The 55,491-nt window shown below is 63.5% G+C and carries 55 protein-coding genes (1 of these 55 only partly in view); 29 read left to right on the top strand and 26 right to left on the bottom strand.

Annotated elements, in window-relative coordinates:
* Positions 1–2,964, bottom strand: the 5' portion of a protein-coding gene (locus EC845_RS16630) for a B12-binding domain-containing radical SAM protein (RefSeq protein ID WP_123299261.1). The gene continues 1,254 nt to the left of window position 1, outside the view; only the first 2,964 of its 4,218 coding nucleotides appear in the window; it begins with the start codon at positions 2,962–2,964; its stop codon lies beyond the left edge, outside the window.
* Positions 2,965–3,614: 650 nt separating this feature from the next.
* On the opposite strand from EC845_RS16630, the gene EC845_RS16625 reads away from it, so the two are divergent.
* Positions 3,615–4,115 carry a GNAT family N-acetyltransferase gene (locus EC845_RS16625; RefSeq protein WP_199739829.1) on the top strand — a complete coding sequence of 167 codons (501 nt, stop codon included), beginning with the start codon at positions 3,615–3,617 and terminating at the stop codon, positions 4,113–4,115.
* Between the two features lie 51 nt (positions 4,116–4,166).
* On the opposite strand, the gene EC845_RS16620 is transcribed toward EC845_RS16625, so the two are convergent.
* The gene (locus tag EC845_RS16620; RefSeq protein WP_123299512.1) at positions 4,167–4,385 is read right to left on the bottom strand and encodes a hypothetical protein; all 219 of its coding nucleotides are present in this window, start codon (positions 4,383–4,385) and stop codon (positions 4,167–4,169) included.
* A 625-nt stretch (positions 4,386–5,010) separates the two neighbouring features.
* Here EC845_RS16620 and EC845_RS22390 point away from each other — a divergent pair.
* Both EC845_RS22390 and EC845_RS16615 read left to right on the top strand, forming a co-directional pair.
* A complete protein-coding gene (locus tag EC845_RS22390; protein WP_158615710.1) occupies positions 5,011–5,163 on the top strand; it encodes a hypothetical protein in 153 nt (50 codons plus the stop codon).
* Positions 5,160–5,666: a hypothetical protein gene (locus EC845_RS16615; protein ID WP_123299260.1), complete on the top strand. Its 507-nt coding sequence runs from the start codon at positions 5,160–5,162 to the stop codon at positions 5,664–5,666. Before EC845_RS22390 ends, EC845_RS16615 begins: the two co-directional genes overlap by 4 nt.
* Before the next feature lie 289 nt (positions 5,667–5,955).
* Here the strand turns inward: EC845_RS16615 and EC845_RS22180 are convergent, their stop codons facing one another.
* Positions 5,956–6,396 (bottom strand): hypothetical protein, encoded by a 441-nt coding sequence (locus EC845_RS22180; protein ID WP_148077323.1) that lies wholly within the window; start codon positions 6,394–6,396, stop codon positions 5,956–5,958.
* 344 nt (positions 6,397–6,740) lie between these two features.
* On the opposite strand from EC845_RS22180, the gene EC845_RS16610 reads away from it, so the two are divergent.
* Positions 6,741–7,070, top strand: a complete 330-nt coding sequence (locus EC845_RS16610; protein ID WP_233598123.1) for a phage integrase N-terminal SAM-like domain-containing protein — start codon at positions 6,741–6,743, stop codon at positions 7,068–7,070.
* Positions 7,071–7,162: 92 nt separating this feature from the next.
* Here EC845_RS16610 and EC845_RS16605 read toward each other — a convergent pair whose 3' ends face one another.
* The 3 genes from EC845_RS16605 to msuE are packed head-to-tail and all read right to left on the bottom strand — an operon-like array spanning position 7,163 to position 9,835.
* Positions 7,163–8,191 carry a methionine synthase gene (locus EC845_RS16605; protein ID WP_123299258.1) on the bottom strand — a complete coding sequence of 343 codons (1,029 nt, stop codon included), beginning with the start codon at positions 8,189–8,191 and terminating at the stop codon, positions 7,163–7,165.
* 28 nt (positions 8,192–8,219) lie between these two features.
* On the bottom strand, positions 8,220–9,203 hold the full coding sequence (locus EC845_RS16600; protein ID WP_123299257.1) for a DUF1852 domain-containing protein: 984 nt from the start codon (positions 9,201–9,203) through the stop codon (positions 8,220–8,222).
* 50 nt (positions 9,204–9,253) lie between these two features.
* Positions 9,254–9,835: an FMN reductase gene (gene msuE / locus EC845_RS16595; RefSeq protein ID WP_123299256.1), complete on the bottom strand. Its 582-nt coding sequence runs from the start codon at positions 9,833–9,835 to the stop codon at positions 9,254–9,256.
* Positions 9,836–9,999: 164 nt separating this feature from the next.
* Between msuE and EC845_RS16590 the strand changes: the two genes are divergently transcribed.
* From EC845_RS16590 to EC845_RS16580, 3 genes are all read left to right on the top strand, one after another.
* Positions 10,000–10,917, top strand: a complete 918-nt coding sequence (locus EC845_RS16590) for a LysR family transcriptional regulator (protein WP_123299255.1) — start codon at positions 10,000–10,002, stop codon at positions 10,915–10,917.
* A gap of 80 nt (positions 10,918–10,997) precedes the next feature.
* Entirely contained in the window at positions 10,998–11,261 is a 264-nt protein-coding gene (locus tag EC845_RS16585) for a hypothetical protein (RefSeq protein ID WP_233598122.1), read from the top strand.
* Positions 11,262–11,398: 137 nt separating this feature from the next.
* Complete coding sequence (locus EC845_RS16580) at positions 11,399–12,229, top strand: SDR family NAD(P)-dependent oxidoreductase (protein ID WP_123299253.1); 831 nt, start codon at positions 11,399–11,401, stop codon at positions 12,227–12,229.
* Between the two features lie 49 nt (positions 12,230–12,278).
* On the opposite strand, the gene EC845_RS16575 is transcribed toward EC845_RS16580, so the two are convergent.
* Genes EC845_RS16575 through EC845_RS16565 form a run of 3 tightly spaced genes read right to left on the bottom strand, consistent with a single transcriptional unit; the run spans position 12,279 to position 18,059 of the window.
* On the bottom strand, positions 12,279–15,455 hold the full coding sequence (locus EC845_RS16575) for an efflux RND transporter permease subunit (protein ID WP_123299252.1): 3,177 nt from the start codon (positions 15,453–15,455) through the stop codon (positions 12,279–12,281).
* Positions 15,456–15,470: 15 nt separating this feature from the next.
* Positions 15,471–16,748, bottom strand: a complete 1,278-nt coding sequence (locus tag EC845_RS16570) for an efflux RND transporter periplasmic adaptor subunit (RefSeq protein WP_123299251.1) — start codon at positions 16,746–16,748, stop codon at positions 15,471–15,473.
* 24 nt (positions 16,749–16,772) lie between these two features.
* Positions 16,773–18,059, bottom strand: a complete 1,287-nt coding sequence (locus EC845_RS16565) for a TolC family protein (RefSeq protein WP_123299250.1) — start codon at positions 18,057–18,059, stop codon at positions 16,773–16,775.
* Positions 18,060–18,187: 128 nt separating this feature from the next.
* Between EC845_RS16565 and EC845_RS16560 the strand changes: the two genes are divergently transcribed.
* Positions 18,188–18,874: a heavy metal response regulator transcription factor gene (locus EC845_RS16560; protein ID WP_123299249.1), complete on the top strand. Its 687-nt coding sequence runs from the start codon at positions 18,188–18,190 to the stop codon at positions 18,872–18,874.
* Positions 18,871–20,232, top strand: coding sequence for a heavy metal sensor histidine kinase (locus EC845_RS16555; RefSeq protein ID WP_123299248.1), 1,362 nt, complete (start codon positions 18,871–18,873; stop codon positions 20,230–20,232). The genes EC845_RS16560 and EC845_RS16555 overlap by 4 nt, the downstream gene beginning before the upstream one ends.
* A 77-nt stretch (positions 20,233–20,309) precedes the next feature.
* Here EC845_RS16555 and EC845_RS22175 read toward each other — a convergent pair whose 3' ends face one another.
* Positions 20,310–20,822, bottom strand: coding sequence for a hypothetical protein (locus tag EC845_RS22175; protein ID WP_148077322.1), 513 nt, complete (start codon positions 20,820–20,822; stop codon positions 20,310–20,312).
* A complete protein-coding gene (locus EC845_RS16545; RefSeq protein ID WP_123299246.1) occupies positions 20,786–21,685 on the bottom strand; it encodes a LysR substrate-binding domain-containing protein in 900 nt (299 codons plus the stop codon). Before EC845_RS16545 ends, EC845_RS22175 begins: the two co-directional genes overlap by 37 nt.
* 134 nt (positions 21,686–21,819) lie before the next feature.
* Between EC845_RS16545 and EC845_RS16540 the strand changes: the two genes are divergently transcribed.
* Positions 21,820–24,879 carry an FAD-binding and (Fe-S)-binding domain-containing protein gene (locus EC845_RS16540; RefSeq protein WP_370451347.1) on the top strand — a complete coding sequence of 1,020 codons (3,060 nt, stop codon included), beginning with the start codon at positions 21,820–21,822 and terminating at the stop codon, positions 24,877–24,879.
* Between the two features lie 46 nt (positions 24,880–24,925).
* Here EC845_RS16540 and EC845_RS16535 read toward each other — a convergent pair whose 3' ends face one another.
* A complete protein-coding gene (locus EC845_RS16535; RefSeq protein WP_123299245.1) occupies positions 24,926–25,714 on the bottom strand; it encodes an IclR family transcriptional regulator in 789 nt (262 codons plus the stop codon).
* Between the two features lie 160 nt (positions 25,715–25,874).
* On the opposite strand from EC845_RS16535, the gene EC845_RS16530 reads away from it, so the two are divergent.
* The 9 genes from EC845_RS16530 (at position 25,875) to EC845_RS16490 (ending at position 36,123) form a co-directional block, all read left to right on the top strand.
* Positions 25,875–27,644, top strand: a complete 1,770-nt coding sequence (locus tag EC845_RS16530) for an FAD-dependent oxidoreductase (RefSeq protein WP_123299244.1) — start codon at positions 25,875–25,877, stop codon at positions 27,642–27,644.
* A gap of 44 nt (positions 27,645–27,688) precedes the next feature.
* Positions 27,689–28,465 (top strand): SDR family NAD(P)-dependent oxidoreductase, encoded by a 777-nt coding sequence (locus EC845_RS16525; protein ID WP_123299243.1) that lies wholly within the window; start codon positions 27,689–27,691, stop codon positions 28,463–28,465.
* Between the two features lie 88 nt (positions 28,466–28,553).
* The gene (locus tag EC845_RS16520) at positions 28,554–29,753 is read left to right on the top strand and encodes an ABC transporter substrate-binding protein (protein ID WP_123299242.1); all 1,200 of its coding nucleotides are present in this window, start codon (positions 28,554–28,556) and stop codon (positions 29,751–29,753) included.
* 69 nt (positions 29,754–29,822) lie between these two features.
* On the top strand, positions 29,823–30,746 hold the full coding sequence (locus EC845_RS16515; RefSeq protein ID WP_123299241.1) for a branched-chain amino acid ABC transporter permease: 924 nt from the start codon (positions 29,823–29,825) through the stop codon (positions 30,744–30,746).
* Positions 30,743–32,518: an ATP-binding cassette domain-containing protein gene (locus EC845_RS16510; protein ID WP_123299240.1), complete on the top strand. Its 1,776-nt coding sequence runs from the start codon at positions 30,743–30,745 to the stop codon at positions 32,516–32,518. Before EC845_RS16515 ends, EC845_RS16510 begins: the two co-directional genes overlap by 4 nt.
* A 14-nt stretch (positions 32,519–32,532) precedes the next feature.
* Entirely contained in the window at positions 32,533–33,243 is a 711-nt protein-coding gene (locus EC845_RS16505) for an ABC transporter ATP-binding protein (protein WP_199739828.1), read from the top strand.
* Positions 33,244–33,273: 30 nt separating this feature from the next.
* Positions 33,274–34,233, top strand: a complete 960-nt coding sequence (locus tag EC845_RS16500; RefSeq protein WP_123299239.1) for an MBL fold metallo-hydrolase — start codon at positions 33,274–33,276, stop codon at positions 34,231–34,233.
* A gap of 35 nt (positions 34,234–34,268) precedes the next feature.
* Positions 34,269–35,405: an NADH:flavin oxidoreductase/NADH oxidase gene (locus EC845_RS16495; RefSeq protein WP_123299238.1), complete on the top strand. Its 1,137-nt coding sequence runs from the start codon at positions 34,269–34,271 to the stop codon at positions 35,403–35,405.
* Positions 35,386–36,123, top strand: coding sequence for an EthD domain-containing protein (locus EC845_RS16490; protein WP_233598120.1), 738 nt, complete (start codon positions 35,386–35,388; stop codon positions 36,121–36,123). The genes EC845_RS16495 and EC845_RS16490 overlap by 20 nt, the downstream gene beginning before the upstream one ends.
* 96 nt (positions 36,124–36,219) lie before the next feature.
* Here EC845_RS16490 and EC845_RS16485 read toward each other — a convergent pair whose 3' ends face one another.
* From EC845_RS16485 to EC845_RS16475, 3 genes are all read right to left on the bottom strand, one after another.
* Positions 36,220–36,750, bottom strand: coding sequence for an AAA family ATPase (locus tag EC845_RS16485; protein WP_123299236.1), 531 nt, complete (start codon positions 36,748–36,750; stop codon positions 36,220–36,222).
* A 117-nt stretch (positions 36,751–36,867) separates the two neighbouring features.
* Entirely contained in the window at positions 36,868–37,416 is a 549-nt protein-coding gene (locus tag EC845_RS16480; protein ID WP_123299235.1) for a GNAT family N-acetyltransferase, read from the bottom strand.
* Positions 37,417–37,428: 12 nt separating this feature from the next.
* Entirely contained in the window at positions 37,429–38,034 is a 606-nt protein-coding gene (locus EC845_RS16475; protein WP_123299234.1) for a helix-turn-helix domain-containing protein, read from the bottom strand.
* 235 nt (positions 38,035–38,269) lie between these two features.
* Between EC845_RS16475 and EC845_RS16470 the strand changes: the two genes are divergently transcribed.
* Together EC845_RS16470 and EC845_RS16465 are read left to right on the top strand one after the other, a co-directional pair.
* Positions 38,270–38,962, top strand: coding sequence for an HD domain-containing protein (locus EC845_RS16470; RefSeq protein ID WP_123299233.1), 693 nt, complete (start codon positions 38,270–38,272; stop codon positions 38,960–38,962).
* 58 nt (positions 38,963–39,020) lie between these two features.
* The gene (locus EC845_RS16465; RefSeq protein WP_123299232.1) at positions 39,021–39,380 is read left to right on the top strand and encodes an ASCH domain-containing protein; all 360 of its coding nucleotides are present in this window, start codon (positions 39,021–39,023) and stop codon (positions 39,378–39,380) included.
* Here the strand turns inward: EC845_RS16465 and EC845_RS16460 are convergent.
* A complete protein-coding gene (locus tag EC845_RS16460) occupies positions 39,356–40,351 on the bottom strand; it encodes a helix-turn-helix domain-containing protein (protein WP_123299231.1) in 996 nt (331 codons plus the stop codon). The two genes, EC845_RS16465 and EC845_RS16460, sit on opposite strands and share 25 nt — an antisense overlap.
* A gap of 13 nt (positions 40,352–40,364) precedes the next feature.
* On the opposite strand from EC845_RS16460, the gene EC845_RS16455 reads away from it, so the two are divergent.
* Positions 40,365–40,997 carry a cysteine hydrolase family protein gene (locus EC845_RS16455; RefSeq protein WP_199739827.1) on the top strand — a complete coding sequence of 211 codons (633 nt, stop codon included), beginning with the start codon at positions 40,365–40,367 and terminating at the stop codon, positions 40,995–40,997.
* A 50-nt stretch (positions 40,998–41,047) separates the two neighbouring features.
* Here the strand turns inward: EC845_RS16455 and EC845_RS16450 are convergent, their stop codons facing one another.
* From EC845_RS16450 to EC845_RS16445, 3 genes are all read right to left on the bottom strand, one after another.
* On the bottom strand, positions 41,048–42,415 hold the full coding sequence (locus tag EC845_RS16450) for a glutamate-cysteine ligase family protein (protein WP_148077321.1): 1,368 nt from the start codon (positions 42,413–42,415) through the stop codon (positions 41,048–41,050).
* 99 nt (positions 42,416–42,514) lie between these two features.
* Positions 42,515–42,691 (bottom strand): hypothetical protein, encoded by a 177-nt coding sequence (locus tag EC845_RS22385; protein WP_158615709.1) that lies wholly within the window; start codon positions 42,689–42,691, stop codon positions 42,515–42,517.
* Positions 42,688–43,422 carry a glutathione S-transferase family protein gene (locus EC845_RS16445; RefSeq protein ID WP_123299228.1) on the bottom strand — a complete coding sequence of 245 codons (735 nt, stop codon included), beginning with the start codon at positions 43,420–43,422 and terminating at the stop codon, positions 42,688–42,690. Before EC845_RS16445 ends, EC845_RS22385 begins: the two co-directional genes overlap by 4 nt.
* Positions 43,423–43,579: 157 nt before the next feature.
* Here EC845_RS16445 and EC845_RS16440 point away from each other — a divergent pair, with 157 nt between their 5' ends.
* On the top strand, positions 43,580–43,888 hold the full coding sequence (locus EC845_RS16440; protein WP_123299227.1) for an NIPSNAP family protein: 309 nt from the start codon (positions 43,580–43,582) through the stop codon (positions 43,886–43,888).
* Between the two features lie 70 nt (positions 43,889–43,958).
* Here EC845_RS16440 and EC845_RS16435 read toward each other — a convergent pair whose 3' ends face one another.
* The 4 genes from EC845_RS16435 to EC845_RS16420 form a co-directional block, all read right to left on the bottom strand.
* On the bottom strand, positions 43,959–44,345 hold the full coding sequence (locus EC845_RS16435; RefSeq protein WP_158615708.1) for a RidA family protein: 387 nt from the start codon (positions 44,343–44,345) through the stop codon (positions 43,959–43,961).
* Between the two features lie 125 nt (positions 44,346–44,470).
* Positions 44,471–45,373, bottom strand: a complete 903-nt coding sequence (locus tag EC845_RS16430; RefSeq protein WP_123299226.1) for a DUF1932 domain-containing protein — start codon at positions 45,371–45,373, stop codon at positions 44,471–44,473.
* A gap of 38 nt (positions 45,374–45,411) precedes the next feature.
* Positions 45,412–46,296 carry an amidohydrolase gene (locus EC845_RS16425; RefSeq protein ID WP_233598119.1) on the bottom strand — a complete coding sequence of 295 codons (885 nt, stop codon included), beginning with the start codon at positions 46,294–46,296 and terminating at the stop codon, positions 45,412–45,414.
* A gap of 16 nt (positions 46,297–46,312) precedes the next feature.
* Positions 46,313–47,305, bottom strand: coding sequence for a tripartite tricarboxylate transporter substrate binding protein (locus EC845_RS16420; protein WP_233598118.1), 993 nt, complete (start codon positions 47,303–47,305; stop codon positions 46,313–46,315).
* Between the two features lie 147 nt (positions 47,306–47,452).
* On the opposite strand from EC845_RS16420, the gene EC845_RS16415 reads away from it, so the two are divergent.
* Positions 47,453–48,709, top strand: coding sequence for a LysR substrate-binding domain-containing protein (locus tag EC845_RS16415; protein ID WP_233598117.1), 1,257 nt, complete (start codon positions 47,453–47,455; stop codon positions 48,707–48,709).
* Between the two features lie 24 nt (positions 48,710–48,733).
* Here the strand turns inward: EC845_RS16415 and EC845_RS16410 are convergent, their stop codons facing one another.
* Positions 48,734–49,492 (bottom strand): IclR family transcriptional regulator, encoded by a 759-nt coding sequence (locus EC845_RS16410; RefSeq protein ID WP_123299224.1) that lies wholly within the window; start codon positions 49,490–49,492, stop codon positions 48,734–48,736.
* A gap of 178 nt (positions 49,493–49,670) precedes the next feature.
* On the opposite strand from EC845_RS16410, the gene EC845_RS16405 reads away from it, so the two are divergent.
* The 5 genes from EC845_RS16405 (at position 49,671) to EC845_RS16385 (ending at position 54,426) form a co-directional block, all read left to right on the top strand.
* Positions 49,671–50,729, top strand: a complete 1,059-nt coding sequence (locus EC845_RS16405; protein WP_123299223.1) for a tripartite tricarboxylate transporter substrate binding protein — start codon at positions 49,671–49,673, stop codon at positions 50,727–50,729.
* Between the two features lie 74 nt (positions 50,730–50,803).
* Positions 50,804–51,490 carry an RraA family protein gene (locus EC845_RS16400; protein WP_123299222.1) on the top strand — a complete coding sequence of 229 codons (687 nt, stop codon included), beginning with the start codon at positions 50,804–50,806 and terminating at the stop codon, positions 51,488–51,490.
* Complete coding sequence (locus tag EC845_RS16395) at positions 51,487–52,419, top strand: hydroxyacid dehydrogenase (RefSeq protein ID WP_123299221.1); 933 nt, start codon at positions 51,487–51,489, stop codon at positions 52,417–52,419. Before EC845_RS16400 ends, EC845_RS16395 begins: the two co-directional genes overlap by 4 nt.
* A gap of 49 nt (positions 52,420–52,468) precedes the next feature.
* Complete coding sequence (locus EC845_RS16390) at positions 52,469–53,446, top strand: tripartite tricarboxylate transporter substrate binding protein (RefSeq protein WP_123299220.1); 978 nt, start codon at positions 52,469–52,471, stop codon at positions 53,444–53,446.
* A gap of 65 nt (positions 53,447–53,511) precedes the next feature.
* Positions 53,512–54,426 carry an SMP-30/gluconolactonase/LRE family protein gene (locus EC845_RS16385; RefSeq protein WP_123299219.1) on the top strand — a complete coding sequence of 305 codons (915 nt, stop codon included), beginning with the start codon at positions 53,512–53,514 and terminating at the stop codon, positions 54,424–54,426.
* Between the two features lie 25 nt (positions 54,427–54,451).
* Here EC845_RS16385 and EC845_RS16380 read toward each other — a convergent pair whose 3' ends face one another.
* Both EC845_RS16380 and EC845_RS16375 read right to left on the bottom strand, forming a co-directional pair.
* Positions 54,452–55,282: an NAD(P)-dependent oxidoreductase gene (locus tag EC845_RS16380; protein WP_123299218.1), complete on the bottom strand. Its 831-nt coding sequence runs from the start codon at positions 55,280–55,282 to the stop codon at positions 54,452–54,454.
* A gap of 38 nt (positions 55,283–55,320) precedes the next feature.
* Entirely contained in the window at positions 55,321–55,482 is a 162-nt protein-coding gene (locus EC845_RS16375) for a hypothetical protein (RefSeq protein ID WP_255416914.1), read from the bottom strand.
* Between the last annotated feature and the right edge of the window lie 9 nt (positions 55,483–55,491).

The raw sequence follows: 55,491 nt of genomic DNA, 5'->3' as shown, positions 1-55,491 counted from the left end.
CCACGGATCCGTTGTCTTAAGTGCATCCACCAGCCGCTGGAGGTTACTGATCGCGTCATCGGACACCGCAAAATCCCAGTTCCGCTGGTCGTCTTGATCTAGCGCTGAATACTGCCAGCCATCTAAATTTACCGCCGGCCCGCCTACCACCAGCATTGGCCGCTGGGTGGCACCGCGGATATCCTTGAGCAGGCGCCGTGTTGCACGAACGGTGCTGAAGACTGTTGTGAAGCCGATTAGGTCAAACGTCTTCGCTAGCCGCGTCACTTCTTCTGCGAGGTCGGGGAAGCGATGGCAGTCCACCAGATGCACATCGTGCCCTTGCTGAGACAAGTGGGTTGCCAGCAGGCCCAGCCCGAGGGGAGGCGTGCTGGTCTTCGATGCCGCCTGTCCAGTGGCCGGATCTACCGAGATCGGGGGCAATACAAGCAGCACACGCTTAAAGACTTCGCCTGCGCGCGTTTGGATACCTATGACTTCCGGGTGCATCGGCCGCACTAAGACACTGGTATCTCGTGCGACGACGGGGCCTATCAATTCCCGCGACTTCGGGAAGTCCGCCAGCATGAACTTTGCCACCTGAGCAGTCGCCGCGGTCGGCGAGGTGTACTCGTCCAAGTAGTGACTCAGGAATTCACGCGCCAGCCAGGGGTGGCCATCACCTGTGATGACCGCTGTGTCCACAATCCTGCCGAGATTGATCCGCAGTGCCTTGATGCCACCCGCGTCCTCCTCCATCGCTTCGAGCCGCGCACGAAGGATGGGAGAAAAAGCCAAGTCGAGCGCAGCCCAACGGATCGCCTCTTCCTCATCGCCCGCCATCGATTCCAACACTCTTAGAACGTTGTGGCTCGACAACGTGACGGTCACCATCGCTGCTGCTAATCGCTTGTCGCCACGCCACGAACCTGTGACTGCATAGCTCGGAACTAGCTGCTTGAAGAATCCAATGGGTTGGTCGATGGACTGGCGCGCAAGGTCCGGCTTCAGGCTGGACAGCGCTAGCGCGGTCGATGCGAGATCCGGTGACTCCTCCAGCAACTGGCTAAAATCGAAGAGTCGATTCAACGCCTTCGCACATCGAAACTTTTCAGCATCAAAGTCGATATTGCCGTCCATGGGCATGAGTCGAAGCAATGACGGGTATACCGTTGACAAGCGAGCCAGTCGGACGAGTAGCGGGCGATCACTCGCCAGACGCTTGATCAACGGCGCCAGGAACGAAGTCGCCTGCTCGTCGGATCGGCCATCGAACTCCGGCGCAAAACGGGCCACATAGAACAGTAGCTCTCGGCGTAAAAATCCATCGCTGAAGATCGCCTCGCGCATGCCGCTGGGTAAAAGCGCTGTGAACTCGCTGAACGATGTTGCCACCCTTGAAGCAGCCGCGAGGTACCTCCAGCATAGGTCGAGGAACACCGTGTCAACAATCGGCAAACTCCCTCGCGTAGGTCTTGTGCTAACCGCGGTTGCAATTGCTCCACCGATCACCAGCAGATCATCCCTGAGCACCTGGCGCTCGCTCAGTTTGGCTTTTCCGCCGCGGTCGCTGAGCAGATTCAATGCTGAACATGCCAATGTCCACTTGGTTTGGACCAAGCCCGATTGGCAGGCTGCAAGCGCTTCCAGGACCATATCGGCATTCGCAACACCTTCGCCGCTCCCGGAGGCTGTATCGGCCGCCCTCTGACGCTGCCACCAGTCCTGCGAGGTCGCCAATGGCCACTTGAGCGGCCCGATCAGCCTCGAGGCACATCCTTCCCAGGTGAAGAGGCGCTTAATGTGGAGGGCCAGCGAGAGTGCAGCTGCCTTCCGTGCCGGGTAGTCGGCGATCACATTTCGAACCGCTCGCGACACCGCCTCGATATCCTTGGCGTTCGGCATGCCTACTGGAGACCCACCAGTTAGTTGGACCGATTCGATGCTGAGAAACTTCTCCTCGGGCAGTTGGCTTCTGAGTTCAGCGATTAGCAACGCTAAACCTGACTGGCTCGAACAGACGAGGGGCACGCCTGCGCATATGGCCTCCCAGCCTGCCAAGCCGAATCCCTCGTGCCAAGAGGGCATCAATGCGACATCGCACTTGACTAGATGCCGATGCACCTCGTCTTGCCGATCCGAGAACGGGATCGCCTCGATCTCGAAGGCAGCCTCCTGACGTACTTCCTCCTCAAGAGCCCGCAGAAGGTCGCCATCCTTCACCGGCTCGACCCCGCAAGCGTAGAAATGCCCACGCGTTTGCCACCGGCCTGGCTGACCCGAAATTCGTTCCACTCGGTAGGCGTCCAGCACGGCACGCACGCTCAGCACACCGTTCTTGATCTGGTCGTCTTCAAGTCCTAAACGACCGCCGATGAAGAACGAGAGCGACGTCGCCTTCGCAGACTGAGGCTCGATGATGGCGGCGCCCGGAGTCAGAGCGATCACCTTCTCGACGAACTCGCTACGAGCGCCCTGAAAACTGTTCGACAGCAGAGGCCCTACAGCGAACGCGTAGTCTGCATTGGCCACGATGGTGCGTTGGTTTGACGACTTCTGATCGACTTCCGCCAGGCCTTGCCCCTTGCGGCGAGCGTACTCTTGATAGTCCATATGGCTTACTACCGCGGACTTCACTGGAGTGCGCCCCATGCCGACCTGCAATTGCCTCGCACAGTCAATGGCCATCTTGCCGGTGTGCAGATCGTGACCAAGGATCAAAATCTCTTCAACATCTCGTGTGGGCCGTTGCTCGATGGCCGCGGAGACGACGCTGGCGACCGACTCGGTATCCCATTTGGGCGGTTTGATCAGCCTGACATTCGAGTCTGGTTCCACCGATGGCTTTTCTTCCACGACGCAGATGCACTCGCTAGGCTTCGGAATAATCTTGGCAATACCTGTCGCCAACCCCGTGTTGAACACGTTGATGCCTCCCAGGGCGCTGCCCCAACGGGTGGCGATGCAAACGACGATGTAGGCCATTCGCCTCCTCAATTTATTAGCCTGTATTGTCCATGGCTTCAGTGAGCGGCAGGCGGATATCTACACATAGTTCACGCAGTTCCTGCATGGAACCGGGGCATCGACGGACAAGCGACACCTGAGTCTGCTTGAGCTCTTTACCGGCGAAGGCGTAACCTTCCTCAGAGGAGCTGACGGTTGCCACGCGAGACGGTGATTGTCGGGTTTCGGCAGCAGCTGTCATTCGGCTGCCGAGCTTGAGCGACAGCAGCCAGCCTTAAGAGGTCGCTCAGATGTCAACACAGTATGACCGCTTCTGGCCGAAAGCAGCCATGGTAACGCTTCCAACAAGCACTTATGCTACGCCCGTCACGGAGTCACAGCGACAGGCTCGCTGAGTGGGGCCCTCCAGTCTCGTTCATGACCCTCTCATCTACACGGCCTCCAGATGGCTGCGTTCGCGTGGTGCATTAGGCCCATCGGATCACTTTCCATACTGAGTCAATGCGCAGGCTGCGATCGAGATATTCGATGGGAAGCTCCAACATCGCATGACCACGAGGCCGGACGGGTGCCCACGGCCAACTGGGAAAGGTGTGCAGCTACGTCGGAGTAAGCCGACTAACCCATGCACAATGCGCCATTCGACAGAATGGACAGAAAGAATCGGCATGAGCCATGGCGAAATAGAGATCGGTTGCGCCACCGAGAATGATCTGGACAGCATCGTGGCGCTGCAAGTGGCCAATCAGTCCGATCGAGGCGGCACGCTTTCGGCAAGCATGCCGCGCGAGCGAATAGCCGAGATGATGCGCGAGATGCCGTTGATCGTTGCGCGGCGCGACGGTCGCGTGGCCGGTTTTCTGATGACGGGATCGCGGGCGATGGTGGCCGATGTTCCGATCATCCAGGCCATGCTGGACGCCTACCCCGGCGCGCCCGACGCTTATGTCTACGGCCCCATCTGCGTCGCTGCCGAAGAGCGGGGCAAAGGCCTGGCGCAAGCCATGTTCGCGGAGTTGCGGCGCCTGGTCCCTGCGCGCGAAGGTGTTCTGTTCATCCGGCGCAACAACGCCGCCTCATTGCGCGCGCACAAAAAGATGGGAATGGAAGAAGTCGCCGGTTTTGCGCTGGGTGGCAACGAGTTCACCGTTCTCGCCTACATCGGTTAGAGCCGGAAACAGTCGGCCGACAAAACCGATGAGGCGGTGATCCCTGGCTAGCTAGCCGAGGTTCAGGTCGCCCGCATCCAGCGAAGGGGGGCGCAGCAGGTCTTCGTTGATCCCCATGACCTCGCTGGCACGTTCGATCGCCTGCCAGAGCGATGCAGGCATCTTCAGGATCTCTTCGGGCGTGTCGGCGCTCGCAATCCATGAGGCGATTTGGTGGTGCTGCTCGGAGGTGAGCAGATCCAGGTTCAGCATCTCGTCGATAGTCTTCATCTTGGGCGGGTAGGGCGTTTTTTTCACGGCCGTTCAACGGCGAACGGCATGTGGGATTCTGGCACGCAGTTGCGGCCACTCTGGTTGGGTTCAAGGTGAGGGGTGCTCGTGAGCACTGCGCTCGCGGCTAGATTGATGCGCAGCTCAGACGTATCTGGGTGGGCTTTGGGGCTTCCTCGGGGGGCTCCACGAGCTGGCCGCGCGGCGTCGGCGGCCCTCATGAGACTCGTGCTGCAAATGGGCGCTCTGACCGCTTGCCTTCAAGGGATGCTCGTGGAAATTTCCGTGCAGGCTCAGCGCTGTGAGCGGGCTGCCTCAAGTGTGATCCGAAGCGCGGGTTGTATTCGTTGCCAGTCGACCCCTCCCGTGCCACAATCACCTCAACCCGAGAGGGCCGGTGCGTAGAAACACCTTGTACATCGCGGTGCGACCTCCCCGTAAGTGAGGTTTTGTCACGTCCAGATTCGACGGTGGCGCAGTTGCGTCCATCCCAAGATTAAGGACGGGATGGGTCAGTCCGTAAGGCTGGCCGCACGGCTATGTACGTGTTTCTAACATCCCGTCCACCCTGTTGCGCGTAGAAACGCATCGAGTGGTCTCCAGTCTCACATAGGAGCCTTAGACCATGATGACGTCCGTCGTCTTCAATGCCAGCCATCGTGCTGTGCCTGACCCGCCTGAACAAGGCAATCTCCTTTTCTCCATCCGACTCATTGCCGACGCGCACAACCGCGTTGCGATGGTTGCGTGCGCCTTCCACAAGGGAGGTGCAGCATGATCGGACCCACCCGACCTGAACCGGTCGCGTCCGACGCGCAGAAGTTCTCTGACATCGATCTGTGTGCGTTGATAGAAGCCGATTTGAACCGCCTGACTGGCACCCTGTTCGTCGTCGGCCACTTCTTCGAAAGTGCAGAGGAAAACGAACTGCTCCTCGCCCAAGAGCACCTCATGACGATGATTCAGCATGCGGCAAAAGTTGCAGATCGCGTGGTCACCTATTCACAGTGTGGCGTGAATCCCATGTCCGGCGGTGCTCAGGAAGAGATCATGCAGGCAGCCGGAATTCTCGCGAGCCTGAATGTCATGACGGCCACCGCGGACCTTGATAGCCATGCATCGGATGCCGTGATGAGCAGCACGATCGATGCGGCTCGAGACTGTATCGACCGAGCCATCGCCCTGATGAGCCCCGATAGTATCGAGGGTGTTCGGTACAAGGTGATGTTTGACTTGGAGGCACGTCACCCAGTGGGATCGGGTTCTCCAGCCACAGTGTGACTGGATCAGTGGTCAGCGGGCGTGTCTGTGTTGTCTGGCCGATTTCCCAGCCTGCCATCGGGTGGGCAGGTTGGGTTGGTGTATGGATGAAAATTCTGTGTCGACGGGGGTATGAACGTGATGCTCAACTGACCCGAGCAGCCACGATGCAGATCGTGAAAGTGGCAGATGCGGCTGGCCGCTGTCGGCCATGAGGCGCCGCTGGTGGGATCAAGAAGCAGGGATTCAACGTTGGAGGTAACCGGACTGCCGCTTGCGGCAGGTCCGGTTGACCGAAGGGTTAGGGAAACTACAGACTGATGCCAAGCGCATTGAGCACCACCATGACAAGCAAGATTGCAAGTAGAGCACTCGCAATAATCAGACTGAACTGGAAGAGAATGGCACCAACCCCAAGAGCCGCAGCGGCAGCAGCAAATCGGCGGGGCTCTTTCACCACGAATGACACAGCAGCACACACGAGTGCGAGCGCTCCTAATGACACTGCTACGGCAGAAAGTACTTTTGAAAGATTTGCTCGCGTAGCCGGTTCTTTGTACTCGACCTTCTGTACTTTGGCCGCCACTCGGTCTTTAATTCTTTGCGCCACATCCACAACCACTTTGTCGATAGGCTCAGGCGGCTGTACCAACGGCAACACCCACAATGGCAAGACTGCTGCCAAAATTGCTAGGCACCCAAAGAGCGTGCCAAAAAGTCCAAACCAATGCTTCTGTGGCGCAGTTGTCATAAGGGGTTCTCCCTAACGTAATGTAGACCGCACCAAGCCGCAGGCCATATCTGGCGCTTGCGGTTTAAATTGGCACGAAAAAAACGCGAAAAGGGGCTTGTAGCCTAACTTGACGGCGCGTATTTTGTATGAAAATACAGTGCTAAATTTAGGCATGAAACCCGCCTTCCCCCTGTGTTGCGCGCCACACGGTTGCGGGATCAGGCCCGTGAGCGAATTCGTTACAAACACTATAGCCTGCGCACCGAGCAGGCCTATGTGTAATGGGTGCGCATGTTCGTGAAATGGCGCGGCTTGCGGCATCCACGAGACATGGGCAGCTGGAAATCGAAGGTTTTCTAGCCATGTTGGCTAACGAGCGGCAGGTGGCGGCTGTCACGTACAGCCAGGCGTTGAACGTACTGCGATTCCTCTACCGCGAGGTATTGGGCATGGACCTGCCATGGCTCGATGGCGTGCAGCGCCCGCGCACCCCAAAGCGCATTCCCTCGGTTGTGACGCTGGCCGAGGTGGCGGCTCTGCGATCGGCGTTGCCAACCGATATGGCTTTGCTCGTCCCCCTGATAGACGGCACCGGCATGCGGCTGATGGAAGGCCTGCGTGAGTTCGCTAAAAGCAGTTTTGATCGAGCAACAGAGGAGGGTGGTGGATCTGACCGCCGATGTCCTGTCTGAAGCGGGACAGAAGTGATAAACAAACGCCTGCGTCATGGCCGTCAATCGATCACTTCCATCCCTTCGTAAGCCCTAAAGACTTCAGCTACACATCACGCCGACAGTTCCCGTCGAATGATCTCTGCACCCGCACTGAGAGCATTCAGCTTGCCTCGTGCCACTCGGCGAGACAAGGGCGCCATGCCGCAGTTGGTGCACGGATAGAGCTTGTCGGCATCGACAAACTGGAGCGCTTTGCGCAGGGTATTGGCGACTTCCTCGGGCGTTTCAATGGTGTCGGTTGCCACGTCGATGGCGCCGACCATCACTTTTTTGCCACGGATCAGTTCGATCAGATCGATGGGAACATGAGAGTTGTGGCATTCCAGCGAGACGATGTCGATGTTGGACTGCTGCAGCTTGGGAAAGGACTCTTCGTATTGGCGCCACTCAGACCCGAGCGTCTTTTTCCAGTCGGTATTGGCTTTGATGCCGTAGCCGTAGCAAATGTGGATGGCGGTTTCGCACTTCAGTCCTTCGATGGCCCTTTCCAAGGTGGCCACTCCCCAGTCGTTGACTTCGTCAAAGAAGACATTGAAGGCGGGTTCGTCGAACTGGATGATGTCGACGCCGGCGGCCTCGAGTTCCTTGGCTTCTTGGTTGAGGATCTTGGCGAATTCCCAGGCCAGTTTTTCGCGGCTCTTGTAGTGGTTGTCGTAGAGCGTATCGATCATCGTCATGGGACCAGGCAATGCCCATTTGATGGGTTGCTGGGTTTGCTGACGCAAGAATTTGGCGTCTTCGACAAACACCGGCTTCTCGCGACTCACGGCGCCGACGACGGTCGGCACACTGGCGTCATAGCGGTCACGAATTCTGACGGTCTCGCGTTTTTCGAAATCGACCCCGCTGAGATGCTCGATGAAGGTCGTGACGAAATGCTGGCGGGTCTGTTCGCCATCGCTGACGATATCGATGCCGGCTTGCTGTTGCTCTTGCAGTGACAAACGCAACGCATCCTGTTTGCCTTCGGTCAATTCCTCGTCTTGCAGTTTCCAGGGCGACCAGAGTTTTTCAGGCTGTGCAAGCCACGAAGGTTTGGGCAAGCTGCCGGCCGTCGAAGTGGGCAATAATTTTTTCATGATGAACGATTCCGTTTATTCGGGTTGATTAGAGAGCGTAGTTGGCAGCCCATTGCTTGAGCACGTTTTTGTAGGGCTTGATGAAGTGCTCTTCGGTGAACTTGCCCTGCTTGATGGCGCACTGGCTGCGTTCTTCTCGGTCATAGACAATCTGGGTCAATGAATAATCCTGGTTCTTCAGGCTGGGGCGATAGGATTTCCCGGCCGCAGAATTGGCGTTGTAGATCTCGGGGCGGTAAATCTTTTGAAATGTCTCCATCGTGCTGATGGTGCTGATGAGTTCAAGATTGGTGTAGTCGCTCAGCAGATCGCCGATGAAGTAGAAGGCCAACGGCGCAACGCTGTTCGGAGGCATGAAGTAGCGAACCTTCAGACCCATCTTTTCGAAATATTGATCGGTCGGCGAGAACTCGTCTTGCCGATACTCGACGCCCAGGATGGGGTGCTGGTTTTCGGTGCGATGATAGGTCTTGCTGCTCGAGGCGCTGATGCAGATGACGGGCGCCTTGCTGAAGTGCTCTTTGTAGATGTTCGAGTTGACAAAGTGCTTGAACAGCTTGCCATGCAGATCACCGAAATCGTCCGGCGTGCTGAATGCGGATTTGTTTTTATTGTGCTCGGGCAACACGACACTGAAGTCGTAGTCGCGCACGTAAGACGAGAAGTTGTTCCCTGCGATGCCTTCGATGCGTTCGTTGGTTTTTTTGTCGACTATTTTGGTCTTCAATATTTCGATCAACGGAAACGCAATGGGGCCGTTTTCGGCGCCGACATGCATTTCGATGGAAATGATGTCGAGCTCGACCGCGTAGCGGTCACCCTTGGGATTGTCCCAATGCGCCAACTCGTTGAAACGGTTGTCGATCATCCTGAGGGTGTTGCGCAGGTTCTCCTGGCGGCTCGTTCCTCTGGCCAGATTGGCGAAGTTGGTGGTGATGCGGGTATTGTCTGACGGATGATAGTTTTCATCGAAAGCAATACTCTTGATGCCAAATGTGAAATCTTGGGTCATAGCGGTCGGGTACTCTAATTTTTTGCGATTGAATCTGGCGCTGGCCTGTTTCAGGCGGGGACCATGTCCTCGGTGGCGGCAGCGCGTGCATGGCGGGTCAATTCGACCAGCGGCAATGCCCGTTGAATCGCCAATCTGGTGCGCTGGATCAGGGCTTCGTTTTGCAGGCGGTAGTCCACAAAATCGTGGTCGGTCGCGTACACACCCAGTGGCAAGGTGCGCGCTTGAAAAAAGCTGAACAGCGGCCGCAACTGGTGGTCGATCACCAGGGCGTGGCGCTCGCTGCCGCCGGTGGCCGCCAGCAAGACCGGCTTGTCGATCAAGGCGTCCTGATGAACGAAGTCGAAGAAGTGCTTGAACAGTCCGGTGTACGAGCCGCGGAAGACCGGCGTGGCCACCACCAGCACGTCGGCTTGTTCGACGGCTGCGAGTGCTTGCTCTACCGCGTCGGGCAGTTGCGAGCGCCAGACGGCGCCGGCAAGCTGCGGTGCGAGCTGGCCCAACTCGACCAGGCCTTGCGTGCTCGGCACTTCGTCGGCGATCAGGTCCAGCAGGTGCTCTGCCAAGGCTGCCGACTTGGAGGGGCGTTGCAGGCCGCCGGAAACCGCGACTAAACGAAGTGGACGTGTCATTTTTGTTTTCCTATGGATGGATCTGTGCGGAGCCGGATCGCCGCACGGCCTCGCCCTGAGGTTGGCCGACAAATGCAAACGAGCAATGGGAGCGGATGTTAGGGGTGCGGGTCGATGAAGTAAAATGGTTTTATTTCATAAATCCATGAATACGGATCATCTGAATGCTTGAACGCATCCACCTCAGCATCGTTCAGCAGGTCGAGAAACAAGGGTCGTTGACCGCCGCCGCGGGCGTGCTGAATCTGACCCAGTCGGCCCTGAGCCACAGCATGAAAAAACTGGAGCAGCAACTGGGCACCGACGTCTGGTTGCGGGAAGGGCGCAGCCTGCGCCTGACGCAGGCCGGCCAGTACCTGCTGGCGGTGGCGAACCGGGTGCTGCCGCAACTGGACCTGGCCGAAGAACGCCTGGGCCAATTCGCGCTGGGCGAGCGCGGTGCGCTGCGCATCGGCATGGAGTGCCATCCGTGTTACCAGTGGCTGCTCAAGGTGGTTTCACCTTATCTGGCTACCTGGCCCGACGTGGATGTGGACGTCAAGCAGAAGTTTCAGTTCGGCGGGATCGGTGCGCTCTTCGGCTACGAGATCGACCTGCTGGTCACGCCCGATCCGCTGTTCAAGCCGGGGCTGAAGTTCGAGCCGGTGTTCGACTACGAGCAGGTGCTCGTCGTGCCCAAGGGCCATGCCCTGGCGTCGGTGGCCTATGTGAAACCCCAGCAACTGACCCAGGAAGTGCTGATCAGCTACCCCGTGGACATCGAGCGCCTGGACATCTACAACCAGTTCCTGCTGCCGGCCGGTGTCACGCCCAAGCGCCACAAAGCGATCGAAACCACCGACATCATGTTGCAGATGGTGGCCAGCGGCCGCGGCGTAGCGGCCCTGCCGCGTTGGCTGGTCGAGGAATACGCCGTCAAAATGGACGTGGTGCCTGTGCGGCTGGGCGTACGCGGCATCGCCAAGCAGATTTTTTTGGGGGCACGCGAGGCGGAGACCGCCATCGACTACGTGCGGGCCTTCATCGAACTGGCCCGCCAGCCGGTCGCCACCGCAGCTGTCGCCGGCGGCACCGGGCAGTGAGCCAGCGGTGTGTCGTCACAGGCACTACCGTGTTGACTCCACCCTCATCGTCCGACAACACGACGCTTTGCCGAACTCGCATGTCCTCCAACACGATCCGAACCATTCCGAGCGAACGAGGAATGCTGATCGCTGAGCGACGCATTCCGGCGATTGCCGCCAAAGCCGGTCACGATGCCTACCTGAACACGCTCAGGCACACCGGCGCGGTGACGGTCAAGATCGCTAACGGCCAAGTCGTCGAGCGCAAGAGTGACGGCAGCGTGACGGTCATCAAGAGCCTTCCGATTGGCAAGCGCGTCAAGCCCGGCACGATCCTGAAGCGTATCAAGCCAGGCGACTGACGAGAGCAGGTGTCCAAAGTTGCCAGACCCGCTTCGCCGCGCCTTCCTGTCCACAACGTCTCCCGCTCCCCCCCCACGCCCCACCGCACGTTAAAGTGTCGCTGCACATCGCATCACTGCTTTAGGAGCCAGAAAAAGTGGAAGAGAGACAACTCAAGGGGAAAGTGGCGTGGGTCACGGGATCGAACCGGGGGATCGGGCTGACGGTGGCATCGCATCTCGCCAGTCTGGGCGCGACGGTGGTCGTGCATGGTTCGACGGCGGGGGCGCCGCGGCTGAACGAGTCGGCCGGATCGCTGGAGGACATCGCCCGCACGGTGGCGCAGACCCATGGCGTCGAGACCCTGCACGTGTATGGCGATTTGACCCAGTCGGCTGCGGTGCAGTCGATGGCGGCGCAGATCAAGGCCCGGTTCGGCCGCATCGACATTCTCGTCAACAACGCCGGTGGCGATATCGGGGCCAAGGGGGTCGAGGCGCCAAAGGCCGGGAAACCCGAGCGCAACGATGCGATCTTCATTGGCGAAGACGATCTGCGCACCGTGCTCGACCGTAATCTCATGACTTGCATCCTGGCCTGCCGCGAGGTTGCACCCGACATGATCGAGCGCCGGCAGGGCAGCATCGTCAACCTCGGCAGCATCGCCGGTTTGACGGGTGTTGCACAAGGCGCCATCTACGCCACGGCCAAAGCGGCGGTTCACGAGTACACGCGCTGCCTGGCCGCCACGCTGCGGCCTTACGGTGTGCGCGCCAATGTGGTGGCCCCGGGCAATACGATGACCGAAAGGTTCGCAGCCAGCCGGCCCACCGATGCGAGCATGGACCGCGCTTCGGGTTCGCTCGACCGGTATGGCCAGCCGCTCGAGATCGCCAAGGCGGTCGAGTTCCTGGCCTCGGATGCCTCTTCCTACATCAGCGGCCAGGTGCTGCGGGTGGATGGAGGAGGGCAGTTGTGGCCGGCCTGATTCGCCGGCTGCGAACCCGGCCCGCCGATCGGTAGACGCACCGACGGCTTCAGTGGGGTCCGAGGGCGGCCGGCGCATTGTCTCCAGGGCCGGTCCCGGTTTCTGACGGTGCGCTTCGGTGCACCAGCCGATACAGCAAGGGCAGAACCAACAGGGTGAGCAGGGTGGACGACAGGATGCCGCCGATCACCACCGTGGCCAGCGGCCGTTGCACCTCGGCGCCGGTTCCCGTGGCGATGGCCATGGGTACGAATCCGAGGGATGCCACCAAGGCGGTCATCAAGACGGGGCGCAGCCGGGCCAGGGCGCCTTCGGTGACGGCATCGCTCAGGCTGCGGCCCATCTCGCGCAATGAGCGGATGAACGAAATCATCACCAAGCCATTGAGCACCGCCACGCCCGAGAGCGCGATGAAGCCGATGGCGGCCGAGATCGACAGGGGAATGTCTCGCAGCCACAGCGCGACGATGCCGCCGGTCAGGGCGAAGGGGATTCCGGTGAAGACGACGAGGCCGTCGCGGGCATTGCCGAACATGGCGAACAGCAGCACGAACACCAGCCCCAGCGCCACGGGCACCACGAGGGTCAGGCGCTGGCGTGCCGATTCGAGGTTTTCGAATGTGCCGCCCCAGCGGGTCCAGTAACCTGCGGGCAGCGGGATCTGGTCGAGCGATTGCTGGGCCTCGGCCACAAACGAGCCGATGTCGCGATTGCGGACGTTGGCACTGACGACGATGCGCCGCTTGCCGTCTTCGCGGCTGATCTGGTTGGGCCCCGGCCCCGTCGTGAAGCTTGCAATGGCCGACAGGGGCAGGTAGTTTCGCCGGCCATCGGCGCCCATGGGCAAGGCGATGGGCAAGCGGGCCAAGGCCTGGGGATCGTCGCGCAGCGCATCGGGCAGACGCACCTGGATCGCGAAGCGGCGGTCGCCCTCGAACACCGTGCCGGCCTCCTGGCCGCCGAAAGCGGTGGCCAGCGTTTCCTGAACATCGCCCAGGTCGAGTCCGTAGCGCGAGGCCTTCTCGCGATCGATGTCGACGGTCAGCACCGGCAGGCCGGAGGTCTGTTCGACCTTGACTTCGGACGAGCCCGGAATCTTCTGCAGCAAGGCGGCGACCGCTTGTGCGTTGTTTTCGAGCACGGCCATGTCGTCGCCGAAGATCTTGACGGCCACGTCGCTTCGCACGCCCGAGATCAACTCGTTGAAGCGAAGCTGAATCGGTTGCGAGAACTCGTAGCTGTTGCCCGGTATCTCGTCGACGCTGGCCTGCATCGCCGCCAGCAGATCTTCGCGTGTGCGCCCGGGATCGGGCCATTGGCTGCGGGGCTTGAGCATGATGTAGCCGTCCGAGATGTTGGGCGGCATCGGGTCGGAGGCGATCTCGGCCGTCCCGGTGCGTGCGAAGACTCTTTCGATCTCCTGAAAATCCAGCATCAGGCGTTTTTCGATCTGCATCTGCATGTCGACCGATTGCGTGAGGCTGGTGCCGGGGATGCGCAGGGCCTGGATGGAGAAATCGCCTTCGTTCAAGTTGGGCGCGAATTCGCTGCCCAGCCGGGTCGAGAGCATCAGGCTGAGCGCCACCGCAATGCCGGCACCGACCAGCACGACGGCGGGGGCCCGCATCACCCAGGCCAACACCGGCGCGTAGGCCCGTCGCGCCAGGCCCATGAGCCGGCTTTCGGTTTCTGCCACCCGCTCGCCGATGAACAGGGCGATCGCCGCGGGGATGAACGTCATCGACAGGATCATCGCGCCCAGCAGCGCCAGCACCACGGTGAACGCCATCGGATGGAACATCTTGCCCTCGACCCCGGTGAGCGCAAAGATCGGCAGATAGACCACCATGATGATCAACTGGCCGAACAGCAACGGGCGGCGTGCTTCCTTGGCGGCGGCAAAGACCTCGTGGAAACGCTCGCTGCGGGTCAGCGTCCGGCCTCGGTGTTCCTGGGCATGGGCCAGCCGACGCACGCAGTTCTCGACGATGACGACGGCGCCGTCGATGATGATGCCGAAATCCAGCGCCCCCAGGCTCATCAGGTTGGCGCTGACGCGGTAGTGGACCATGCCGGTGAACGTGAACAGCATCGACAGCGGGATGACCATGGCCGTGATGACGGCGGCGCGGATGTTGCCCAGGAACAGGAACAGGATGACCACGACCAGCGCGGCGCCCTCGAGCAGGTTCTTGCGGACGGTCGAGATCGCTTTGTCGACCAGGTTGGTGCGGTCGTACACGGTGACGGCGTGCACGCCCGGCGGCAGGCTGCGGTTGATCGCTTGCATGCGCTCGTCGACCGCTGCGGATACCGTGCGGCTGTTCTCGCCGATCAGCATGAAGACGGTGCCGAGCACGACTTCGCGGCCGTTTTCCGTGGCGGCGCCGGTGCGCAGTTCGCGTCCGAATTCGACCTCGGCAACATCCCGCACCCGGATCGGCTGCCCTTGTGCCGTGCCGACGATGACTTCCCGAAGGTCGTCGATGCCCTTCACCTGCCCGGGCGAGCGGATGAGGTACTGCTCGCCCTGGCGCTCGATGTAGCCTGCGCCGACGTTGCCGTTGTTGCGCTCCAGGGCGGCGACCACCTGCTGCAGGGTCAGGCCATACGAGGCCAGGCGATCGGGCCGCGGGGCGACGAGATATTCCTTGGCAAAGCCGCCGATCGAGTTGATTTCGGTCACCCCGGGCACGTTGCGCAATTGCGGCTTGATGATCCAATCTTGAATCTCGCGCAGGTCCATCGGCAGGTAGGGCGAGCCGTCGGGTTTCCTGGCGCTGGGTTCGGCTTCCACCGTCCAGAGATAGATTTCGCCCAGCCCGGTCGAAATCGGGCCCAGCGAGGGCGTCATGCCGCGGGGCAACTGTTCTCGCGCCTGCTGCAGGCGCTCGTTGACGAGTTGCCGCGCAAAGTACAGGTCGGTGCCGTCTTCGAAGATCACCGTGACCTGCGACAAGCCGTAGCGCGACATCGACCGGGTCTGCTGCAGGCCCGGCAGCCCGGTCATGACGGCTTCGATGGGGTAGGTCACCCGCTGCTCGGTTTCGAGCGGCGAGTAACCGGCGGCGTCGGTGTTGATTTGCACCTGCACGTTGGTGATGTCGGGCACGGCGTCGATGGCCAGCCGTTGGTAACTGAAGACACCGAGGCCGGCCATGGCCAGCACGGCCACGAGAACCAGCCATCGCTGCTCGATGGCGAAACGGATCATGCGTTCGAACATGGATGAAGTCCCCGGTCAGTGCGCGTGTTCGGCAGAGGACTTGCCCTGCTCGGCTTTGAGCATGAAACTGCCTTCGCCGACATAGGCTTGCCCGGTTGGCAGGCCCTCCAGCACCTCGGTGCGTTCGCCGTCCGAGCGGCCCACCCGGATCGGCAGCGCCTTGAATCCGCCCTCGACAGGGATGAAGACCGAGGTGTCGTTGCCTTCGACGCGCTGGATCGCCCGGGTCAGCACGGTGACGGGCACACGGTCTTCCGACGCCGTGACACCGACGTTCACGAACAGGCCGGGCCGCCAGGCGCCGTCTGGATTCGGCAACGAAACCCGGGCCGTGGCCGTGCGGGTCTGTTCGCCGAGCAGGGCACCGACATACGAGACCTGGCCCTCGGCGACCGAGTCGAAGGCGGCAGCCGCCACCGTGACCGGTGTGCCGACTTTCACCAGCGCCAGCTCGGAGGCCGGCACGCCGATCTCTGCCCAGACCGTTCGAAGGTCCGAGACCGTGAACACGGTGGCATCCTCGGCCACCGATTCGCCGGCCGCCAGGTGTTTGCCGACCACCACGCCGTCCATCGGTGCACGCAGGGTGTAGCGGGCCAGATCGCCGCTGTCGGCCGCATCGATGGCCTTCAGCTTCTGGCTGGCATTCGAAGCCGCAATGCGAGCCTCTTCGAACTGTTGCTGCGCCTGGAGGTAATCCTGCTCGGCAGAAATCCTGTCCTGCCAGAGTTTTTTCTCGCGTTCGTAGGTTGTCCTGGCCAGCGCCAGACGTCGCTGCGCGGTCTGCGATTCGCTTCGCAGATCCGATACGGCCACGCTGCTCAGCACGGCGAGCGTCTGGCCTTTGCGAACCGTCTGGCCCAGTTGGGCTGAAACCGACTCCACGATGCCCGCCACGCGCGGCACGACATGGGCGGTCCTGTCCTCGTTGAATTTGATCTCGCCGGGCAAGGTCACTTGCCGGCGAATCACCGAGGGCTCGGCCCGGGCGAGCACGATGCCGGCCGCTTCGATGCGATGCGCGTCCATCGCGATCCGCTCGTCGGTGGTCTCGGGGTTCTCGGGTTTATCGGTTTCGGCATGCGCATCCTCTGCGCCGGCCCTGCCGGGCGACTCGCTCTCGCCTTCGGCGTGGGCTGCATGACCGGGCTCTGCCTTCTTTTGCCCCGACACCCCCGGCTGGGGTTTGAGGATCAGCGCTGCGAAGCCGAGGCCGACAGCGATCATGAAGGCCATGGCGAGCAGGTGTGAGCGACTGGGTCGCAGGCGTATCCCGCGATCTGGGTTTGACATGGTGGAACTCTTCAATGCAAAAAATCAGGAGTCGAGGCGGCCGCCGGTCAGCCGGTCGATGTCGGCCGAGGCGAGGTGTGTTTCCAGGACGAGGTCGAGGTACTTCTGTCGGATGGCGATCAGGCTGCGCTGTGCATCGACGACATCCAGAAAGCTGAACTTGCCCAGGGCATAACCGCGCGTAGCCAAGTCGTAAGCTTGGCTCGCGGCCGGCAGGGCCTGCTGCTGCAGGTGCGCGGCTTGCTCTCTGGCGGTCCGCAGCCGCTCGCGGGCCGTGTAGATGTCGGCCGCGACAGCCGATCTCGTCGCAAGCAACTGGGCTTCGGCCTGTTCGATGCGGCTGTAGGCCTCGCGCGTGGCGCCGCGATTTCGGTCGAACAGCGGCAACGGCACTTTCACGCCCACGATCAATCGGTTGCGTCCGGCTTCTTCCTCGCGTGCAAAGCCGAGGCTGACGGTCGGTTGTTGCCAGGCGCGGCTTTCTTCGAGCGCTCCACCGGCACGGGCCGCTTCGAGTGCTCGGCGGGCACGCACGTAAGCCGGTGATTCCAGCGCGAGCAGGCTCGGGTCGTCCGGCAGCCCATCGTCTTCGGCCGGCTCCAGGGTGCCGGCGAGTTGAAAGGCATCGCTCCGGGGCATGCCCAGCACCGCGGTCAATTGGGTCTTCGCGACACGAAGTGCGGATTCGGCGGTACTCACCTCGAGCGTCACGGCGGTCTGTTCGACTTCGGCCCGGGTCTGTTCGAGCGGAGCGACCTTGCCGGCCGCGACCCGTTTGGCAGCGGCATCCCGTGCGGCCCCTGTCAGTTGCCGTGTGCGCTGGGCGAGCTCGACGCGCTCCTGCGCGGCCAGGACGCTGTAGTAAGCCCGGACAAGCTCGGCCCGCAGCGCGGATTGGGTCAGGATCAGGTCGGCTTCGGCGATGGCGACCCCGGTGCCGGCCTGCTTCATCGAAGCCTGGCGCCGGCCCGACAGGTCGAGCGGTTGATCCAGCTGAGCCGTCCAGGTGCGATAGCCTTTTCGGGTGTCCTCCTGGCTCAGGCTGAGTTCCGGGTTGTCCCGAACGCCGCTCTGCTCGAGTGCCCCCTGGGTTGCCTCGACCTCGAGCGTTGCGGCCTTCAGCAGCGGGTTGGCCCGTCGTGCCAGGGCCCAGGCGCGCTCGAGCGTCAGCGAACCCGAGGGGATGCCGGCCATCGTGTGCACGGAAGGCGAGGGCCCTTCGCCGGCGGATGCGACCGAGCCGAAGCCCGACGAAAGAATCGCCAGGACCAGCAGGGTCGGGCTCCACGATGATGATTGTTTCCAGGCCATCCACACTCCCTTTGTTATCGTTGTGGGTTGAGCGGCAGAGTCTAGAAACGCACCCCCGACGGGAGATTGACCCGGAGATTACAAATTTGTCATCTTCGTTTCGGGGCCATGCATGAAAGAATGACGGCATGAAACTGCTCTTGATCGAAGACGAAATCAAACTGGCCGGCTATCTCAAGAAGGGCCTGTCCGAAGAGGGTTTTGTGGTCGACATGGTGCACAACGGGGTCGACGGGCTTCATCTGGCGATCGAACAGTCCTACGACGTCATCGTTCTCGACGCCATGCTGCCGGGCATCGACGGTTTTGCCGTGCTGGCGGCTCTGCGGCAGACCAAGCAGACGCCGATCCTGATGCTGACGGCCAGGTCGCAGGTCGAAGACCGGGTTCGGGGCCTGCAGAGCGGAGCGGACGACTACCTGGTCAAGCCGTTTGCATTCGCCGAGCTGGTGGCACGCCTCTTTGTCTTGCTGCGACGCAATCAGGGCTCGGTCAGTCTCGCCGAGCCCACGGTGCTTCATGTCGCCGATCTCGAAGTCGATCTGATCAAACGCAAGGTCTTCAGGGCGCGCACCCGCATCGATCTCACGGCCAAGGAGTTCTCTCTGCTCGCATTGCTGCTGCGGCGCAAAGGTGAAGTCCTTTCGCGCACGCAACTCGCGGCCCAGGTCTGGGATATGAACTTCGACAGCGACACCAACGTGGTGGAGGTCGCCGTTCGGCGCCTCCGGGTCAAGCTCGATCAGCCCTTCGAGACGCCGCTGCTGCACACCGTGCGCGGCATGGGTTACGTGCTCGAAGAGCGGGCGCCATGAATGCCGGCAAGCCCGGTCCTTCGCTGATCACGAGGCTGTCGTTGTGGCTGGCGATCCAGGGTCTGTTCGGGGCGGCTCTGCTGTGCGGTTCGGTCTATTTTTTCGTCGCCTTGTCGCTCGAGCAGCGGCAGGACGAGATCCTGCTCGACAAGGAAGCGACGATCAAGCACGTGCTTGCAGAGAAACGGCCCAAGAACCTCGACATGGATCTCCAGCACAACCTCGAAGACGTGCTTGCCGGCTACGACGAGCTGTCTCTTGTCATCGTCGATGAGAACGGCAAGACGTTCTTCAAGCGGGAGGGCACACGCAACGACCCGAGATTCATCGCCCATCGGCGATTTCCGGTCTCGATCGCGTTGCGCGACGGCTCTTACATCGATGCCGAAGCCGAGATGCTGTTCGACTTCAGCCAAGACGACGACCTGCTCGATCAACTGGCCTGGATCCTGACGATCGCTGCGGCGCTCGGAACCCTGCTGGTGTCGTGGACCAGTGTGTGGTTGGTCAGAAAAGGCCTGAGCCCGCTGGCCGCGCTGGCGGCACAGACGCGACAAGTGTCTGCGCTCGACAACCACAAACGGCTCGACGCTGCGGGACAGCCGCAGGAGCTCGTGCCCCTGATCGCCCAGTTCAACGATCTGCTCGAGCGGCTGGCGGTGTCCTATGGGCAGATGCAGGCCTTCAATGCCGATGTGGCGCACGAACTCAATACGCCGCTCGCCACCTTGATCAGCAGCTCCGAACTGGCTTTGCGCAAGCCCCGGCCCGTCGAAGAACTGCGCGAGGTGCTGGGCTCGAATCTGGAAGAGCTGCAGCGCATGGCCGGCATCGTCGCCGACATGCTGTTCCTTTCGCGTGCAGACCGGGGCCAGGGCAATGCACGCCGGGTGCGTGTTGCCAGCCTGGCGCAGTTGGCGGCCGAAGTCTCGGATTACTACGAGGCTTTGCTTCAGGACAAGGAGCTGCACGTCGCATTCGACGGCGACTCGCCGGCCCGGGTCGACATCGGTCTGATCCGGCGGGCCATCGCCAACCTCGTCGGCAATGCCGTTCGATATGCACGAGCCGGAACGGCGATTCGCATCCGGATCTTCTCATCCGCATCCGCGGCGGGCACCCCTGCCGGCCCGTGCGTGACGCTGCTGGTCTCGAACGAAGGCGACACCATCGACCCGCAACACTTGCCGTGCCTCTTCGATCGTTTCTATCGCGCGGACGCGTCACGGGAACACGCGGACCTGAATCACGGCATGGGATTGGCCATCGTGGCGGCCATCGCGAATATGCACGGTGGAGAAACCAGGGCCCAATCGGAAAACGGCAAGACCCAAATCGGTTTCACGATCGGCGAGTGAAACGTTCGGGCAATAAAAAAACCCGCATCGAGCGATGCAGGTTTGTTGTTCGTATTATTTCGAGTATCGAAAGATAATCAAGGGCCCGTGGCACGATCGACGCCGGCGGCGCGAAGTTGCTCGGCATACCGCAGGGTTTCCGCATCGATCTGCTGGCGTGTCATGCCTCGGCCTGCTGCGGATTCTGCCGGAAAATTGGAAGCATCCGATCGAGCCAGGTCCTGGCCTTTTAGGGCTTTACGTGCCTCGGCCTGCAGCTCGGCACGCGATGGGCCTTGCTGAAGATGATCGGGATAGGCCGTCAGGCGCGACCCTTCCTGGTGCCAGTATCCGGTGGCATTTGCGGCAATCGGCATGGCGCATGCGGCTGCCGTTGCCAATCCCAGGGTCGTCATCGTCTTTTTGAAATCAACTGTTTTCATCATATAGCCTCGGTTTAGGTAAAAGCTGGGTTTGTTTTTGTTTTCCCAGGTGAGGCCATAGTCTAGAAAATGCAGGCCGTCGTTTGCTGGACAGCCGTATGACAAATCCGTCATCGAAACCTCGGCAAGGGTCAGGCGCTGTCGTTGGTGAGCGAACTCAGCAGCCATTCGCGCAGCGGCGCCAGGGCCGGCAGGTCTTCGTTGCGCGGCGGATAGATGAAGTAGTAGCTGCGGCGGCTGGGCACCGTTTCGCCGAAGGCCACGAGCGTGCCCCGCATCAGTTCGTCCTTGACGAGTGAATGGGGCAGCACGCCGATCCCCAGTCCCGCAGCGACGGCCTGGATCAGGTGCGAGGTCAGCTCGAAGCTCGGGCCGTGCCGCATGGGCAAGGGGTCGATGGCGTGATGAGCCAGCCAGTCGGACCAGGCCTGCGGATAACTGACGATGGTCAGGAAGGTCTGTGCATACAGCCATTGCGGGCTGGGCATCTGCGAGTGGGGCCGCACGCCGGGTGCGCAGACGGCGATCAGCGACTCCTTGGCCAGCCGGTGCGCCACGAGGCCCGGCCAGGCGTCTTCGCCGACGGTGATGGCGGCATCGATGTCGCCGGCACTGAAATCGACCGCGCCGATACGCGAGTGGATGTGCACATTGGCGCCGGGGTGCAGGGCGTAGAAGGCGTGCAGCCGAGGCAGCAGCCACTTCGAGCCGAAGGTCGGCAGCGTCGCCAGCCTGAGTGCGCCGAAACCCGATTGAGACGACATCGCCTGCAGGGTCGCCTGCCGGATGCGATCGAGCGCGGGCCGCAGTTCTGAGTGGTAGCGGCGGCCCACCTCGGTCAGCTTCACCGAGCGGCCCTGGCGGCGAAACAGCGCGGCGCCGAGCTGCTCTTCCAGCGCCTGGACCTGCCGGCTCACGGCGCTCTGGCTGAGCGCCAGCTCGTCGGCCGCCCGGGTATAGCTCTCGTGCCGTGCAGAGGCCTCGAACACCAGCAGCAACGACATCGAAGGGGTGAGTTTGCGGGGATTCATGACTTCCATGCATGTTTCACGGACAAAAAATCCGTTTGTGGAATTGTGGCAGAACGGCCAGACTCACCGTCGTAAGATTCCACGCGGCATCGCTTGCAGCGGCGATGCGATAGCCAAAGAAATACATGACCACGATGAATATGATTGCCGAACTCCCCACCCGAGAATCGGAGCTCTCCCCCAGGAATCGAGCCTTCATGGATGCCGTTCGGGCCGAGGGTTTCAAGGGCGAGATCTGTACCGATCAGGCCAACCGCACGGTGCATGCCACCGACAACTCGATCTACCAGCGCCTGCCGCTCGCCGTGCTCTATCCCCGCGATGCCGACGATGTGCAGAAACTCGCCGGCGTGCTGGCGCGGCCCGAGCATCGCGAAGTGGTCCTGGCACCGCGTGGGGGCGGCACCGGCACCAATGGCCAGTCCCTGACCGATGGCGTGGTGGTCGATCTCTCGCGTCACATGAACCGTGTGCTGGAAATCGACACCCAGAAACGCTGGGTTCGGGTGCAGGCCGGCGTGGTCAAGGATCAGCTCAATGCCGCGCTCAAGCCCCACGGCCTGTTTTTTGCGCCCGAACTGTCGACCTCCAATCGCGCCACCCTGGGCGGCATGATCAACACCGATGCCAGCGGGCAGGGCAGTTGTACCTACGGCAAGACACGCAATCACGTGCTCGAGCTGGACTTCGTGCTGATGGGCGGCGAGCGTTTTCTCAGCGCACCGCTGGACGACGAAGCGCTCGATGCGCGCTGCAGCGAGCCGGGCCGCGTGGGCAAGGTGTATCGCACCGCACGCCGCATCGGCGAAGACAAGGCCGAGCTCATCGCCGAGAAGTTTCCGAAACTCAACCGCTGCCTGACGGGCTACGACCTGGCCCATCTGCGCGAGGAAGACGGCCGGTTCAATCTCAACAGCGTGCTGTGCGGCGCCGAAGGCTCGCTGGGTTTTGTGGTCGAGGCCCGGCTCAACGTGCTGCCCATTCCCAAGTACGCCGTATTGGTCAATGTGCGCTACGCCAGTTTCATGGATGCGCTGAAGGACGCCCGAGCCTTGATCGCCCACCGGCCGCTGTCCATCGAGACCGTCGACTCCAAGGTGCTGTTGCTGGCCATGAAGGATTTTGTCTGGAACAGCGTGTCCGAGTACTTTCCGTCCGACAGCGCGTCGCCGACCCTGGGCATCAACCTGGTCGAATTCAGCGGCGACGACCCTCTGGAGGTCGATGCCCGGGTCCAGGCCTTCATCGCGCATCTCGGCCGCGATGCCGGCGTGCAGCGGCTCGGCCATACGCTGGCGATCGGCCATGCCGCGGTGTCGCGGGTCTACGGCATGCGCAAGCGGGCCGTCGGCCTGCTCGGCAACATCCAGGGCGAAGCCCGGCCTCAGCCCTTTGTCGAAGACACTGCGGTGCCCCCCGAGAACCTGCCCGAGTTCATCGCGGATTTCCGGGCGCTGCTCGACGGGCATGGACTGACCTACGGCATGTTCGGCCACGTCGACGCCGGCGTGCTGCATGTGCGGCCGGCCATCGACATGAAGGATCCGCGGCAGGCTGCGCTGGTCCGCACCGTCTCGGACGAAGTGGCCAAGCTCACCCAGCGTTATGGCGGCCTGCTGTGGGGCGAGCACGGGAAAGGCGTTCGATCGGAGTACTCGCCCGCTTTCTTCGGTGAGCTCTACGGCTCGCTGCAGCAACTGAAGGCGGCGTTCGATCCGTTCAACCAGTTCAACCCCGGCAAGATCGCCACCCCGCCGGACAGCAAGACGCTGCTCCTGAAGATCGACGGCGTGCCGACGCGCGGCGAGCACGATCGGCAGATCGACGAGCGGGTATGGCAGAGCTACGGCTCGGCCATGCATTGCAATGGCAACGGGGCCTGCTACAACTTCGATCCGGACGACGCCATGTGCCCGTCTTGGAAGGCGACCCGGCAGCGCGTGCACTCGCCCAAGGGCCGGGCGTCGCTCATGCGCGAGTGGCTCAGGCTGCAGGGCGGGCAGGGCGTCGACGTGCTGAAGGTCGCGCAGCAGAAGCGGTGGCCGTGGTCGGGCCTGACCGGCCGGGCGCGGCAGTCCGGTCAGGCCGGTCGGGACGGCGACGATTTTTCGCACCAGGTCTACGACGCCATGTCCGGCTGCCTGGCCTGCAAGTCATGTGCGGGCCAGTGCCCCATCAAGGTCGATGTGCCCGAGTTCCGGTCGCGCTTTCTGGAGCTCTATCACACGCGTTACCGGCGCCCGCTGCGCGACTATGTGATGGCCTCGCTCGAATTCGTGATGCCTGCGGCAGCGAAGTTTCCGGCGGTCTTCAACGGCTTGATGAAACAATCCTGGGTCCGCCAGGCGATGGCATCCGGACTCGGCATCGTCGACAGCCCGCTGCTGAGCCGGCTCGACATCGCCGCGGCGCTCGAGGCCCACGGGGTGCGTCATGCATTCGTGCCCGAGCTGGAGGCGCTCGATCCGGCGGAGCGCGCCCGCAGCGTGATCCTGGTGCCCGACAGCTTCACCTATCTCTTCGAGACGGAACAGATGGTGCCGCTCATCGAGCTGGCGACACGGCTGGGCTACCGGGTGTGGATGGCGCCGCTCAAGCCCAACGGCAAGCCCTTGCATGTGCAGGGTTTCCTCAAGACTTTCAACCGTGTGGCCCGGCGCAACAGCGAACATCTGTCCAGCCTGGCGCGCACCGGCATTGCGCTGGTCGGCCTCGACCCCGCGATGACGCTGGTCTACCGGCAGGAATATCTCAAGGTGCCCGGATTGACGCAGGTGCCCGAGGTGCTGCTGCCGCAGGAATGGCTGGCCCGGGTATGGCCTCGCGCAGAGAAAACCGAGACGGCGCCGCAGACCGTCACCTATCGCTTGCTGCCGCATTGCACCGAGCGAACCAACGCACCGGTCAGCGTGGGGCAGTGGCAGGAGGTCTTCGCCAAAGCGGGCCTGAGCCTCCAGGTCGAAGCCAGTGGGTGCTGCGGCATGTCGGGCACCTACGGTCACGAGGCGCGCAACTACGAGACCTCGCGCGTCATCTTCGAGCAATCCTGGAAAAACGCATTGGATGCGAGCGGCGTTTCGGCAGACGCCGAGCCTTTGGCCACGGGGTATTCATGCCGCAGCCAGGTCAAACGTTTCGGTGCCCGCGAAATCAGGCACCCCTTGCAGGCGCTGCTGGCGCATGCAAGGTTCTGAACGCACGGGGGCGATGCGGGATCGGTGAGGCGGGGCTAGCGCGGGGTTAGCGCTCTTGCGGGTAGTCCCTGCCGATCCGCCGTGAGACCTCTTGCGCGCATTGCCGCAAGGGGCCGGCGATCACACCATCCCATTCGCTGTCGAAAGTCGCGGCCGGGCCCATGACCAGGATGCCCAGCACCAGGTGCCCGGCAGAGTCGAACACCGGGGCGCACAAGGCGTCGATGCCGGGAATGGGCTGGCCCCGCGTGCGCGCCAGGCCGTGTTTGCGCGTTTCCGCCAGCAGGGTCTCGAGCGTGTCCGAATCGACCGGCGGGCCCTGGACCGTGCCGTAACTCAATCGCGAGATCTCTTCGGACAGCAGCCGCTCGACCACTTTGGGCGGCATATAGGCGGCGAACAGCCGTCCCGTCGCCGTGTTCACCAGCGACATGACCGTGCCGGTACGCAGGTTCACGTGCAGCGGCTGTGCTGGTTCTTCCAATCGGACGATGGTCGGGCCGAAATTGCCCCACACCGCGACGGCCACGCTCTGGCTGGTCTCGTCCGCCAGGGCTTCTATCAGAGCCGAGGCTTCCTTGACAGGGTCCATGCGCTGCAGGCGCGTCAATCCCAGTTGCAGCGCCAATGGCCCGAGTTCGTAATGACCCACCGCGGTCTGCGTCACGAACCCCACCTTCAGAAAACTGACCATGTACGGGTGGGCTTTTCCCGCCGTCATGCCGGCCGATTTCGCGAGATCTTTCAGCGCGACAGGACGTACATGGCGTGCCAACTGAAGCAGCAACGCGCTACCGATTTCGATGGATTGAATCCCTCGACGATTTTTTTCCATTGCCGGGCCAGATGAGAGAGAGGTTCGCAGTATATCCATAAGGGTTTACCCGAAAATATCGAATGCACTAGAGCTAATCGTATCATCTGATAGTGTTTGACGCGTTGACAATGATCAAACGATTTCTATAATTCGTCCAACACCTGTTAGGAGAGTTCAGATGGAGCAAGACGTGGTCAATGTGGATGTGCTGATCGTCGGCACCGGTGCATCCGGGATGGCGGCAGCGGTCACTGCCAAGGCTCAGGGACTGAAAGTCCTGGTTGTCGAGAAAGAGGCTCTGTACGGCGGCACGACCGCACGGTCCGGCGGCTGGCTGTGGATTCCAGGCACCCGCCTGGCGACCGAGCAGGGCATCGAAGAGCCTGCCGGCGCGGCAACGGCCTATATGCGCCACGAGGCCACGACGCACTACGACGAAAAGCGGGTCGACGCTTTCCTGAAGCACGGCCCCGAGGCGATCGAGTTCTTCACCCGCAACACCTGTGTGCAGTTCGACATGCCGGCGGTGTTCCCCGACTACCACGCCGAAGCCCCTGGCGGTCAGCCCGGCGGGCGCTCGATGGTGACGCGTCCCTTCGATGGGCGGGAACTGGGCGCTCGCGTCAAGCAGCTCGCGCCGCCGCTGCCCGAACTCACCGTGTTTGGAATGATGCTGGGCTCGGGTCCCGAGATCAAACACTTCATGCGGACGTTCAAGTCGTTCACCTCGTTCGTGTATGTCACCAAACGGTTGAGCCGCCACTTCCTGGATGTGCTCCGGTTCGGCCGGGGCATGACGCTGACCAACGGCAATGCGCTGGCCGGACGGCTGGCGAAGGCCGGCATGGATCTGGACGTGCCGGTCTGGCTGTCGTCTCCGGTGCGCCAGTTGATCGTCGAACAGGATCGCGTCACCGGGGCCGTCGTTCAGCATGAGGGCAAGACCCTGCGGGTGCTGGCCTCGCAGGCGGTGGTGCTGGCCTGCGGCGGTTTCCCTTACGACGTGGCACGGCGCAAGCAGCTCTTTCCGCACGCCCCTACGGGCCATGAACATTACTCGCCGTCGCCTTCGACCAATACCGGCGACGGGCTGCGTCTGGCAGAAGCGGTGGGCGGCCATGTGGACGGCACGATCCCGCATGCAGCGGCCTGGGTCCCCACGTCGGTGACCCGCCGCAAGGACGGCAGCCCGGGCGTGATGCCCCACTTCATCGACCGCGCCAAGCCGGGTGTCATCGCCGTCACCACGCAGGGCAAACGCTTCACCAACGAGGGCAATTCGTACCACGACTTCGTGCAGGACATGGTCAAGGCCTGCGAGGGCCAGGGCGAGGTGACGGCCTGGCTGCTGTGCGACCACAAGGTCTTGCGGAACTACGGTCTGGGCTGCGTGGCGCCGGCCCCTCTGCCCATCGGCCGCCACCTGCGCTCGGGTTATCTCAAGCGCGGCGCGACCTGGGCCGAACTGGCCCGCGAGATCGACGTACCGGCTGCCACGCTGGAGCGCACGGTCGAGGCCTTCAACGCAGACGCGGCGCGTGGCGTCGACAACGCCTTCGGCAAAGGCAGCAAGGCCTACAACCGTTATCAGGGCGATGCGCTGGTGACGCCCAACCCCTGCCTGGCCCCGCTCGAACAAGGGCCGTTCTATGCGATCAAGCTGGTGGTGGGCGATATCGGCACCTTTGCCGGCCTGGTCACGAACGAGCATGCGCAGGTCCTCGACGACGACCGGCAGCCGATCGCCGGCCTGTATGCCGTGGGCAACGACGCGGCCAGCGTCATGGGCGGCAACTATCCGGGCGCCGGCATCACGCTCGGACCCGCGCTGACTTTCGGTTATGTGGCGGGCATGCACATCGCCGCCGCCCGACGCCAGGCCGGCGAACACGATGCCGATGCGCTGCGCGTCGTGCCATCGCGCGAAAAGACACTCGAGGTGGCTTGAGTCATCGCTCGCCCCCCGCTCGACAACGACAGGAGACACAAGACATGAATTTTCCCGATACGCTCGCACCCCGTTTGCTGGAAGGCCGCCTGGCGCTGATCACCGGCGCAGGGCAGGGCAACGGCCGCACCATCGCCCTCGGTCTCGCTCAGGCGGGTGCCCGGGTGATCGTGACCGATCTGAACGCGTCCACCGTCGACGAGACGGCGAGTGCCATCCGGCAAGCGGGCGGGCAGGCCTGGTCGTATGTGCTGGACGTGACCCAGGCCGACGACTGCCATGCACTGGCCGCCCGGGTGGCGGACGAAGTCGGCCAGGTCGATCTGCTCGTCAACAACGCCGGCATCATCATCCGCGAGACCACCTCGTCCCCGCGTGCGGCAGCCAACTGGAAAAAGACCATCGATGTCAACGTCCACGGCACGTTCAACGTGACCCATGCGTGGCTCGATGCGGTGAAGGCCACCCGGGGCTGTGTCATCAACATCGCCTCGATCGCTGCTTACGCGGGGCAGGCCGCCAGTCTCGGTTACGCGCCCAGCAAAGGCGCGATCAAGATGCTGACGCAGTCCCTCGCGCAAGAGCTGGCGCCGGCCGGGGTTCGCGTCAACGCGCTGGCGCCCGGCGTCATCGCGACGCCCATGACCGCAGCGACGCGCGAAGACCCCAAGCGCCTCGAATCGTTCATGACCCGCATCCCCATGGGCCGGGTCGGCGAAACCGAGGATCTGGTCGGTCCCGTGATCTTCCTGGCCTCGGACATGGCGCGCTACGTCACGGGCATCACGCTGCCCGTGGACGGCGGTTTCCTGGCCGTGTGAACGCCAGGGCCGCAGCCCGGCAACGACAGTCAAGCCGTCACAGAACGGCAGTTTTAGAGCCTCAAGCCCAACTCAGTAGGAGACAACCATGAAACTGAAAAGCATCTATACCTCGGTGATCGCCGCCCTCGCCCTGACGGCCGTGGCCCATGCCGCCCATGCCCAGGACATCAAGCTGGGCTACAACGGAGACCTGTCGGCATCGCCCTCGGCGCAGAGCGGGCAGGCTGCGGTGCTCGGCATGGAGGCCGCGATCGCGGACATCAATGCCGCCGGCGGCGTGCTGGGCCGCAAGCTCACCCTGGTGACGCGGGACGACACCTCGGCACCGCCTCGGTCCATTCAGAACATGAGCGACCTGATCGACCGCGAGAACGTCGTCGCGGTCTTCGGCCCGACGAACTCCGGCAATGCGATGGCCTGGAAACACATCGCCAATCAGAAGAAGATCCCGGTGATCGGCAACGTGGGTTCGGGCACCGACATCACCAAGCCGTCCAGCCCGAATGCCGACAACTACATGTTCCGCGTGTCGATGGTCGACCGCGAGCAGGTCGCCGCCTTGATGGCGTACATCAAGAAGAACGCGAGCCAGTCCAAGGTGATCGGCCTGATGGCCGAGACCACGGGCTACGGCCAGGGCGGTCTGAAGGACATGCAGGAAATCGCCGAGATCCAGGGCATCAAGCCCGCGGGCACCGAGCGCTTCGGCGTGGGCGACACCGACATGACGTCGCAACTGAGCAAGATGAAGGCCGCCAATGTCGACACCCTCGTGGTGTGGGCGCAGGGAACGCCGATTGCCCAGTTGATCCGGAGCATGGACAAGATCAACTACCACCCGCTGGTGCTGACCTCTTGGGCCGCCGACAACATCACGTTCTACGACGCAGCAGGCAAGACGCTGGCCGAAAAACCCCTGTTCATGCGCACCGTCAGCGAAACCAAGACCCCCGCGCAACAGAAGCTGTTCGACCGCATCGGCTCGAAGCTCAAGGCCCCCGGATCGTTTTCTTTCGCGCTGCATGGCTATGACTCGGTGCTGATCTATGCCGAAGCCGTCAAGCAGGCCAAGTCGACCGACGGCGCCACGGTGCGGGCCGCGCTCGAGGATCTGACGACACCGGTCCAGGGCTTGCTCAAGACCTACGACAAGCCGTTCAGCAAGACCACGCGCGAAGCCCTGACGGCCAAGGATCTGGTGTGGATCAAGTGGAGCGACGGCAAATTGCTGCCGTACAACGACGCCATCATCGGGTCCTTCCAGCCCGCCGATTTCAAGCAATAAGTCATTGATTGCAATCGCCGGGGAGGCGCGCGTGCGTGCGCCTCCCCGCGCGACAACGGAGACACAGTTATGGCAGAAGCGCTACTTCAGGCGTTGATCAGCGGACTAGCGGTGGGCGGAGCCTACGCATTGGTCGCGCTCGGCTTCAGCATCACCTTCACGACCACGAAGACCCTCAATTTCTCTCACGGAGAGTTCGTGTCGATCGGTGCTTTCGTGGGCATGAGCGCCTTGCTCCTGCTGCTCGGCTTACCCGTCACGTCGACCACCTTCGGCGAGGCTTTTCCGGGCGCGGCGTCCCAGTTGCTGGCCCTGGCCGCAGCGGTCGGCGTCATGGGCGTACTGGGCTGGGTCTTGTACCTGGTCGGGGTGCGGCCTTTCGCGGGCCGGCCCGGCATGGCCTGGGTGATGAGCACCCTGGGCTTCGGCGTGATCCTGCAGAGCATCGGCCTGGCCATCTGGGGGCCCAAGCCGGTGGTGGTTCCGGGGCCGATCGGCGACGAGGTGATCCGGTTCGCGGGTATCGGCATCCGGCCGCAGGAGCTTCTCATCCTGGGCGTCGCGGTGGTCGTGATGATCGCCTTCGACTGGATCATGAACCGGACGATGGTCGGCAAGGCCATGCGCGCCGTCGCAGCGAATGGCCATGTGGCCAGCCTGATGGGCATCAACACAAACGCCATGATGATCGGCGCTTTTGTCGTGAGCTCGGCGCTGGCCGGCTTGTCCGGATTTCTGCTGGCGCCGATCGCCCAGGCCTCTCTGTACATGGGCCTGATCGTCGGGCTCAAGGGATTCTCGGGCGCCATGATCGGCGGACTGAGCAATCCAAGAGGCTGCGTCATCGGCGGATTCGCCTTGGGCGTGCTGGAGTCGATGGTGAACCTGTGGCAGGCCCAATGGCGTGAAGTCGCGGTCTTTGCCTTGGTCATCCTGGTGCTGGCCTTCCGCCCGACCGGTCTTTTCGGCAAACGAATCGTGGAGAAGGTATGAGCCGATTGAACCATCTTCTGGGCGTGGCGGTTGCCGTTGCCGTGCTCATCGGCGTCACCTCGCTGGTGAGCAACGACTACTACCTGCGCATCGTCTTCATGATGTGTGTCTATTACCTGTGTGCGGTCGGCATGAACGTGCTGGTCGGTTACGCCGGCCAGAAATCGCTGGGCCAGGCCGGGCTGTTTGCGGCAGGCGCCTACGCCGTCGCGCTCATCACCTCCCGGTCCGAGCTGAGTCCGTGGCTGGCCCTGGTGCTGGCAGCGGCGATCTCCGGGTTCTGCGGTGTGCTGATCGCCTTGCCCTCGCTGCGCGTCAAGGGCCCCTATCTGGCGATGGTCACGCTCGCGTTCGGCATCGTCGTCGAGAAGCTGATCGGCGAATGGACCGATGTGTTCGGCGGCGCGCAGGGGATCTACGGCATCCGGCCGCTGACCTGGAACGACGTGCCCTTCGACACCCAGCAGTGGGTGTGGTTCGGCATCGTGCTGTGTGCGGTGACCCACCTGTTGCTGCGCAATCTGCTCAAGGGGCGATTCGGGCGCGCCTTGCTGTCGCTGCAGGCCGACGAGATCGCTTCGTCGTCGGTGGGTGTACGGGTGTATCGCGCCAAAGTGATCGCTTTTGTCGTCGCCGCCGTGACGTGCGGCATCGCCGGCGCTCTGGTGGCGCAGCAGAACCAGTACATCAATTCCGATTTCATCACCTTCCATCTGTCGATCTTCATCCTGCTGCTGGTCTTGTTCGGCGGTGCCGGATCGACTTACGGCCCGCTGATCGGCACCGTGGTGCTGACCGTCATCGATGCGATGCTGGCCCGCTGGCCTTCGGCTCAGCATTTCCTCTACGGTTTTCTGCTGCTGTTCGCGCTCTACGCCATGCCGGGCGGTGTGGCCGGGCTGTTCGCGAAGTGGTGGCGCAAGCCGAGCGCAGCGCCCGAGCCTTCGGGTCTCCCGCCCAAGCGGATCGGTTCGGGCGGCAGCGGCGATCTGCTGGTGGTCGACAACGTGACCAAACGTTTCGGCGGCGTCAAGCCGGCGCAGAACGTGTCGTTCCGGCTTCAGCGCGGTCACATCCACGCCCTGATCGGACCGAACGGTGCCGGCAAGAGCACGATGATCAACATGCTGGCCGGTCTCATCGACCCCAGCGAGGGAACGATCTGTTTCCAGGGCAAGGACACGGCCGGCAAGCCGGTTCACGAGATCTGCAAGATGGGCATGGGACGCACGTTCCAGAACCTGCGCCTGTTTGCCGATCTGTCCGTGCTCGACAACGTCATGCTCGGCCGCCACAGCCGCATGGAAAACGGCTTCTGGGCGTCGCTGCTGGCGTTGCCGCGGGCCCGTTCGCAAGAGGCGGCGACCCGCACCCGCGCACTGCAACTGCTCGAACTGGTCGATCTGCTGCCGCTGGCGCATCAGCCCGCCGGCAGCCTCTCGTATGGACTCCAACGGCGGGTCGAGCTGGCCCGGGCCCTGGCCACCGAACCGCAGCTGCTGCTGCTCGACGAACCGGCCGCAGGCCTGAATCCGCAGGAAACCGCCGAGCTGGGCCGGCTGCTGGTCAGGATCGGCTCATGCGGCGTGACCATCCTGATGGTCGAGCACCACATGGATCTGGTGATGTCCGTGTCCGACCACGTCATCGTGCTGGACTACGGCATCAAGATCGCCGAGGGCAAGCCGGCCGAGGTCCAGGGCAATCCGCGTGTCGTGGAAGCCTACCTGGGGGTCGACGACGATGCTGCGCCTGCCCCCGTTCCCGCCTGATCCTGGAGCTAGAGATGTTGAAACTGGAAAACGTGAAGGTCAGCTACGGGGCCATCGAAGCCGTCAAGGGCGTGAGCCTCGAAGTCGGTGCCGGCGAAGTCGTCACCATCATCGGCGCGAACGGTGCAGGCAAAAGCACCTTGCTCAAGAGTGTCGTCGGATGGGAGCTGCCGTCCGCCGGCCGTATCGTGCTCGATGGCCGGGACGTGACCACGGTGCCGGCTCACCAGCGCGTCGCCATGGGACTGGCGATGTCGCCCGAGGGGCGGGGCGTGTTCGCCGATCAGACGGTCCGTGAAAACCTCATGCTCGGCGCCTATTCCCGCCGTCGCGATACGGCGGCGATCGACGCGGCCATCGACAGGGAGTTCCGGCGCTTTCCGAGGCTGCGGGAACGGCAGGATCAGCAGTCGGGCACCTTGTCCGGCGGCGAGCAGCAGATGCTCGCGATCTCGCGCGCCCTGATGAGCGACCCGCGCCTGCTGTTGCTGGACGAGCCGTCGCTGGGTCTGGCGCCGCTGATCATCCGCGACATCTTCAATGCGATCCGCGAGCTGCGGCAGGACGGACTCACCATCCTGCTGGTCGAACAGATGGCCAAGCAGGCACTGGGCGTCGCCGATCGCGCCTACGTGCTCGAGACCGGTCGGATCACCTTGCAGGGCTCGGGGCAGGAACTGCTCGACGACCCCAAGGTCAAGGCGGCCTACCTCGGCAGCCATTGAACTTCGAATCATCTACCCATAAGGAAAAACATGTCGACAACAAAGAAATTTGCCTCGCAGGCCGATCTCGAAGAAAAGAAGGTCACGTTCAGCCAGATCTCCGAACATGCCTGGGCCTACACGGCCGAAGGCGACCCGAACACCGGCGTGATCATCGGCGACGATGCCGTGCTGGTCGCCGACACCCAGGCCACGCCCGCGATGGCTGCCGACGTCATCCGTCGCATCCGCGAGGTTACCGACAAGCCCATCAAGTACGTGGTGCTGACGCATTACCACGCCGTGCGTGTCCTGGGCGCCAGCGCGTTCCAGCCCGAGCAGATCCTGGCCAGCCAGGACACCTACGACCTCATCGTCGAGCGTGGCGAGTTCGACAAGGCCAGCGAGATCGGGCGTTTCCCCCGCTTGTTCCGAAACGTCGAGACGGTGCCGGACGGCCTCACCTGGCCCACCATGACGTTCACCGGCAAGATGACGCTCTGGCTGGGCCAGGTCGAAGTGCAGTTGCTGCAGTTGGGCCGCGGCCATACCAAGGGCGACACGGTGGTCTGGCTGCCGCAAGAGCGTGCGCTGCTGAGCGGCGATCTGGTCGAGTTCGGCGCCACGCCCTATGCCGGCGACGCGTACTTCAAGGACTGGCCCAAGACACTCGACAACCTGGCGGCCCTGAAACCTGCGGCGCTGGTGCCGGGCCGGGGTGCGGCATTGACCACGCCCGAGTCGGTCGCCCGAGGCCTGGCCGAGACCCGCGATTTCATCTCGGACGTGTACGCGAGCGTCGAGCGGGGTGTCGGGGCGGGACACGATCTCAACCGCGTCTATCGCGACACCATCGAAGCACTGCGCCCGAAGTACGGCCAATGGGTGATCTTCGACCACTGCATGCCTTTCGATGTCACACGTTGCTACGACGAGGTGACGCGATACCCCGACCCCCGAATCTGGACTGCCGAGCGGGACATCGAGATGTGGAAGACGCTCGAGGGATGAGCCGCCGAGGCCCTCACGCCATTCGGGAGAAATGAATGTCCTTGCTCTTTGAAGCCCTTCGGCTCCGTTCGCTGCGGCTGAAGAACCGCGTCGTCGTCTCGCCCATGTGCCAGCATGCCGCCAATGCCGGATTCGCGACCCCGTGGCACATGGTTCACCTGGGCAAGTTTGCCCTGGGCGGCGCCGGGCTGATCCTGACGGAAAGCACCGCGGTGGACTCCCGAGGCCGCATCGGCACGGCCGACCTGGGGCTCTGGCGGGACGAACAGGTCGGGCCCCTGAAGGCCATCGTCGACTTCGTCCACCAGAACGGCGCGGCCATCGGTGTCCAACTGGCCCATGCCGGTCGCAAGGCCGGCAGCCAGCCGCTGTGGGAGGGCGGGGCGGCCATCGCCGATGCCGACATGCGGGCGGACGCCGAGCCCTGGGCGCGCCTGGGCCCCAGCGCCATCCGGGCGGGCCCGGCCTGGTCCGAGCCCGAAGTGCTCGACGAGCCGGGCATCGCATCCATCGTCGAAAGTTTTGTCGCCGCGACGCGGCGCGCCGACGAAGCCGGCTTCGATGTGATCGAACTGCATTTCGGGCATGGTTATCTGGTCGCCAGTTTTCTGTCGCCTCATTCCAACCACCGAACCGACCGGTGGGGCGGCAGCCTCGAAGGGCGCATGCGCCTGGCCTTGGAAATCGCAAGCCGCGTCAGACAGGCCTGGCCTGCCGGCAAACCGCTTTTCTGCCGGCTGTCCGCCGTCGATGGATCGGTCGACGGCTGGAGCCTGGACGACTCGGTGATCCTGTCCCGAGCACTCAAGCGCTGCGGTGTCGATGTGATCGACTGCTCGTCCGGCGGGCTGACCGAAGAAACCAAGGCGCTGCCCGTTCCACGTGGCCTGGGTTTTCAGGTTCCGTTCTCGGAGCGTATCCGTGCGGATGCCGGCATCGCCACCCAGGCGGTCGGAATGATCGTGAACGCCGAGCAGGCCGAGGGCATCCTCAGGGCCGGCCAGGCCGATCTGATCGCCATCGGACGTGAAGCCCTGCTCGACCCCTACTGGGCCCACCATGCCGCCCAGACCCTGGGCGTCGACCCCGAGTTTGCGCAATGGCCGGTGCGCCATGGAATCTGGCTGGCCAAGCGGGCGCCCGGACTGGCGCGTGCCCTCGATCGAACGTAAAGACATCCAAAGAAAAGGAGACGGTATGCAGGTCAGAATGGGTTTGCTGAAGAAAAAACCGGAGGCCAGCCCGGCCGAGTTTCGCGCCTATTGGCGCAACCATCACGCAGCACTCGCCTCGCGTGTGCCGAACCTGCAATGCTATTGGCAGAATGCGGTCACCGAGCGTCTGCAGCGCGGCATCGACTTCGCCAGAGGCCCCTGGGATTTCGACGGTTTTTCGCAACTGTGGCTGGACTCGGATGCCGCTTCGGCCGGTTTCAGGAACGGCGATCTGGCCGCGGAGTTGATCCAGGACGAAAACCGTTTTCTCGGCGATCTGCATGTGGTGACGGCCGAGCAGCGGGTCGTGATCCCCGTACCCCAACTTGCCGTCCGTGCCCGCCTGCTGAAGCGCATCTCGATCCTGCGGCGCAAGACCGGTCTGTCGGAAGAGGATTTCCGACGCGAATGGATCTTCCATGGCGAACTCGTCAAGAAGATGCCCGGTGTATCCGGCTACCGCCAGAACGTCGTGGTCGAACGTGAACGCGTCAAAGGCGTCCTCGGCGATTACGACGACCTTCCGATCGACGGCATCGTCGAGCTCTGGTTCGAAGACACCGAAAAACTGGCCGCCGCCTTCGCTTCGGCCCCGGGCCAGGAAACCATGCAGCACGCAAAGACGTTTCTGGAGGAAATCACGGCTTATGTCGTCGAGGAGGACAGGGTGAAATAAATGGACCTGGGCGCCGCACTCATTCTTGCCGGATCCTGAACCGTCCGTTCCGGGGTATTTCGTCCCAGGGCAAGGAGGAGGCCAAGCTCGGACGGATCATGTATCGCACGGCCGGTTTGCTGCGAGCTCGATGACGTCCATCACCCGCCGAACACGAGCCTGGACTGAGGTGTCCCCTTCGATACGAAGGATTGGACAACTGCGCTGCGCAAGCCAGGATTCGTGTTTGGCCAGACTTCGTCCTTCGGGCGGGCCTTCGTCGTATTGCGAGGCCCATGTCAGGAATGCCGGGTCCGCCGTACCGAAGCGCTCCGTTTCTCTCCGCCGAATACGCGCCAGCCGTGTCTGAGTCGCAACGAAGAGAAACACGATGAGGTCGAAAGCGTCTTCCACGTCGCGTCCCCATCCGACCAGACTGCCGGAGGCAATGACATCTTCGTTCACATGCAAGTCGCGCTGCAATGTCTGCAGTCGCTCCAACCCGTCACGTTTTTGCCGATACGGTGGCGAAGTCGGAATCCAGTAGTAGTCATCCAGATCGAGATGCGTGCAGTCCAATCGATTGCCGAGTATCTGTCCGAGGGTCGTGGTTCCTGACCCCGATGCGCCGATGACAAGAATCTTCATGTCCCGATTTTACGGACTCGGTCTGGTTCATGTAGGAGGCGGGAGCGGGCGTGCATCCAATCCCCTATTCGCAATCACGTTGAATTGCGCCAGGGCCCGGCTGACCAGACGACCACTTCATCGTACGCGCTTGTAGAAAAAAGTCGTGCCGCACATCGCGCCGTCCGGCATGAGTGCGTAATCCGGCACCATGCCCACCCTTTGCCAGCCCGCGCGTTGGTACAAGCGCTCGGCATCGCTGCCGGTTGCGGTATCCAGCACGAGCACGGTTTTTTCGGCGGCTCGCGCGGCGTCTTCCACCGCGGCCAGCAAGCGCTGCGCCAGACCTTGGCGGCGGGCTTTTCGATGCACCAGCATCTTGGCCACGTCGGCGCGATGAGGCTGGTTTTCGGGCATGCCGACAATCAATTGTGCGGTGCCGACGAGGTTGCCTTGCGCATCTTCTGCGATCAGCAAGATACGCTCTTCGCGAGCGACGCCTTCGGCTACACCGCGCCAGAATGCCCGTGCATCGGCGCGCGACAGAGGCCACATGAAACTCACCGAAGCGCCGCCCTGCACGCAGTCGATCAAGACATCGGCAAGCGCGTCGACGCAAGCCGCGGCCTCGTCGGCATTCAGGCGCCGGATGGTGGTGGAGAGCGGGGCGGGGACAGGATCGTTCATGGTTGTCTCGGTTCAGTCATGGCGCGATGCGAAGCGGCCGGGTGGCGGGGTGACCGTGGTCAGTGCGACCAGATACCGTGCGGGTCGTGTCCCGGGGTTATGGAACACGATCGGCTGATCGAGCTGCATGGCCAGGCAGTCGCCCGCCGCCAGTGACCAGGTGGTGGTGCCCACGGTCAGTTCCATGCGGCCTTCGATCAGCCACACCTGCTGATGAATCGCCGCATCGTGCACGGCAGAGTCCAGGGCCACACGCTGGCCGGGCGGAAAAAGGACCTCGACCATCTGCAAGGGTGAGGGCGCAGGTGGCGAGAGCCGCCGGCGGATGTAACCCGAGGCGGGGTCTTGCCAGACCGGCTGCCCGGATCGCCGGATCATGGGTGAGGGGGGGCTGCCCGCGTTGCGGTCCTCGCTGTCGTCGAAAAACGAGGCCAGTGCCACGCTCAGGCCGATGGCCAGCTTGTCGAGCACCACAGCCGTCGGACTGCTCTGGCCGCGCTCGATGAGCGAGATGGCGGAGCGGCTCACGCCACTGCGTTCTGCCAGCGCTTCGAGCGAGTAGCCGCGTGCATCGCGCAGTTCGCGCAGACGCTGGGCGATTCGGGTGTTGATGTCCATGCTGTCAGTTTAATAGATTAATTGTGCATTAAAGTAGAATTCGGAGATCGCGCAAGAACTGTAAAAACAGATTGAGGTTTGAGATGCACCAGGCCATCGCTCGGTCTGTCCGACGTTTTTCGTTTTTGGAGGCGCTCTTGCGTGGCTCTAACGCGCCACTGGTCAGACGCTGCTCTTGGCGATGCCATGCACGTCCAACCCGGCCGCGCTCGCCGCGCAAAACTAGAATCGGGCGATGACCACCGTGTACGCCCCCATTGCCGATTCATCCCCGAGTGCCTTCGATCCCCACGCCGAACTGGCCGCGCAGTTGATGCCCCATGCGATCGACACGACCAGCGGCACCCGCGACGGCGCCCACGACGAGGCTCATCTGCACCGCGTGTGGCGGAGCGTGCAGGGCATCCAGGCGGTCGAGGGCGGCGATCTGCGGGCGCTGCTGGCCGCCACGCTGCTGCACGACTGCGTGAACGTCGAAAAGAACTCGCCCTTGCGCACGCAGGCCTCCCGGCTGTCCGCACAGAAAGCCGCCGCCGTGCTCGCCGGGCTGGGGTGGCACCCGGAGCGCATCGCCGTCGTCGCGCATGCCATCGAGGCGCACAGTCACAGCGCCGCCATCGCTCCGCGCAGCGTGGAGGCGCGTATCCTCCAGGATGCCGACCGGCTCGATGCCATCGGCCTCATCGGTGCGGCGCGCTGCTTCTACGTGGGCGGCCGGCTGGGCCGGGCGCTTTACGATGACGCAGATCCGCGTGCACAGCAGCGCCCGCTGGATGACACACGCTACACCATCGACCACTTCCAGGCCAAGCTGCTGCGCCTGGCCGATGGCTTCCAGACGGCCGAGGGTACACGCCGGGCCGCGCTGCGGCAGCAGAGGCTGCGCGACTTCTACGAAGCGTTCCTGGGCGAGGTCGAGCATGGCTGAGACGACCCCGGCGGCTCGAGTTCATCTCATCGATCGCCCAACCTTCCGCGCATAGGCCATGACAAAATTCCTCGCCCTGTCCATCGTTGCGCCGCATGGCAAAAACATTGCCGAGGGTCGAAAGACCATCGAGGTTCGATCCTGGATGCCGCCCAGGCTACCCCTGCGCGATGTGCTGATCGTTGAAAACTCGGTGTACCTGACTCGAGAGGGGCAGACCGACCCCGAGGGTGTGGGTGTGGCTCTGGTGGACATCGACACGGCCGAACCCTGGCGGCCGTCTCAGGTCGAAGCCGCCTGCTCGGCGGGCTGGCAGCCGGGTTTTTTTGCCTGGCAACTGGTCAATGTCCGCCCGCTGCCCATCCCCCAGGCCGTCCTGGCTGCGCGGAAGTTCTACGAGGTCGAGCTCGATCTCTGAGTCCTCGACGGCTCTCGAGCGAAGTTTCTCCTCCACGAGGTGGGATTCACACCGAGCCTGTGCCTGAAGTGGTGGCGCAGCGAGACGACCGAGCCGAAGCCCGCCATTTCCGCGATGCGCTCGACGGATTGATCGGTCTGCTCGAGCAATCTTTGAGACAGCGTCAAGCGCTCGGCCAAGAGCCATGACTGCACTGTCGTGCCGGTCAATGCCTTGAAGTGACGCGTGAAGCTGCGACGGCTCATGCGTGTCTCCGACGCGAGACTGTCGAGGCTGTGCGCCTCATCGAGGCGCCGGCGAACCGAATCGATCAACTGCGCAAGCCGGGTTCCGCCCGCGCTACTCGGCAGCGGTTGTTCGATGAACTGCGCTTGTCCGCCTTGGCGATGCGGTGGCACGACGAGTCGTCTGGCCAGCCTGTTGGCGACCTCGCTGCCCAAGCGCCTGCGAACGATGTGCAGACAGGCATCGATGCCGGCTGCCGTGCCGGCGGATGTCAAGACGTTCCGGTCTTCCACGTAGAGCACGTCGGGGTCGATGTCTACCGCTGGAAAGCGTTCGGCCATTTTTTCCGCGTACACCCAATGGGTCGTTGCACGCCGGCCATCCAGCAGGCCGGCCTCGGCCAGAACATGCGCGCCAAAACACAGCCCCACGATCTGCGCGCCACGTGCGTAGGCCTCGCGCAGGGCCTTGAGCAGGCGCGCCGGCGGTCGTTCGTTCACGTCGCGCCAGCTGGGAACCACGATGGCATGCGCTTTCTTCATTGCACCCAGCGGTGCCAGATCCGACAGGCTGAACCCCGCCGTCGTCTTCAGCGGCAATGGATCCGCCGTGCAGACGACGACCTCGAAAGGGTAGTCTGCTCCCATCGCATCCCCGAAAACCATGCATGGAACGGACAGATGGAATGGGCTGATGCCGTCGAACGCGACCACGGCGACGCGGGTCTTCTGTGGGGTTTCCGGCATCTGATCCTACCTGATGGAAGATTGGCCCGATCTTATCGTTATTGGTTGTTCAGGCCAATCGCCAGATGCAGTCGGCGGTGAAAAAATCCGGCAATCCAAAGTAATGAGCCCACCCAGCAAGGAGCATCCCATGAGCACGCCCGCCCTCGTCGTCATCGACCTGCAGAACGACTATTTCGAGGGCGGCGCATTTCCGCTGTGGAATGCCGAGCCCACGCTGGCCGCCGTCGAAAAAGCCATCCGCATGGCGCGTGCCAAAGGCCTGCCCGTCGTGTTTGTCCAGCACGTTGCCCAAGGCCCTGCGCCGTTCTTCAACCCCGGCACGCCAGGGGTGAAACTCCACGACAGAATCGATGCACTCGTCGACTCGTCACCCGTGGTCACGAAACAGCATGCCGACGCATTCGAAGCCACCGGCCTGCACGACACGCTGCAAGGGCAGGGCGCAGACGAACTGATCGTTTGCGGGATGATGACCCAGAACTGCGTCACCCACACCGCGATATCTCGCCGCGCGGACGACTACCGAAAGGTGACGGTGCTGAAAGACGCCAGCACGACGGTCAGCGAGATCCTGCATCTCATCGCCTTGTCCGGCCTTGCCAACCGGGTGAACCTCGCCGCTGTCGACGAGACGTTTGCCTGAGCGTCAGCTCGTGGACTGTGCGGTGGTCGAAACCACGTCGCCCGCCGACGCTAGCCCAGCCACTGCATCCTTGCCGCATCCAGGTGGCTGGCTTTCAACGCCGCAAGACTGCCCTCGCGCCTGAATGCATCGACCAACGCGTTGGCCGGAGAGCGCCCGGCCTTGACCGCGTCGACGACAGGTGCCAGCAGGTCTTTTTCCGTGTTCGACCCGCTTCGGCGTGACAACCCGCGATCGACGATATCGAGCAGTTTCAGCGACAGGTCGCGCAGAGAACCCGGGCCGCGATTCGATAGGCCCAGCCGGCTTGCCGTCATGTAGATCTCGGGCAGATTGACACTGCCGAACCCTTTCAACAAGTCGAGCGCCTCTTGCCTTGACTCATCGGAATAGGCCAGACCCTTCCAGATCACAGCCAGCGCTGCCGCCATGGGGGGAGTGCAGGTATCGGCCGAGCGCAGCTCGACGACGCGCTTGAGGCGCGCCTCGGGAAACAAGGTGCCCAGGTGCATCGACCAGTCGTTCACCGTGGCCCGGTACCCGCTCCAGCCGTGCTTCAGGAACTGCGCAAAACGACAGTCGGGCACGACCTTCAGGTCGCCTGCACGCTGAATGAGCAAGAGCGGCTTTTCAAGTGCCCATCGGGTGTAGTGAGCGAATGCATGCTGCGGAAAACCGGACTCGAGCATGACCGGCGGGATCCCCGCGCGTTGCGAGCCAAAGCCGGACCAGGTCTGCATGCGGTAGCTGTTCCAGCGGGTGGGCCGCCCTTGGCTGAGCGGTGAGTTGCCAAACATCGCGACGATCAACGGCTGGCACTTCAATCCCAGTTGCAGCAGATGACCGGCATGCAATTCCGAGGTGTAGTCCAGCGAAACCTGCATCGAGGCCGTCATCTTCTGCCCGGTTGCCATGCGGGCCTGTTCCGTCAGGAGCGGCATCAACTCGCGGTATCGCCGCCGCGGAACGGTGGCAACGGAACGCGCCGAACCGAATGGCCGGTAGCCCGTGCAGACGATGGCGATCGCCAGTCGCTCGCAAACAGGCCACAGTTCACCCAGAAAGTGCACCAGTTCGCTCAGCAACGGTGCCACATCGTTGTGGGGTGAGCCGGAAAACTCCAGTTGTCCCCCAGGTTCCAGGCTCACCGAAGCCGCCTCGCGTCTCAGCCCGACGATCAGTCCGCCCTCCAGCACAGGCTGCCATCCCCGTGGGACGAGTTCTCCGAGCAGAGTCGACAGGCTGCGGTGGCCGAAGAACGGAACAGCCAACGAGGTCAGCTTGTCGATCAGCACCATCTCGTATTCGAGCCCTACACGTCTTCCGTGCAGCGGCTTGATCGAGTCATGAAAGAACCGGATGCAGTCGGCCTCTCCCGCCAGCACCACCGAATCAGGCGCGGGTCGATCGTCGGCCACGATCAAACGCCTCTCTTGATGCGGTCGTGAGGTCGGGCGGCATTCAGCAGCGGCGCAATGTCGCGCAGCGCGGCCATCGCAGAGGTCATGGCGTGCGGTTCAGGCATGGGCGGCCGGCGCAACGTGCCTGATCGTCGTGAATTTGCCTGAAGCTTCCGGATGGATCTCGTCGACTCGTTCGGCCGAGGCGTTGGCGTGGGCTGCAGCAAGTCGCGGAACGAATCGGGTGCTGACGGCGGCGCCATGGTCACCGAGCCGTTCGTGCGTCTCGCTCATGAAATGGGACGAAGCATGTTCCGGTACGATTCGCGCAGCGACATCGCACACCACCACCGGCGTAAGTTCTTGTGCACGAACACCAGCGATTCGCATTGGGCCTGCAGCAGAAAGTCTGTGTAGGGAACGAAGCTCAGATCGGCCAGCGTGACAGTGTCGCCGGCCAGGTAGTCGCTGCGCTCGAGTTGCGTTTCCATGGCATGGAATACTGCGGTCAGCTTCTCTTCTGCGTTGCCGATCACGGCCATATCGGGCTGCGCGCCCATTCGGGGCAGGAGAACCTTGTGCAGCACCAGGTCGCGGGCGTGCGGCTGGAAGTCGCAGCTTTGAATGCTCGTCCACTGATCGACGACTGCGCGGCCAGCCGGGGTGGCCGGCATCAGTGCAGGGCCGGGCAGTACGCCGTCGAGGTAGCGGTTGATCGCCTGTGATTCGTACACCTGCAGCCCGCGGTGCTCGAGCACCGGGATGCGGCCGAACGGGTTGCGGGCGAGGTGCGCATCGCTGTGGTGTGCACCGCGAGAAATGTCCACGTTCTCGAACGCGACCGGTACGTCCTTTTCGACGAGCACCATCAGCACGTTACGCGTGCAGGCGCTGTGCGGGGATCCATAGAGTTTGATGATGTCGTTTCCTCTCGTGCGGGCTCGTTTTTTCGATCGCCGTCCAGGCCATCTGGCTACCCGTATCCGGTATCTTGACTCGGCTGCATTGACGGTTTTGGAGCACATCGATGTCGGAACGCAGGGGCGCGACTCCCGGCGCCGTCAGCCGCGCACGGCCGGCCCACCGGTGCCGATTGGGAAAACGACGACGAGTCCGATCGAGCCGTGAACTCGCGATAGACTTCGTGCCGGCTATTTGCAGTTGAGGTTTGTGAGGGAAATCATGATCACGTGTTATCTCCGATACATCATCGATCCGTTCAAGCTCAAGGAATTCGAGCACTACGGCAAGCTCTGGATTCCGCTCGTCAATAAGTTCGGCGGCACACATCACGGCTACTTTTTGCCGTCGGAGGGCGCCAACAACGTCGCGCTGGCCCTGTTCACGTTCCCCAGCATGGCGCTGTACGAGCAGTACCGCACCCAGTCGTTGCAAGACGCGGAATGCCAGGCAGCCTTCAAGTATGCGGAAGAGACTCGCTGCATCGTCAGCTATGAGCGAAGTTTCTTCCGGCCGGTTTTCGAAGGTTGACCAATCGTTCGAGCCGAGCCTGCCGGCAGGGTGGGCGAGTCGAGAGGGTGTCAGGGAGGCGAGTCCACGATCACCGACTCAGAATGGCCGTGCCGGAAATCGTGAGCAGGGCGCCTGCCTTCGGCAATGCGGTGATACCAAAGACGGTTCGGGCCGGGTGAGGCTTGCTCAGCAGCTCCTCGAACGCCCGGTTCATTTCCTTGAAGTCGTCGACGTCGATCAAGTGGACCTGCAGCGTCACCAGATCCTGTTCCGTCCCGCCAGCGGCCTCCACCATCGCAATCAGGTTGCTCAGCGCCTGGCGGGCCTGGCCATAGGCCGTGGTGTCGGTGATCTGTCCCGTCTTGGGGTCGATGCCGGGGGTTCCGGACAGATAGAGCTGGTTTCCGGAAACCACGACGTGGCTGTACGGGCCGATAGGGGTAAACAGGTGGGTTTCGATGGCGCTTCTGGGCATGGTTTTCCGTGTTGTGGTCTGCGCTCGGACGAGCAGTCGATCGAGTGTAGATGATCGATGAACCCTGCTGACCGCACCGTCCACTGTTCCGCGCGGAGCACGTCGACATGCCGCGTTCGACGTGCTCAAACGTCGTTTTGCGACTGCGCGATCAAACGGTCTGCGTACGCTTGCCATGGGCTGCGGTCGTCCACGCCTTGGAACACGCCGTCGCGGGCCTGTTGCGCCACCCAGTCGTGTTTGCTGGCAATGGCGGCGGTCATCAAAGGCTCGAAACCCGCTTCCTGCACGGTGCGAGCGGCCTCGCGCATCTCTTCGGCGCGGCGCTTGCCATGCTGCACGACGCGGCTGAAGAAATAGGCGCCTTGCTGCTCCCAGTCGATCTGGGGAAAGGTTTCCTTCAACGTGGGCAGGACATGCGCTTCCACGCCGTAGCGCCGCGCCGTCGTGTAGCTCTCGATGACCAGGGCTTCGAGGCCTTTGATCATGATGCTGCGGCTCATCTTGATGGCCGATGCCACGCCGAGCTGGTCGCTCACACGGCGTGCGTCCATGCCCCAGGCCTGCAGGGTCACGGCCAACGACTCGGCGGTGGCGCCACCCAGCAAAATCGGCACGCGTATGCCGTAGGGCGGCACGGACGTCATCACGCCCGCCTCGATGTAGTGCACGCCTACCGCCTCGAGAGCGGCCGCTGCACGTTGTTTGGTGCCGGGCGATGCCGAGTTGAGATCGAGAAAACACGCACCACGGCGGGCGTGGGGTGCAGCCGCCTCGGCCACCGCCAGCGTGTTGGATGCTGTCACCGCCGAAATCAACAGGTCGGCCTGCGCGCACAGTTCGGCCACGTTCGCGGCCACGCGCATGCCGTCTGCCTGTGCGGCGGCGCGGGCCGCTTGGCCTGTCGACGCGCTGTCGAAATTCAAGTCCCAGACCCAGATCGCGTCGATGTCGCCTTGCGGCAGCAAGCCACGTCCGAAGATGCCTCCGACCTCGCCGTAGCCGATGATGCCCAGTGTCATGCCCATGGTATGTGTCCTTGTAGAAGATGAAGTGAAACGAAGATTCAGTCGAAGCCGTACAGGCGGGCCGGATTGCGCACGAGCACCCCGTCCAGCATGGCGACATCGCCGTAATGCGCAAGCAGGTCGACCAGATCGCCGTCATCCGGCATCTCTCGTACGTTGGGGTGCGGCCAATCGGTGCCCCAGACGGTGCGATCCGGCGCGGCCGCCAGCAGTTGCCGTGCGAACGGCACGACGTCGGCATACGGGAACGCGCCACCGTGCGCGAGCGTGGCCGAGATGCGCTCGGGGCCGCTCAGCTTGATCCAGGCGCGGGGGTCGGCGAGCACATCGAGCAGTGCGATGCAGGCCTCCTGTGCCAGGCCCCCGGCGACCGGCGTGCGTCCCATGTGGTCGATGGCGAACGGGCACTGCAGGCGGTGCAGCAACGGCAACTGATCCAGAAGATCCTGTGCGCCGAAGTGCAGTTGCACGTGCCAGCCCATTGCGCCGATTCGCTCTGCCAGGCGCAGCACGGCTTGCGGGTCCGGCGCATCGCCGAGGTGTTTGATGAAGTTGAAGCGGACACCGCGCACGCCGGCCGCGTGGAGGTTCTGCAGCGCCGCGCCGCTGATGTCGGTGTGCACCAGCGCAATGCCGCGGGCCTGAGATGGATTTCTCGCGATGGCGTCCAGAATGGCTGCGTTGTCGAAGCCATGCACCGTGGCCTGCACATACACGGCACGCTCCAGGCCCAGCCAGCGGTGAAGCGCTTCGAGCTGCTCGACAGGCGCATCCTCGGGTGTATAGGGCCGATGTGGATCGAATGGAAACCGGCTGGCCGGACCGTAGACGTGGACGTGGCTGTCGCAACTGCCAGCGGGCAGTGCAAGGCGTGGGCGGCGCGGTTGCGCCATGGGCGACGTCACCTTGGATGGGTTGTGCATGGTCTGGCGCCAGTCTTCATTCGGCTCGAATGCCAGCCGCGCGCACCGTCTCGCGCGAGCGTTCGTATTCGTCGTGCAGGTACGCACCGAATGCAGCCGGGGCCCGCATGGCCGCGCTGGCAGGTTCCACGCCGAGTGCCTGCAAACGTTCTTCCATGCCGGGCGCGGCCAGCGCCGCCTGTGCGGCCGCGATCAGCTTGCGGGCCGCCGCCTCGGGCGTGCGGGCGGGGGCCAACAGGCCGACAAAACTGTAGGCCGTGAAATCGCGCACGCCGCTTTCGATGAACGTCGGTGCGTCAGGCGCCAGCGGGCTGCGCTGGGGCGAGGCCACGGCCAGGATCCGGGCCTTGCCGGATTTGTGAAGCTGCAATGCGGTCGAGAATTCCATGCAAGCCGTCTGGATGGTCCCGCCCAGCAGATCCGGCACCAGTGAGTTGCCGCCCCGGTAGGGCACATGCATCAGCCGGCCCCCAGTCGAGGCGTTCACCCGTTCCAGGGTGAGGTGTGTGGAACTGCCGATACCGGAGGACGCGCAACTGACAGCCTCTCGCTTGGACAAAGCGATCAGGTCCTTCAGCGTTTTCGCGGGCAGATCCTTGTTGGCCAGCAGCACGTGGGGCACCACGCAGGCCAGCACGATCGGCACAAAGTCTTTCAGCGGATCGTAGTTTTGCTTGGCCTGAACGAACGGATTGACGGTCAGAGGCCCGTTCGAACCGACCAGAAGCGTGTAGCCGTCCGCCGGCCCTTGTGCGACCGCTGCCGCACCCAGGCTGCCGCCCGCACCGGCCTTGTTGTCGACCACCACGGGCTGGCCCAGAAGAGGCCCCATGGCGGCGGCCAGCAGGCGGCCCACGCCATCGACGTTGCCGCCCGCATTGAATGGGACAACGAACTTGATGGGCCGATCCGGGTAGTCGGCTGCACGCGAAAGCTGAGGGAAAAGACCGGTTCCTGCCATGGCCGCAAAAGCGCGAACCAGGTCCCGTCGGTGGTACTGAGTAGTCATGCTTGTCTCCATCTTGTGCGGTCCTGCGCATCGTGATCGACACCCGATTCCGCTTTTTCGGGTGACGCTTCATTGTCGAAAAGCGATCCGTTGACCGGGTTGCTTTCGGCCCGTCCGACTGTTCGAATCTATTGATCGGGTTGCGCCATGCATGGCATCATGAGTTCCATGTCCGTCACTCCGTTGCTTCCCCTTCGACACCTTCGCGCCTTTGCTGCGGTCGCCCGTGCGGGCAGTGTGCGGGGCGCATCCGATGTCTTGCTGCGTGCCGCCTCCGCCGTCAGCCGTTCGGTCACTCTTCTGGAGGCTGCACTCGGTACGCAACTCTTCGAGCGGCGCGGCCAAGGCATGCTGAACACGCGAGCGGCCGATCTCGTGCTGGGCCGCCTCGAAGGCATCGAGCGCGAGCTGGACGCGGTGCTGAGCGAAAGCATGCCGACACGCGCTTGCACACGTGCAGCGTCAGTCCGCGAAGTCCTCTTCGATGAACGGCGCCTGCTGGCCGCGTCGGCTTTGGGCGAGATACAGCACATGCCGACGGTCGCCCGTCAGCTCGGTGTGACTCAGCCTGCCGTCAGCGCGGCTCTGGCGAGGCTGGAAGAAGTGCTGGGGCACAAGCTGTTCCTGCGCAGTGCCCGCGGCCTCCTGCCCACGGACGTGGGGGCACGCTGCCTGGTGCGCTTTGGCCGCGTGCTGGCAGAGCTCCGGCACATCGAGGACGACGTGAACGCCGCACAAGGACGGCTCGAAGGACTGGTGACGGTGGGCACGCTGCCCCTGGCTCGCACGCGCCTGCTCCCGATGGCCATCGATGCACTGATGGCGCAACACCCGCTGCTGCGCGTGCATTCCTTGGAGAGTCCGTATGAGCAACTGTGTGCCGGGCTGCTGGGTGGCAAGGTCGATTTCATCCTCGGCGCACTGCGGCCGATCGCCGACCGCGAACTGGTCAGCGAGGTGCTGTTCACCGAGCAGTTGCACGTGATCGCATCGGCCAGCCACCCGCTGGCCAATCGGCGCAACCTGTCCCTTGCCGACCTGCGGCCCTACCCCTGGATTCTGTCGCGGCCGGGGACGCCGTTGCGCGAGTCTCTCGCTCAGTTCTTCGCCTCCCATGCGGAGCCGGCCCCGCGCGCGACAGTCGAGACGGGCGATCAGGCACTGGTGCGCGGCATGCTGTTGCGGGGCAAGATGCTGACTGTCTTGTCGACCCATCAACTTCATTACGAGATCGAGGCGGGCCATCTCCGAGCCCTCGACCTGCCGATGACCGGATTGGAGCGGCATATCGGCGTCACCCTCCGTTCCGGGGCGCGGTTGTCGGCATCGTCCACGGCATTGATGGCGCACATTCGAAGCGCCGTGAAGGATGGCCGGTTTGGCTCCGTCGAGCCACCCGGCTGACGCGAAAGACCTTCGGCCTCGCCCTCAGACCGTGAACCAGTGATTGCCCCGTTCAGCAACGGGTGGCGAAGGCTTGCCCGACAGCTCGTAAGACAGCCGGTTGGCCGTGGCGATCACCAGAGGGGCAAGTGTCTGCAGCTCGGAGGCGGTGAGGCGTGAAGCGGGCCCCGAGATGCAGACCGCTCCCATGAGCCGCCAATGCATGCCGAAAACCGGTGCCGAGACGGTCGAGACGCCCGATTCCCGTTCGCTGATGGACCAGTGGTAGCCGCGCTGCCGAATCTGCTCGTAGATCTCGCCGGGCTCGCCCGAGAAGGCCAGGATGACCCGTCCCGGCGAGCCCCGGTCGAGCGGCAGTCCTTCGCCCATGCGGGCGTGATGGCGCAGGGCCTGCGGGCCCTCGACCCGGACCAGACACGTTCGCATCGAACCTTCGCGGACGTAGAACGCGGCACTTTCGCCGGTGCTGAGCGTGAGTTGACGCAACGAGGGTTCGAGGATGTTCTGCACATCGAAACCGGCCTGATAACGCGCACCCAGCCAGCCTGCGGCAGGACCCAGTCGCCAATCCCCGTCCTCGCGCTGGACCATGAAGTTGGACAGCGCAAGCGTCCGCGCCAGCCGCAGGACGGTGGTTTTGTGCAGACCCGTACGCCGGCTCAGTTCGGCCAGAGCCAGGTGCGATTCGCCGAGTGAAAACGCCTCCAGCAGGCGCAGGGCACGCGTCACGGCGATGACGCCTCCGGAGGATTCGGTGCCGGCAGGCGCGGATTCCTCTTGCATGGCAGATGCCGCAACCGTCGAAGAGGAGGGGAGGAAAGAGTTGCCCATGATGGAATGCGTTTTGCTGTGTGAAACGGTATTGTACTGAGTGAAACGATTTCATAAAGTCGCATCCGTCGTCTGTGTGCAGGTCGCAGACGTCGCCACATAAACCGAATCAATAACGGAGACAAATACCATGCCTTGTTCGACTCATGGCCAGTCGCTTCAGCAGACTCGCGCCTCGCGCTCCAACACTTCGCTCGTCAGACTCTCGACAGCCGCACAGCGCCTGGCTGTGGCCGGCCTGGTGTTGGCTGCGGGCGCGTTGACCTGGGGTTCCGCTCACGCCCAAGCGGTGTGGCCGCAGCGTCCGATCCGGATGGTCGTGCCTTTCCCTCCGGGCGGCGGCACCGACCTGATTGCCCGCACGGTGGTGCAGCGGATCGTCGACAGCAAGGGCTGGAACGTGATCGTCGAGAACCGGCCGGGTGCCGGCGGCAATCTCGGCGTGGATGCGGTCGCCAAGGCCACCCCGGACGGCTACATGGTGGTCATGGGCCAGACCAGCAACCTGGCCATCAACCCCGCGCTCTACGCCAAGCTGCCCTACGACCCCCTGAAGGATCTCGTGCCCGTGGCGCTGGTGTCGTCCTCGCCGATCGTGATTGCGACGTCCGTGAACTCGTCCTACCGCACCTTCGCCGATGTGGTCGCCGCCGCCAAGGCCCGCCCCGATCGGGTCACGCTGGGCTACTCGGGCAACGGCACCGTCAGCCACCTGGCCGGTGAACTGGCCCAGGATGCGGCCGACGTGAAACTGAGTTTTGTGCCCTACAAGGGCGCGGGCCAGGCGATGACCGATCTGTTCGGCGGCCAGATCGATCTCTACATGTCGACCGTGGCCACGCTGGTCGGGCAGGTGCGCAACGGCAAGCTGCGCGCGATCGCCATCACCTCGGCCCAGCGTACGCCCTTGCTGCCCGATACCCCCACGCTGGCCGAGTCGGGCTACAAGAACTTCGAGGCCTCGTCGTGGTTCGGTGTGCTGGCACCGGCCGGCACCCCCCCGGCAGTCGTGAAGACGCTGAATGCCGCCATCAACGATGCGCTGAAAGACCCGATCGTCGCCGACAAGCTGCGCGGCGAGGGGGGCGACGTGCTGGGCGGAACGCCCGAGCAGTTCTCGCAGTTGCTGCGCACCGAGCTGCCGCGCTGGGCCCGCATCGTGAAGGACTCGGGCGCCACCGTGGAGTGAGCGTGTTCCTGCGCTTGCCTGCTTACCCCTCTGTTTCTTGATCTTTTGCTTCTTATCCGTTTCCAGGAATCCCCATGAGCCAACTTCCCGACATCATTCGTGAGATCCCGCGCGTCGCCGCCGATGTGGTCGCCCAGGCCGCGACCTACCAAGCCGCCATCCTGGCCGATGTGGCCGGCCGACGGGGCACGCTGCACGGCCGGATCTCGCCCGTGCACGAGCAGATGAAGGTGGCAGGGCCCGCCTTCACGGTCGAGGTGCGCCCGGGCGACAACCTCATGATCCACGCCGCCATCGCGCTGGCCCAGCCCGGCGACGTGCTGGTGATCGACGGCAAGGCCGACCTGACGGCGGCGCTGATGGGCACGCTGATGCTCAGCGCCTGCAAGAAACGCGGGCTGGCCGGCGTGGTGATCGACGGTGCGATCCGCGACAAGCTCGAACTGCTGGATCTGGGCTTCCCGGTGTTCTGCGCGGGCTACAACCCGGCCGGGCCCACCAAGTACGTGCCGGGCCGCATCAACCATGCGATCTCGGCCGGCGGCGCGACGATACAGCCCGGCGATCTGGTGGTGGGCGATGCCGACGGCGTGGTGATCATCGAGCGCGAGAAAGCGCCCGCCATGCTCGCCCTGGCCGACAAAAAAGTGGCCGACGAGGCCGCGCGCCTCGAAGCCATCGGCCGTGGCGACACCGCCTCGAAATGGCTGCCCGCTGCGCTTCGGGCCGCCGGCGTGCTCAAGGAAGGAGAGTCGCTGTGAGCGCCATCCTTGTCACCGGTGCCGACCTGGCACCCCAGGCGCTGGCGCTGCTGCAGGGTCACGAGATGGTCTACGCCGGCAAGACGCCCGGCCCCGACGACCTGCTGGCCCTCTGCCGTCGGCACGACCCGGTTGCCATCATCGTGCGCTACGGCAAGGTGACGGCCGAGATGATGGACGCCGCACCGTCGCTGCGCGTGATCTCCAAGCACGGCAGCGGCACCGACACCATCGACAAGACGGCGGCGGCGGCGCGCGGCATCGAGGTGGTCGCAGCGGCCGGGGCCAATGCCGCGGCCGTGGCCGAACAGGCGCTGGCGCTGATGCTGGCCTGTGCCAAGTCGGTGGTTCCTCTCAACGCACGGGTGCATGCCGGGCAGTGGGACAAAGCCACCCACAAGGGCGTGGAGCTGGGCAGCCGCACGGTGGGCCTGCTCGGCCTGGGCGCCATCGGCCGGCGTTTCGCCGCGTCGGTCCAGGTGCTGGGGATGCGTGTGCTGGCCTACGATCCCTATGCGCAAGAGGCCCCCGAGGGCGTGACGCTGGTGCCGCTGGCAACGCTCTGGCGTGAGTCGGACGTGCTCTCGCTGCATTGCCCGCTGACCGACGAGAATCGCGAGCTGATCGATGCCGAGGTGCTGGCGCAGTGCAAGCGCGGTGTGATCCTGGTCAACACCGCACGCGGTGGCCTGATCGACGAGGCCGCGCTGCTGCAGGCGGTGCGTTCGGGCCAGGTGATGGCTGCCGGGCTCGACAGCTTTGCGGTCGAGCCGATCGCCCCCGACCATCCGTTCCTGGGCGAGCCCGGCTTTGTGCTGAGTCCGCACATCGGCGGGGTCACGGGCGATGCTTACGTGAACATGGGCGTGGCCGCTGCCCGCAACCTGCTGGATGTGCTGGCACGTCAGCCCAGCCCCCAGAGCGCCTGAATGCCTGAACGCCTGCCGTACCCCAATAATGAATCCCGAGACAAACCCCATGCTGCAACACAAGATCAAGACCCTGTTCACCGCCTGTGCCTGTGCCCTCGGCCTCACCCTGGGCGCGACCGGCGCGCAGGCGGCCTTCCCTGAGCGTCCCATCACCATCGTCGTGCCCTATGCACCGGGCGGGGCCTCGGATGCGGTGGCCCGGGTGCTGGCCACCCGATTGGGCGACAAGCTCGGCACCAGCGTCATCGTCGACAACCGGGCAGGCGCCAGCGGCACCATCGGCGCGAGCTTTGTGGCCCGTGCGGCGGCCGACGGCTACACCATGCTCTACGACGCAACGCCGCATTCGATCAATCCGCATCTGTTCCGCAAGATGCCGTACGAGAAAGACGCGCTGCAACCGCTGTCGCTCGTGCTGCTGGCCTCGAATGTGCTGATCGTCAAGGCCGACTCGCCCTACAAGAACGTCAACGAGTTGGTGGCCCAGGCCCGCAAGGAACCCGGCCGGTTGAACTTCGCTTCGGGCGGCAGCGGCACGGTGCAGCGCCTGGCCGCGGAACTGCTGCGCCAGCAGCTCAAGCTCGACATGGTGCATGTGCCCTACAAGAGCGGCGGGCCGGCGATTGCCGATGTGATGGGTGGTCAGGTCGACTTCATGTTCGGCACGGTGGCGGCGACCTCGCCGCTGGTGGCCGGCGGCAAGCTGCGTGCGTTGGCGGTATCTTCGCCGCAACGCGCCGCTGCCTTGCCCGATGTGCCCACCGTGGCCGAGACGGTCGCGCCCGGCTACGAAGCCTACGAGTGGAACGGCATGTTCCTGCCTGCCGGTACGCCCGCAGCCATCGCGCAGCGCCTGTCCGATGCGGTGATGGCGGTGCTCAAGGAAGACGAAGTGAAGAAACGCCTGATCGACCTCGGCGCCCAGCCCATCGGCTCCAGCCCGGCCGATTTCACGAGCTTCTTGCAGAAGGAAGACACGAAGTGGGGCGAGGTCGTGCGCAAGGGCAATATCCAGCTCGACTGAGAATAGGGCGTTGCGGCGCCCCCTGTTCTCCGCGCCTCTGTCAGATCCACGCCATCCATCCAGCCATGTTCCTTCTGCATCCTCCTCAGGTCCGCGAGCTCACGCTCTTTTCTTCCATGCCTGCCTCGCTGCGACGCCCCGAGCGCAGTGCTTGGGCCGATGCCAATCGGGGCGGTGCACCGGTCGACTCCTTTCTCGAAGGACCCGTGTTCGACGATCAGGGCAACCTGTACGTCACCGACATCCCCTGGGGCCGCATCCTGCGGGTGGATGCACAGGGTGAGTGGTCGGTGGTCGCCGAGTACGACGGCGAACCCAATGGCATGAAGTTCCTGAATGCGCAGACGCTGCTGATCACCGACTACAAGAACGGCCTGATGCAGCTGGATGTCGCGAGCGGCCGGGTCACGCCTTATCTCGAGCGGCGCAACAGCGAACGCTTCAAGGGCGTGAACGATCTGGTGTTCGATTCGTCGGGCAATCTGTATTTCACCGACCAGGGCCAGAGCGGCCTGCACGACCCGAGCGGCCGGCTTTACAGGCTGCGTCCCAATGGCCAGCTCGACCTGCTACTCGCCAACGTGCCCAGCCCCAATGGGGTGGCGCTGTCGCCGGACGAAAAGGTTCTGTATCTGGCGGTGACGCGGGGCAACTGTGTCTGGCGGGTGCCGCTGCTGCCCGATGGCAGCGTGGCCAAGGTCAGCCAGTTCTTCACCTCGTACGGCCCCAGCGGTCCGGACGGTCTGGCCGTGGACGAGCGGGGCCGCCTGCTGGTGGCGAACCCCGGCCTGGGCTATCTTTGGGTGCTCAACACCCGCGCCGAGCCCGTGCTGGTCTTGCGAGGCGATCCGGGTTCGTCGATCACCAACCTGGCCTTCGGGGGCGCCGATCGAACCGAGATCCATGTGACCGATTCCACGCATGGCCAGATCCTGCGTGCCACCTTGGATGTGCCGGGTCTGCCGCTGCACTCCGCCTAGGGCGCGGCAGTCGCAGGCATTCCGCTCAGTTGCCCAGTCTTTCTCGCGGCAACTTGGCTTTCACGAAGTTTCCACCCTGGTGACGCGCCGCGGCATCGGTGACGTCGGGGCTGGACGTGGTGGTGAATACCTCATGCCGGAAGCTGTCCGAGCTGTCCTGGGGCCGGTAGCCGATGTGTTTGGCGCACCGGTTGTCCCACCAGGTCACCGCATTGTCGGACATGCCGAAGACGATGGTGTGATTCAGGATCGGGGTCTCGAGGCAGGCCGTGACCAGGCGGTGAAGATCGTCGTAGCTCAACCAGGTGGCCAGCATGCGTCGGTCCTTGGGCTTGGGGTAAGACGACCCGATCCGTACACACGCCGTCTCGATGCCGTAACGGTCGAAGTACATGCGCGACAGGCTTTCCCCATAGACCTTGCTCAGCCCGTAGTAGCCATCCGGCCGCGGAGCGTCCTCCGCATCGATCGTCTCGCCTTGCGAGTAGTAGCCCACCACATGGTTGGAGCTGGCGAACACGATGCGCTTGACGCCATGCTTCACCGCGGCTTCATACAGGTGGTAGACGCCCAGGATGTTGGCCTGCATGATCGACTTGAAGGGCGCCTCGACCGAGATGCCGCCCAGGTGCACGATGGCGTCGCAGCCCACCACGGCACTGCTGATCTGCTCGAAGTCGCTCAAGTCGGCCTTCACGAACTCTTCGTTCGACTGGAGGTCGCCGACGGACTGGATGTCCGAGAGTCTCAGCACTTCGCAGTTTTTCGAGAGTCGCGATCGAAGCGCTTGGCCCAATCCACCGGCTGCACCGGTGAGCAGGATTCGGTTGAAGGTCGTACCGATTGCTGAATTCATGTTGTCGTTCTCATGTTCCGGGGATGAAGGGTGTGGACTCAAAGTCCGAGATACCGGGGCAGCCACAACGACAGCCAGGGGATGTAGGTGACCATGCCCAGCACCAGCAGCAGCGCCAGGAAGAAGGGTTTCATGGCCGACAGCACCTCCCCGATGGAGAGTTTGGCCACCGCCGATCCGGTAAACAGCACCGCACCCACGGGCGGCGT

Origin of the sequence: Comamonas sp. BIGb0124, assembly GCF_003752175.1 — a bacterium.
GTDB lineage: Bacteria > Pseudomonadota > Gammaproteobacteria > Burkholderiales > Burkholderiaceae_C > Comamonas_F.
This window is presented reverse-complemented; position numbering and strand designations above follow the sequence as displayed.

What these genes read in the sequence shown, in the direction of transcription:
- EC845_RS16515 (WP_123299241.1), top strand. Translation starts at nt 29,823, where the DNA reads ATGGCAGAAGCGCTACTTCAGGCGTTGATCAGCGGACTAGCGGTGGGC.
- EC845_RS16560 (WP_123299249.1), top strand. Translation starts at nt 18,188, where the DNA reads ATGAAACTGCTCTTGATCGAAGACGAAATCAAACTGGCCGGCTATCTC.
- EC845_RS16575 (WP_123299252.1), bottom strand. Translation starts at nt 15,455, where the DNA reads ATGTTCGAACGCATGATCCGTTTCGCCATCGAGCAGCGATGGCTGGTT.
- EC845_RS16460 (WP_123299231.1), bottom strand. Translation starts at nt 40,351, where the DNA reads ATGCCGGAAACCCCACAGAAGACCCGCGTCGCCGTGGTCGCGTTCGAC.
- EC845_RS16545 (WP_123299246.1), bottom strand. Translation starts at nt 21,685, where the DNA reads ATGAATCCCCGCAAACTCACCCCTTCGATGTCGTTGCTGCTGGTGTTC.
- EC845_RS16530 (WP_123299244.1), top strand. Translation starts at nt 25,875, where the DNA reads ATGGAGCAAGACGTGGTCAATGTGGATGTGCTGATCGTCGGCACCGGT.
- EC845_RS16480 (WP_123299235.1), bottom strand. Translation starts at nt 37,416, where the DNA reads ATGAACGATCCTGTCCCCGCCCCGCTCTCCACCACCATCCGGCGCCTG.
- EC845_RS16430 (WP_123299226.1), bottom strand. Translation starts at nt 45,373, where the DNA reads ATGGGCATGACACTGGGCATCATCGGCTACGGCGAGGTCGGAGGCATC.
- EC845_RS22180 (WP_148077323.1), bottom strand. Translation starts at nt 6,396, where the DNA reads ATGACAACTGCGCCACAGAAGCATTGGTTTGGACTTTTTGGCACGCTC.
- EC845_RS16485 (WP_123299236.1), bottom strand. Translation starts at nt 36,750, where the DNA reads ATGAAGATTCTTGTCATCGGCGCATCGGGGTCAGGAACCACGACCCTC.
- EC845_RS16385 (WP_123299219.1), top strand. Translation starts at nt 53,512, where the DNA reads ATGTTCCTTCTGCATCCTCCTCAGGTCCGCGAGCTCACGCTCTTTTCT.
- EC845_RS16425 (WP_233598119.1), bottom strand. Translation starts at nt 46,296, where the DNA reads ATGCACAACCCATCCAAGGTGACGTCGCCCATGGCGCAACCGCGCCGC.
- EC845_RS16590 (WP_123299255.1), top strand. Translation starts at nt 10,000, where the DNA reads ATGCTTGAACGCATCCACCTCAGCATCGTTCAGCAGGTCGAGAAACAA.
- EC845_RS16620 (WP_123299512.1), bottom strand. Translation starts at nt 4,385, where the DNA reads ATGAAGACTATCGACGAGATGCTGAACCTGGATCTGCTCACCTCCGAG.
- EC845_RS16600 (WP_123299257.1), bottom strand. Translation starts at nt 9,203, where the DNA reads ATGACCCAAGATTTCACATTTGGCATCAAGAGTATTGCTTTCGATGAA.
- EC845_RS16535 (WP_123299245.1), bottom strand. Translation starts at nt 25,714, where the DNA reads ATGGAAAAAAATCGTCGAGGGATTCAATCCATCGAAATCGGTAGCGCG.
- EC845_RS16570 (WP_123299251.1), bottom strand. Translation starts at nt 16,748, where the DNA reads ATGTCAAACCCAGATCGCGGGATACGCCTGCGACCCAGTCGCTCACAC.
- EC845_RS16540 (WP_370451347.1), top strand. Translation starts at nt 21,820, where the DNA reads ATGAATATGATTGCCGAACTCCCCACCCGAGAATCGGAGCTCTCCCCC.
- EC845_RS16565 (WP_123299250.1), bottom strand. Translation starts at nt 18,059, where the DNA reads ATGGCCTGGAAACAATCATCATCGTGGAGCCCGACCCTGCTGGTCCTG.
- EC845_RS16455 (WP_199739827.1), top strand. Translation starts at nt 40,365, where the DNA reads ATGGAAGATTGGCCCGATCTTATCGTTATTGGTTGTTCAGGCCAATCG.
- msuE (WP_123299256.1), bottom strand. Translation starts at nt 9,835, where the DNA reads ATGACACGTCCACTTCGTTTAGTCGCGGTTTCCGGCGGCCTGCAACGC.
- EC845_RS22390 (WP_158615710.1), top strand. Translation starts at nt 5,011, where the DNA reads ATGATGACGTCCGTCGTCTTCAATGCCAGCCATCGTGCTGTGCCTGAC.
- EC845_RS16445 (WP_123299228.1), bottom strand. Translation starts at nt 43,422, where the DNA reads ATGTGCTCCAAAACCGTCAATGCAGCCGAGTCAAGATACCGGATACGG.
- EC845_RS16475 (WP_123299234.1), bottom strand. Translation starts at nt 38,034, where the DNA reads ATGGACATCAACACCCGAATCGCCCAGCGTCTGCGCGAACTGCGCGAT.
- EC845_RS16440 (WP_123299227.1), top strand. Translation starts at nt 43,580, where the DNA reads ATGATCACGTGTTATCTCCGATACATCATCGATCCGTTCAAGCTCAAG.
- EC845_RS16500 (WP_123299239.1), top strand. Translation starts at nt 33,274, where the DNA reads ATGTCGACAACAAAGAAATTTGCCTCGCAGGCCGATCTCGAAGAAAAG.
- EC845_RS22385 (WP_158615709.1), bottom strand. Translation starts at nt 42,691, where the DNA reads ATGAGCGAGACGCACGAACGGCTCGGTGACCATGGCGCCGCCGTCAGC.
- EC845_RS16435 (WP_158615708.1), bottom strand. Translation starts at nt 44,345, where the DNA reads ATGCCCAGAAGCGCCATCGAAACCCACCTGTTTACCCCTATCGGCCCG.
- EC845_RS16520 (WP_123299242.1), top strand. Translation starts at nt 28,554, where the DNA reads ATGAAACTGAAAAGCATCTATACCTCGGTGATCGCCGCCCTCGCCCTG.
- EC845_RS16510 (WP_123299240.1), top strand. Translation starts at nt 30,743, where the DNA reads ATGAGCCGATTGAACCATCTTCTGGGCGTGGCGGTTGCCGTTGCCGTG.
- EC845_RS16610 (WP_233598123.1), top strand. Translation starts at nt 6,741, where the DNA reads ATGTTGGCTAACGAGCGGCAGGTGGCGGCTGTCACGTACAGCCAGGCG.
- EC845_RS16605 (WP_123299258.1), bottom strand. Translation starts at nt 8,191, where the DNA reads ATGAAAAAATTATTGCCCACTTCGACGGCCGGCAGCTTGCCCAAACCT.
- EC845_RS16420 (WP_233598118.1), bottom strand. Translation starts at nt 47,305, where the DNA reads ATGACTACTCAGTACCACCGACGGGACCTGGTTCGCGCTTTTGCGGCC.
- EC845_RS16615 (WP_123299260.1), top strand. Translation starts at nt 5,160, where the DNA reads ATGATCGGACCCACCCGACCTGAACCGGTCGCGTCCGACGCGCAGAAG.
- EC845_RS16405 (WP_123299223.1), top strand. Translation starts at nt 49,671, where the DNA reads ATGCCTTGTTCGACTCATGGCCAGTCGCTTCAGCAGACTCGCGCCTCG.
- EC845_RS16470 (WP_123299233.1), top strand. Translation starts at nt 38,270, where the DNA reads ATGACCACCGTGTACGCCCCCATTGCCGATTCATCCCCGAGTGCCTTC.
- EC845_RS16495 (WP_123299238.1), top strand. Translation starts at nt 34,269, where the DNA reads ATGTCCTTGCTCTTTGAAGCCCTTCGGCTCCGTTCGCTGCGGCTGAAG.
- EC845_RS22175 (WP_148077322.1), bottom strand. Translation starts at nt 20,822, where the DNA reads ATGGCTGCTGAGTTCGCTCACCAACGACAGCGCCTGACCCTTGCCGAG.
- EC845_RS16380 (WP_123299218.1), bottom strand. Translation starts at nt 55,282, where the DNA reads ATGAATTCAGCAATCGGTACGACCTTCAACCGAATCCTGCTCACCGGT.
- EC845_RS16400 (WP_123299222.1), top strand. Translation starts at nt 50,804, where the DNA reads ATGAGCCAACTTCCCGACATCATTCGTGAGATCCCGCGCGTCGCCGCC.
- EC845_RS16525 (WP_123299243.1), top strand. Translation starts at nt 27,689, where the DNA reads ATGAATTTTCCCGATACGCTCGCACCCCGTTTGCTGGAAGGCCGCCTG.
- EC845_RS16390 (WP_123299220.1), top strand. Translation starts at nt 52,469, where the DNA reads ATGCTGCAACACAAGATCAAGACCCTGTTCACCGCCTGTGCCTGTGCC.
- EC845_RS16505 (WP_199739828.1), top strand. Translation starts at nt 32,533, where the DNA reads ATGTTGAAACTGGAAAACGTGAAGGTCAGCTACGGGGCCATCGAAGCC.
- EC845_RS16585 (WP_233598122.1), top strand. Translation starts at nt 10,998, where the DNA reads ATGTCCTCCAACACGATCCGAACCATTCCGAGCGAACGAGGAATGCTG.
- EC845_RS16555 (WP_123299248.1), top strand. Translation starts at nt 18,871, where the DNA reads ATGAATGCCGGCAAGCCCGGTCCTTCGCTGATCACGAGGCTGTCGTTG.
- EC845_RS16465 (WP_123299232.1), top strand. Translation starts at nt 39,021, where the DNA reads ATGACAAAATTCCTCGCCCTGTCCATCGTTGCGCCGCATGGCAAAAAC.
- EC845_RS16410 (WP_123299224.1), bottom strand. Translation starts at nt 49,492, where the DNA reads ATGCAAGAGGAATCCGCGCCTGCCGGCACCGAATCCTCCGGAGGCGTC.
- EC845_RS16415 (WP_233598117.1), top strand. Translation starts at nt 47,453, where the DNA reads ATGCATGGCATCATGAGTTCCATGTCCGTCACTCCGTTGCTTCCCCTT.
- EC845_RS16625 (WP_199739829.1), top strand. Translation starts at nt 3,615, where the DNA reads ATGAGCCATGGCGAAATAGAGATCGGTTGCGCCACCGAGAATGATCTG.